This window comes from Streptomyces sp. NTD107 (assembly GCF_059510435.1).
This window is the reverse complement of the sequence record NZ_JCAJZV010000002.1, coordinates 505186-560364: the sequence shown is the minus strand read 5'-3', so window position 1 is coordinate 560364 and position 55179 is coordinate 505186. Positions and strand designations below refer to the sequence as shown.

Here is a 55179-nt window from a genome sequence, read left to right as displayed (position 1 = left end):
ATGGGCGGGATCAGCTTCTTCGTCGCCTGTCTGATGCCGCTCTTCGGCGGACTCTCCGACACCTGGGGACGCAAGAAGATCATCACCATCGGCTTCCTCGGCTACGCGATCCTCGTCGTCCCGGCCATGCTGGTCATGGGGCTCGGGAGCTTCCCGCTCGCCATCCTCGCCATGGTGGTGCTCGCGCTGCCGATGCCGATCGTGCAGTCCGTCACCTATCCGACGTACGCCGAGCAGTTCCCCACCCGGGTGCGGTACACGGGGCTCTCGTTCAGCTTCAACATCGGCACCATCATCGGCGGCGGGCTCACCCCGTACCTCGCCACCTGGCTCATCTCCACCACCGGCAATCTGCTCGCCCCCGGCTTCCTGCTGATGGCGGCGGCGGTGCTGGCGCTGGTCACGCTGCGCACGGTCCCGGAGTCCAGCGGGAGGGAGCTGACGTGAGGGCCGCCCCCTCCTCCCCGGCCGAGCTGCGGCGGCTCGCCGCGGCCGGCCGCTGGCGGGAGCCCACCGCCGGCGTCCTGGACGGCCACCAGCAGGCCAACCTCGTGATCGTGCCGCACGAACTGGCCTACGACGTGCTGCTGTACTGCGTACGCAACCCCAAGCCCTGCCCGGTCATCGCGGTGACCGAGCCGGGCGACCCGGTGGTGCGCGTCGGTACGACCGTGGCCGACCTGCGCACGGACCTGCCCCGCTACCGGGTGTGGCGGGACGGTGAACTCGTCGCCGAACCCCACGACATCACCCCGTACTGGCGCGAGGACGCGGTGGGCTTCCTGCTGGGGTGCAGCCACACCTTCGAGGGGCCGCTGCGCCGGGCCGGGGTCCCGGTGCGCCGGGCCGAGCGGTCCCCGGCGCCGCCGGTCTATGTCACCGATGTGCCGACCCGGCCGGCCGGGCGGCTGTCCGGGCCACTCGCCGTCAGCATGCGGGCGATCCCCGCCGCCCTGGTGGCGCGCGCCGTGGAGATCACCGCCCGCTACCCGACCGGCCACGGCGCGCCCGTACACATCGGCGATCCCGCCGCCCTGGGCATCAGCGACCTGGCCCGGCCGGACTTCGGCCCGACCCCGGTGATCGAACCGGGCGACGTGCCGGTGTTCTGGGCCTGCGGGGTGACCCCGCAGCTGGCCCTGCCGGGCGCGGCGGCCCCGTACGCGATCACGCACCATCCGGGGCACATGCTGGTGCTGGACCACACGGTGGACGTGGCGGACCAGCTGTAGCGGAGCCGGTGGCGGTCGTACCCCGGCCGCCACCCGGCCCCCGCCGGGCCGCCGCCGGGCCGCCGCCGGGCCCCCGCCGGGCCGCCACGTCTTCACGCTTCCTCCGAATGGCCCCCGAACTCCGTTGGGGCAAGCACCGTTAGTCTGCTGGGAGTTGACTGACACATGACGGAGTGAGGAGCCGGAGTGGCAGAGCTCAACGGCGAGAGCGACGGTCCGATCGATCTGCGCACGGACCAGCCGCATTCCGCCCGGATGTACGACTATCTGCTGGGCGGCAAGGACCACTACACGGTGGACGGCGAGGCCGCCGAGAAGGCGCTGACCGCCTTTCCGCTGCTGCGCACCGCCGCCCGGGAGAACCGCAAGTTCCTCGGCCGGGCCGTGCGGTACCTGGTCCGCGAGACCGGGATACGGCAGTTCATCGACCTGGGTTCCGGCCTGCCGACCGCGGAGAACGTTCATCAGGTCGCCCAGCGGCACGACCCGACCTCGCACGTGGTCTATGTCGACAACGATCCGATCGTCCTGGTCTACGGCAGCGCCATGCTCGCCCAGGATCAGCGGACCGCCGTCATCCAGGGCGACATCCGCGACCCGCGCGCGGTCCTCGACCACCCGCGTACCCGCGAACTGATCAACTTCGACGAGCCGGTCGGCGTGCTGGCGGTGGCCGTACTCCACTTCGTCGGCGACGAGGAGAAGCCGGAGTCGATCGTCCGGACGCTGCGCGACGCGGTGCCCCCCGGCAGTCACTTCATCTACTCGCACGCCACCGCCGAGATCGCCCCCGAGGCGGCCATGGGCGTACAGCGCGCCTACCGGGCGCAGGGCGTGCCGCTGACGCTGCGCGACAAGGCGCGGTTCAGCGAGTTCTTCGAGGGCCTTGAGGTCATCGAGCCCGGGGTGCAGGTGGTCTCCGACTGGCGCTCGGACGTGCCCGAGGCGGAGCGGCCCGACCACGCCGATGTGTCCTGGTACGGAGGCGTCGGCCGGCTCGGCTAGCCGGTCGGCGTCGGCGTCGGCGCCGGCCGGTGGCTCAGGCGGTCGCCGGGGCGGGAGCGGGGGAGGGGCGCAGCAGGCGGACGGCCGCTGCTCCCGCCACCACCAGGGCCAGCAGGGACAGCCCGGTGCTGAACCAGCTGGCGCCCAGGATCTGGCCGCCGAGGTAGCCGATGCCGACGCTGTAGCCGGTCCACACCACGGCGGCCAGCGCCGACCACGGCAGGAAGTCCTTGGCGCGGCGCCGGGTGGCGCCCGCGCCGAGCGAGACGACCGCCCGGCCGGCCGGGGCGAACCGGGCCAGGATGACCAGCGAACCGCCGCCCCTGGCCAGCGCCGTGCCGAGCCGCTGCTGGGCGGTGGACAGCCGGCGGGAGCGGGCGATGGCGGAGTCGAAGCGCCGGCCGCCGTGCATGGCCAGCCGGTAGGCGAACAGATCGCCCAGGAACGAGGCGGTCGCCGCGCACAGCATCAGCAGTGCCAGCTGCGGCAGATGGGAGCCCGGGTTGGGGGCGGGCAGCCCCGCCATGTCGATGGCCGTGCCGCCCGCGATGGTGGCCGCGGTGACGACGACGGCGCCGCTGGGCAGCACCGGCAGGAACACATCGAGCAGGATGAACAGCACGACGACGAGGTAGATCCACGGGGCGTAGAGCAGAACCCCCAAGGTCTCCAACACGTGTTCCCCGCTCCCCGAGCAGCCGCTGGGCCGTCAGCCGGCCCTTGATGTTCTTGATAGTGACGCATTCTTGTGCACGGTCGTTCCCCATGTCGTGCGTACACGTACCGCCGTACAGCGTACGCCCGCGTCCTCCGGCAGGTGCACGCGGGTGCGTGCGGCGGGCTCCCCGCTCCTACGGGGGGCATCGTGTGGAAACGCCCCAGGTGAGGGGCTATGTGCGGCGACGTGGAGGAGAGCGGAGATGGGTGTGCGGAAGAGGTCGGGGATGCGGGCGGCGGCGCGTGTGCTGGCCCCGGCGCTGGCGGTGCTGCTGGCCGCGGCGGGGTCCGGTACGGGGGCGGCGCAGGCGCGTGGCGGCGCCGAGGACAGCGAGCACTGGGAGTACCGGCTGCGGGTGTGGGGGTTCGTCGCCCCGCCCGGCAGGCAGCCGGTTCCCGACGCGGTGACGTACGACGAGTGGTTGGTGCCGGCCGGGGCCCGGATCGAGGTGGTGCAGCGGATGACGGTCGGGGCGATGACGGTGGAGCTTGATGTGCGCGGGGTGTTGCCCGGGCACGCCTTCGGGGCCCATGTGCACCAGCAGCCCTGCGGGGAGGAGCCCACCGATGCCGGGCCGCATTACCAGCACATCCCCGGTGACGAGCCGGAGCTGGTGGATCCCCGCAATGAGGTGTGGCTGGATTTCACCGCCGATTCGGCGGGGCGCGGCACCGCCATCTCCCGCCACGAGTGGCTGTTCCGGGACGGGGAGGCGAACTCGGTGGTGCTGCACGAGTACACCACCTCGCACCACGGGGACGCGGGCCGCCGGGTGGCGTGCCTCACGGTCGGGTTCAACGACTGACGGCGTCCCGTACAGTGGTGGCGTCTGAAGGGGAGTAGCTCTTCGCCGGACCGTCGACATACTGGCCCCTCGCGGGGCCCGGCGCCCGGAGCGGATGTGTGATGTTCCGCCAGCGAGACCTTCGGCCAGCAGTGTCCATGACGCTGCCGTGCCGAAGCGTGCGCTCTTCCCGCGGATTCCTCGGTACGGCGGCCGTCGGCCCGTCCCGATTCACAGCAACGAGGAATCCCCGTGTTCTCTCTGTCCACCGCCGCCGTTGTCTTCGGTGTGATCTTCCTGGCCGAACTGCCCGACAAGACGGCGCTGGCCGGTCTGTTGCTGGGCACCCGCTTCCGTGCCTCGTACGTCTTCGCCGGGGTCGCCGCCGCCTTCGCCCTTCATGTGGTGCTGGCGGTGGCGGCCGGCTCCGTCCTCACCCTGCTGCCCCACCGCCCGCTCCAGGCGGTGGTCGGGCTGCTGTTCCTGGGCGGTGGCATCTATCTGCTGCGCAGCGAGGCGGAGGAGGGCGAGGAGGTCAAGGAGCCGGCGAACGCGTCCTTCTGGAAGGTCGCCGGCAGCGGCTTCACGCTCATCCTGGTCGCCGAGTTCGGCGATCTCACCCAGATCATGACCGCCAACCTGGCGGCTCGGTACCACGATTGGCTGTCGGTCGGGGTCGGCGCGTTCGCGGCGCTGTGCGCGGTGGCCGGGATCGGCATCCTGGGCGGCCGGGCGCTGCTCAAGCGGGTGCCGATGCGGCTGATCACCCGGGTCGCGGCGTGCGTGATGCTGGCGCTGGCGGCGTGGAGCTTCTACGAGGCCATCGTCGGCTGAGTCTGCGCCACGCGGAGGGTGAGGGTCAGGCCCGCACCGCCGGGCAGCGGGTCGACCGTCACCTGCTCCAGGGTGGGTACGGCCACGGTCGGCCCGAGGGCGGCGGCCCGGGGGCCGATCCCCACCACCCGCATCCCGGCGGCCAGGCCGGCCGTGATGCCGGCCGCCGAGTCCTCGAACACGACGCAGTCGGCCGGGTCCACGCCCAGTTCGGCGGCGCCCTTGAGGAAGCCCTCGGGGTCCGGCTTGCTGGCGCTGACCGACTCGGCGGTGATCCGGGTCGCGGGGATGCGCAGCCCGGCCGCCGTCATCCGGGCGGTGGCGAGCGCGACATCGGCCGAGGTGACCAGGGCGTGCGGTACGCGGCCGGTCTCCAGGGCGGTCAGGAAGCGGTGCGCGCCGGGGATCGGCACGACGCCCTCGACATCGCTGGTCTCGGCGGCCAGCATCCGGGCGTTGTCGGCGTGGTTCAGCTCCATCGGGCGCTCGGGCAGCAGCGCCGCCATGGTGGAGTACGCCTGCCTCCCGTGGACCACTTCGAGGACCCGTTCGAACGGCACGCCGTGTTCGTCGGCCCACGCGCGCCATACCCGTTCCACCACCGCGTCCGAGTCGACCAGGGTGCCGTCCATGTCCAACAGCAGGGCGCGGGTGGTCAGTACGGCGGTCGGCATCGCGGTGGCGCTCCAAACGGCAGACGCGGGAAGAAAGTCAACCAGAGTGGCCCCGCCCGCAAGGTCGGGGAGCGGGCGGAACCACTTTGTTTTGCCACGATACAAAACGAGGGCCGGTCACCGCCAGCCCGCCCCCGCACCGCTACCGATGTTCACCCCCCGGCCAGTCGCCGTTCGCCGCGCCCAGCTCCGCCGACAGCTCCCGTACCAGCACCTCCAGATCGTGCGGCCGGCCCGGCGCCCACCAGTCGCCGAGCAGCGAGGCCAGCTCCTCCTCCTGGGCGCTGACCAGCAGCGCCGTGGTGGCCCGGCCCCGCTCCGTCGCGTGCAGCTCAAGCCCCTCCCGTACCACGTCGCCGCGCTCCTCCAGGGTGCGGGCGGCCCGGCTGATGACATCGAGCGGGACGCCGTGCCGGTCGGCGAGCAGCGCCGGCTCGGCCGTGCCCTCGCGGTGGATGCGCAGCAGCAGCCAGCAGGCCGCCGGTTCGAGCCCGACCCCGGCGCGGCGGGCGACGTTCTCGTACACCTCGCGCTTGCCCGCGTAACTCGCCAGCTTCGACAGCGCGCGGGTGCACTCGTCGCGCGAGGAGCGCACCACCGGGGTGGGCGGCACCGTCTGGCCCGCGTCCGGGGCCTGCACGCTGCGCCGCAGCGGCTCCTCGCGCAGCAGCCAGGCGAGCACGAAGCCGATCGCCAGCACCGGCACCGCGTACAGGAAGACGCTGGTGATGGCGGAGGAGTACGAGTGCAGGACGTTGGCGCGCAGCGGACCGGGGAGCAGGGCGATGCCGCGCGGGTCGTGCAGCAGGGAGTCGTGGCTGACGCCGGGCGGCAGCGGGACGGAGCGCAGGTCGGCGCTGAGCTTGTCGCTGAGCAGCCGGGTGAAGATGGTGCCGAAGACGGCCACGCCGAAGGCGGCGCCGATGGAGCGGAAGAAGGTCACCCCGGCGGTGCCGACGCCGAGGTTCTCGTACCCGACGGCGTTCTGGACGGCCAGCACCATCACCTGGAGGACGCCGCCGATGCCCATGCCGAAGATGACGAAGTACAGGCTCATCTCCCAGGTGCCGCTGCTGGGGCTGAGGTTGTGCAGGAGGAACAGGCCGAGCGCGGTGACCGCCGTACCGATGATCGGATAGATCTTCCAGTGTCCGGTGTGGCTGATCAGCTGCCCGGACAGCGTCGAGGTGAAGAGCAGCCCGAGCACCATCGGCAGCAGATGCACCCCGGACAGGGTCGGCGAGATGCCGTGCACCACCTGGAGGAAGGTCGGCAGATAGGTGATCGCGGCGAACATCGCGAAGCCCACGATGAACGCGATCGCGCAGCACAGCGAGAACGTGCGGATGGTGAACAGGGACAGCGGCAGCACGGGTTCGGCGGCCCGGCCCTCGACCCGGATGAACAGCACCAGGCAGCCGACGCCGAGCACCGCCACCGCGGCGATCTGCCACGAGGCCCAGGCCCAGGTGGAGCCGCCGAGTGAGGCGATCAGCACCAGGCAGGTGGCGACGGCGGCGATCAGCGCGGTGCCCGCGTAGTCGATGGTGTGGCGCAGCCTGCGGGCCGGGATGTGCAGCACCGTGGCGATCACCAGCAGGGCCAGCACGCCGAAGGGCACATTGATGTAGAAGACCCAGCGCCACGAGAGCCGGTCCACGAAGAAGCCGCCGAGCAGCGGGCCCAGCACGCTGGTGGCGCCGAAGACCGCGCCGAACAGGCCCTGATAACGGCCCCGGTCCCGGGGCGGTACGAGGTCGCCGACGATCGCCATCGACAGCGCGATCAGACCACCGCCGCCCAGCCCCTGGAAGAACCGGAAGGCGATCAGCTCGCCCATGTTCTGGGCCACGCCGCACAGCGCCGACCCGATCAGGAAGATGACGATGGCGCACTGGAACAGCCGCTTGCGGCCCCACTGGTCGCCGAGCTTGCCCCACAGCGGGGTGCCGGCGGTGGAGGCCAGCAGATAGGCGGTGACCACCCAGGAGAGGTGATTGAGCCCGCCCAGATCACTGACGATGGTGGGCAGGGCGGTGGCGACGATCGTCTGGTCGAGGGCGGCCAGAAACAGCCCGAGCATCAGGGCGCCCATGGACAGCCACAGGCCGGCGCGGGAGCGCTCGCCCGGCTCCTCGGGCGGGGGCGGGGGGCCGGCCTCGGCCGGTGTCGCGGGCTGCGCCGTCATACGGGGCGTCGCCTCCTGGCGGGTTGGGTCCGCTTTGGGGCACGGACATATGAATGGATGTAACAGACAGCTACGGTGTTCGATTCGTTCTGCACCATCTTGTCCGCTATTCCGGGTGCTGGCTTGTTGAACGAGCACCGGACATCACTCGTACGGGTGGTGCATAATCGCTGCCAATCGACCGGGAAGGGTGGCGCGATGTCCCAGGACGCCGACTGCCTGATATGCGGACGTCCGGCGGATCCCCATGGAGAGCCGACCTGCGAGTGCCTCACCCACTCGCTGTCACGCCCCGTATCGCCCTCCGCAACCGGTCCGGATCCGGCCGATGTGGCGCTGTTTTCGGCCGACACACCGCCGCCCCGGCCGCCGCGACAGCTGGTACGCGTGCCGCTCCAGGCGACCCCCGACACCCGCGAGGTGGCCACGGGCGCCCACCGCAAGCCCAAGCAGCGCGGGCGGGTGGTGGTGGCGGCCGGCGGGGCCATGGCCGCTGCCGTGGTGGGCTGCTCGGCCCTGGCCGCCTCCCTGATGGGCACCCAGAGCCGCACCAACGAGGCGCTGGAGAAGGACGGAGAAGGCCCGACGATCTCCCTCCCGGACGGCGACCCCCTGCCGGACGGCGGCATCACGCCCGACGACCCGGACCGGCGGCAGTACGGCCCGCTGCCCGGCCCGTCACCGTCCGCCGAACCGATCGCCGACCTCACCGACCAGCCCGAACCCGACCCCGAGCCGGAACCAGATCCCGAACCCGACCCCGAACCCCAGCCCCCGTCGGCCGCCGCCCCCAGCGACCCACCGCCGCCCCCCGAGCAGCCCCCGCCACCCGGCGACGACACGGCGGAGGCCCCGCCCCCGCCGTACGAGCCACTGCCCTCCCCCGACCCACCGGGCGGCATCCTGCGCGAGGGCGACACCGGAGCCCAGGTGGTGGAGCTCCAGCGGCGCCTGATCCAGCTGGGCTGGCTCTACGACGGCACGGCCCACGGCACCTTCGACGAGAAGACCCGCGAATCGGTGGCCCGCTTCCAGGTCGCCTACGGAGTCCAGGGCGACGAATGGGGCGTCTACGGCGTGAACACCCGCCGCAGCCTGGAGTTCTACACCTCCGTCTAGGTCGTCCCATTCGGGCCTTCGCGGGGCCGCGCCGCCGGCTGCCGGGGGCACCTCCCGGCCGAAGGCCGGGGGACCCCGGCGCCTTGCGATGCACCGCATCCGACGACGCGGCCTGATCCACCAAGATCCAAAAGAGCCGACCTGGCACCACTGGGAGGGCAGACGGTCATGGAGCGGAAGTCACCGCAGGAGAAGAAGCGGCTGAGCTATCTCAAGGACCGGCGCAACGGCTACGGCCAAAGCGACAAGGGCTCCCGCAAGCGCATCCGCGAGAACAAGCGGGCCGTCAACAGCGCCAATCGGCGGCACGAGCACACCGCCTTGGCGGCCTGGGCGGGCGCCCGCCCAGGGACCGACACCGACGCGCTGGAGCGGATCCTGTCGCGGCGGCCGAAGGCGTGGCGGAAGATCCCCGATGTGCCGCTGGGACAGCTCGTGACCTGGAGGGCCGAGCGCCGGGCCCGGCCCTGAACCGGCGCCGGGGCGGTGCTATGAGCCGTCGCGGTTCGTGCGGCGGCGGCGGTTGTGCCACAGGGCCGAGACGGCCAGGGCCGCCACCGCCGACAGGGTGGCGATGGTGGGGAGCAGCGAGGCTCCGTCGTCCGTCCCGGTGCCGGCCGCCGGGTCGGTGGCCGCCGTCTCCGTGGGTTCGCCGCAGCCGGTGGCGGGGTAACCGGCGATCCCGCACAGCAGGCCGTCCGACGCGTAGCGCAGCGGGGCGGCCACCTCCGCCAGGGCGGTGGCCGCCGTCGTACCGGCAGCCTGGGTCGCGCACGCCGTCCGGGCCGCCGGGGCGCCGTCCGCCGTGCCGAAGTCGATCACCACCGCCACCCCGCCCGGCTCGCCCGGGCAGATCTCCGCGAAGTCCGTCGCCCCGCGCGGTTCGCCCGGCGGCGCCGTGGCGCTCTCGCTCGTCGTGAAGTGGAAGCCGACCACCTCGCCCCCGGCGACCCGCGCCGTGCCCGGCCCCTGCGTCGCGTACGCCCAGCCGCCGGAGCCCGCGTCCCACTGCCAGAACGACCAGTACGCGTAACTCGCCGCCCACGCCTTCGCGGGCAGGCACACCAGAAGCAGCAGCGCGGCGGACAGCCCCAGGACGCGGCGCACCCTACTCGGCCGCCTTCTTCGGCGCCGCCTTGCGCCGCACGCTCACAAACACCCCGATGCCCACGCCGATGGCCAGCCCGATCACCAGCACCCACACCAGCGAGCCCGAGCCGCCGTCCTCGGTGGCCGACGCCGGGTCGGTGGCCGGTCCCGCGCCCTCCGGGGCCGGGCCGAGCAGCGACAGTTCGCCGATCAGATCCGTGCCGCCGAAGCTCTCCGGCGGCGCGCCGACCGCGTGCGCGGCCAGCACCAGGGTGCCCACCGCCGCCGGGTTCGACGCGTAGTCCGCCCAGTCGCCGTGGTGTTCGCGCAGCCAGCTCAGTACGTCCTGCGCCGCCCGGGTCTGCCCGGCCGCCGCCAGGGCGATCACCGTGCGGGCGGTCGAGCCGAAGTCCGGCTGCTCCTCGGCGCCGGGGAAGGCCGTCACCAGGTGCTGGTCGCCGGCGTCGAGCCGGGCGGTGAGGTACGCGGCGCCCGCCGCCGCCCAGGTGGCCGGGGTCGGTTCGGCGGCCGGCCGGTCGCCGTCGCACTCCAGCGCGACCGGCGCGGTGTCCGGGTCACCGGCCCCGCCGGACTCACCGCCCCCGCCCGTGCCGTCCTCGGCCGCCGCCGCGTCCGGGGTCACCAGCAGGCCCGCGCCCTGGAGCGCCAGCACCACGTCCACCGTCGCCGCGTCGTTCACCACCAGCTCACCGGAGCCCGGGTCCGGCTGCCAGGCGAAGCCGCCGCGCCCGCCGTTCACCGGCGCCGTGCAGCCCAGTTGCAGCGCGCCCAGCGCGTCGTAGCCGCCGGCGCCCCCCCGGGTCACCTCCGCCGGGTCCGAACCCGCCGCCACCAGCGCGCCGATCACCACCGCCGTGGAGCTGGCGTCGCTCGCCTGGCCCGGGTTGTAGCTCCAGCCGCCGTCCGCGTTCTGCACCCCGCGCAGCCAGCTCACCGCGTCGCCGACCGCCTCGTCCTGCCCGCCCAGCGCCGCCAGCGCCTGGACGGCCAGCGCCGTCGCGTTGGAGTCGGCCAGCGTCACATCCGCGCACGGCTCGCGCTCCGGGTCGGCCCGGTAGGCCAGGAACGAGCCGTCGGCGCACTGCTGCCCCACCAGCCAGTCCACCGCCTCCGGGGCCGGCGTGTAGCCCGCCGCGTCCTGCGCGAGCAGCGCGATGGACTGCCGCCACACTCCGTCGTACTGCGGGTCCGCCGAGCCGAACAGCGCGTCCGGCAGGGCGTCGTCCGCAGCGGGCGCGGCCACCGCACCGAGGGGGGCGGCCAGGACGATCACGGCGGCGCCGGCCAGGGCCAGGGCGCCACGGCGCGGGAGATGCATGTGCGCTATGCCTTTCTGCGGACGGTCGGCCCACTCTATCCGCCCGGTTTCCGCCACTTTCCCGCCCGTCTCGCCACCACACCCCGCGCCACGTGGTGTTCATCACCTTCCCCGGCAACCGACCGCCCCGGCGGGGCAGGCTATCTTTCTTCGGAACCTGCTGACTTACCCATGAGTAGCCGCTTGACCGAGGGGGCCGGGCGTGACCGCAGAGGCTGGCATCGACCGCCCACTGAGAATCGCGCTGCTCACCTACAAGGGCAATCCGTTCTGCGGCGGCCAAGGTGTGTACGTACGGCACCTCTCCCGCGAACTCGCCGCCCTGGGCCACCGGGTCGAGGTCATGGGCGCCCAGCCCTACCCCGTACTCGACTCCCTCGGCGCCGGCGTCACCTTCACCCCGCTGCCCAGCCTGGACCTCTACCGGCAGCCCGACCCGTTCCGCACCCCGGGACGCGACGAGTACCGCGACTGGATCGACCGCCTCGAAGTCGCCACCATGCGCACCGGCGGCTTCCCCGAACCGCTCACCTTCTCGCTGCGCGCCCGCCGCGCCCTCGCCGCCCGGCGCGGCGACTTCGACGTGGTGCACGACAACCAGACCCTCGGCTACGGCCTGCTGGGCCTGCCGGGACGGCTCGGGCTGCCGCTGGTCACCACCATCCACCACCCCATCACCGTGGACCGCCGCCTGGAGCTGGCCGCCGCCCCCACCCGGGGGCGCCGCATGTCGCTGCGCCGCTGGTACGGGTTCACCCGGATGCAGAAGCGGGTCGCCCGCCGGCTGCCGTCCATCGTCACCGTCTCCGGCTCCTCCCGGCAGCAGATCATCGACGACCTCGGGGTGCGCCCCGAGCGGGTGCGGGTGGTCCCCATCGGCGCCGACACCCGCGTCTTCCACCCCGACCCGGCGATCCCCGAGATCCCCGGCCGGATCGTCACCACCTCCAGCGCCGACGTGCCGCTCAAGGGCCTGGTCCATCTCATCGAGGCGCTCGCCAAGCTCCGTACCGAACACCCCGGCGCCCACCTGGTGGTGGTCGGCTCCCGCCCGCAGCCCGGCGGCCCGGTCGCGGAGGCCATGGAACGGTTCGGCTTCGAAGGCGGCAGCGGCGGCGGGGCGGTGGAGTTCGTCAAGGGCATCAGCGACGCCGAGCTGGGCGATCTGCTGCGCGGCGCGCAGATCGCCGCCGTCCCCTCCCTGTACGAGGGGTTCTCGCTGCCCGCCGCCGAGGCCATGGCCACCGGCACCCCGCTGGTGGCCACCACCGGCGGCGCCATCCCGGAGGTGGCGGGCCCGGACGGCGAGACCTGTCTGGCCGTGCCGCCCGGCGACGCCGGAGCGCTGGCCGCCGCCCTCGGCCGGCTGCTGGCCGACCGCGAACTGCGGGCCCGGATCGGCGCCGCCGGGCGGGAACGGGTGCTGGCCCGGTTCACCTGGCGGCAGGCCGCCATCGGCACCGTCGAGCGCTACCGCGCCGCCGCCCTCCCCGCCTGATCCCGGTCCACCTCCTGATCCGGATCCGGGACCGACCAGTACAGAGCAACAACACAAGGAGCCGCCCGGTGCTGACCGTGGACTTCACCCGCTTTCCGCTCGCCCCGGGCGATCGGGTCCTGGATCTGGGCTGTGGCGCGGGACGGCACGCCTTCGAGTGTTACCGGCGCGGCGCCCACGTCGTCGCACTGGACCGCGACGGCGGGGAAGTCCGTACGGTCGCGGGCTGGCTCGCCGCCATGCGGGAGGCCGGCGAGGCACCCCCCGGGGCGAGCGCCGTCGCCATCGAGGGCGACGCCTTCGCGCTGCCCTTCCCCGACGACACCTTCGACGCCGTCATCATCTCCGAGGTGATGGAGCACATCCCCGACGACAAGGGCGCGCTCGCGGAGCTGGTCCGGGTCCTCAAACCCGGCGGGCGGATCGCGGTCACCGTGCCCCGGTACGGCCCCGAGCGGGTGTGCTGGGCGCTCAGCGACGCGTACCACCAGGTCGAGGGCGGCCACATCCGCATCTACCGGCCGCGTCAACTCCTCAGCCGCATCAGGGAAGCCGGCCTGCGCCCGTACGGCAGCCACTGGGCGCACGCCCTGCACTCGCCGTACTGGTGGCTCAAGTGCGCCTTCGGCGTGGACAACGACAAGGCGCTGCCGGTGCGCGCGTACCACAGACTGCTGGTCTGGGACATCATGAAGAAGCCGCTGGTGACCAAGATCGCCGAGGACGTGCTCAATCCGCTGATCGGCAAGAGCTTCGTGGTGTACGCGACCAAGCCCCGGCAGCGGCAGCAGGTGCGGCGGCAGGTGCGCGCGTGAGGGGGAATGACACCGGCCACGGCACCGAACGGCTGGTCCTGCCCGGGGTGTTCACCGCCGAGCAGGCCGCCGCCACCGCCGCCGCGATCGCCGGCATCCAGCGCACGGACGGCGCCATACCCTGGTTCCGGGGGCACCACCTGGACCCCTGGGACCACATCGAGGCCGCCATGGCCCTGGACGCGGCCGGCGAACACCGGCGCGCCGCCGCCGCGTACCACTGGCTGGCCCGCCACCAACTGCCCGACGGCTCCTGGTACGCCGCGTACGCCGACGGCGACGCCGCCCGGCCCACCGACCGGGGCAAGGAGACCAACTTCTGCGCCTATGTGGCGGTCGGCGTCCTGCACCACTATCTCGCCACCGGGGACGAGGAGTTCCGGGACCGGATGTGGCCGGTGGTGTACGCGGCCGTCGAGTTCGTCCTCGAACTTCAGCGGGAGGGCGGCGAGATCGGCTGGCGCCGCGACCCGGACGGCAGCGCGTCCGAAGGGGCGCTGCTCACCGGCTGCTCCTCCATCCACCAGGCGCTGCGCTGCGCGCTGGCGCTCGCCGAACTGCGGGAGGACCCGCAGCCGGACTGGGAGCTGGCCACCGGACGGCTGGGCCACGCGCTGCGGCGGCACCCCGGGGACTTTCTCGACAAGTCGAGCTACTCGATGGACTGGTACTACCCGGTGCTCGCGGGCGCGCTGCGCGGGCCGCAGGCCCTGGCCCGGATCGACGCCCGCTGGGCGGAGTTCGTGGTCGAAGGGCTCGGGGTACGGTGCGTGGCCACCAACCCGTGGGTGACCGGCGGTGAGAGCGCCGAACTGGCGCTGGCCCTGTGGGCGGCGGGGGACCGGGAGCGGGCCGCCCGCGTACTGCGCTGGATCGGCCATCTGCGGGCGCCGGACGGGCTGTACTGGACCGGGTATGTGTACGCCGACAAGACCATCTGGCCCCGGGAACGTACCGCCTGGACGGCCGGATCCGTCCTGCTCGCGGTGGCCGCGCTCACCGGGGACCCGGCGACGGGCGCGGTGTTCGGGGGCGCCGGGCTGCCCCGGGGCCTGGAGACCACGGAGTGCTGCGGACGCGGCGCCCCCTGACACGACGGAGGGCGGCGGGCCGTCTCCGGCCCGCCGCCCTCGTGTGTCCCGTGCTGCCAGACCTACCGGCCCGACTCAGCCGCGCTGGATCCCGGAGGTGTCCTGGAGCACGCCGCGCCGGCCGTCCTGGGTCTGCGCGACCAGCGCCTGACCGCGCTGCTCGACGGCCAGGTACCAGGTGCCCGGCGCCAGTTCGGCCACCGGGGTGGGGGAACCGTTCTCGTCGTACAGCGGGCGGGTGGCGGGCACCGCGAACCAGAACGGCTGGAAGTTCGGATCGGCGGCGGCCGGCGCACCCGGCTGCTGCACGGCACTCACGCCGGGCTGCGACGCCCCGTACTGCTGCTGCACACCCGGGCCGGGGTACCCGTAACCGGGCTGCGGCTGACCGGGCTGCGCACCGTACGGCTGCGGCTGTCCCATGCCGGGCACGGCCTTGGGGCCACCGGCCGGCACCAGCGGCAGCTGGAGCGCGGGGACCAGGGGGGTGGCGATGGCGGTCGCGGCCAGGAGCAGGGTGGCGATGAACGCGAGCACGAAGCCCACGCCCTTGTCGAGGCCACCGGGGCCACCCGTCATGGTCCAGAACGCGGCCCAGAACGAGGTCACCGACAGCGCGATGCCCCACTGGCCCAGCTTGAGACCGGCGAACTCGCGGTCCTGCTGCGGCAGGAAGCGCGAGCCGACGATCAGCGCGCCGCCGATGATGCCGGCCAGGTAGATCGAGGGCAGCGCCGGGAAGAAGTCGGACTCCCAGGCGTTGACGCCCTCGGAGCCGCCGTACTCGGAGCCCCCGTACTCGTACAGGTTGAGAAACGAGGCGATGAAGAGCAGGACCGCTGCTCCGATCACTCCAGCGTCGCCCCGGTTGAGTGAGCGGTTGTTCACATCAGATCCTTCGTCGTCTTGTCGGTGTCTCGTGGTCATGGTCTGGTCAGACACTAGGCGGGCCCATCGTACGGATGAACCCCGCCGCCGGTCCGTGGGGTGGGCTGATCTGTTTCCCAGACGGCACGCTTGTGATGTTGTCGTGACTTTCCCCACAGCGTCCGAACATCGTCCGCCGAGAACGTTCGTCCCGCCGCTCAGACGCGGTCGGGAACGGTCCGCCGCAGGACCCGCAGCGAACGGCACCCGGCGCCCTGTGCGAACGCGCCCGAGTCCACCGCCCGCCGCCAGATCCGGAACGGCGCCTGCCCGCCGTCCGCCGGGTCGGGGAAGACATCGTGGATGACCAGCAGCCCGCCCACCACCAGCAGCGGCACCCAGCTTTCGTAGTCCTCCGCCGCCTGCGCGTCGGAGTGCCCGCCGTCGATGAACACCAGGCCGAACCGCCCGCCCCGCAGCACCGAAGCGGCCCGCGCCGAACCGCCCACCACCGCGACGACATCGTCCTCCACCCCGGCCTCGGCCAGCGTGCGCCGGAACAGCGGCAGCGTGTCCATCCGCCCCGGAGCGGCCGGGTCGGCGGTCGCCGGATCGTGGTACTCCTCGCCCGGCTGCTGCTCCTCGCTGCCCCGGTGGTGGTCCACGGTGACCGCGACCGTACCGGCCGCCCGTGCCGCGTCCGCCAGCAGCAGTGTGGAACGGCCGCAGTAGCTGCCGATCTCCAGCAGCGGCAGCCCGCTGTCGCGGGCGGCGTCCAGCGCGGCGCGGTGCAGCGCCCGGCCCTCGTCCAGCGGCATGAAGCCCCTGGCCCGTGCGAAGTGTTCAAAGATGCCGCTGGTGTCCGCGGCCCCGGCCTCGGCCATGTCGCCCCCTACGGTCCCCGTAGCCCGTCCCCGCGAGCCGTCCGTGGGCACCATGCTGCCCTATCCGGCCGACATCCATGCCCCGGGGGTCCGGGGTCGGGGGCAGCGGCAGCGGACTCAGTGGGTACGGGCCAGCGGGGACTGACCCAGCGGCACCGGCTTGGTGATGCCCATCGACGCCACCCCCGCGGACACCGGGAGCGGACCGGGCTCCACCGGCACCGGTGCGGGCTCGGGCTCGGGCTCCGGCCCCGGCGCCGGCACCGCCGCCTCCGGCGCCGGCCGCAACGGCTGCGGCTCGGGCACCGCCACCGCCACCCGCGCCAGCCCGCATGGCGACTCCTGCGTCACATACGGCAGCAGCAGCTCACCGGCCGCCGTCCACCGCCCGACACCGGGCAGCCAGCCCTCCGGTGCCGCTATCGGCTGCACCTCCCGCTGCTGCGCCCGCCACACCGCCACCCACCGGGCGCCGACCTCCGGCGCCGACAGCTCCAGCGCCACCGCGCACGCCTCCGGCGTCAGCATCTGCCCCGGCTGCACCGCAAACGGTCTTATCGTCACCCCGTCCGGATGCAGCGCCTCGGGGAAGCGCACCGGCAGCCGGCTGCCCAGCACCCCCCACCCGATGCGGTCCTCACCCGGCGCGTCCGAGACCACGATCAGCAGCCCGCTGTCGGCATCGGCCATCAGCAGCCGGTCGTTGCTGTGCTCGGTGATCCGCAGCAGTTCGGCCGGCGGCCCGCCGGTCTCCACATCCACGGTCACCGTGCGGGTGTGGCCGGTCGCCGGATCGGTACGGTCCAGGGCCAGCAGCCGCCCGCCCGCGTCCAGCCAGGCACCGCCGGAGCACCGCCCCGGCAGCCGGGTCACCAGCTCCGGGCCGAACGCCCCGCCGCACACCAGCCACAGCGCGCTCTCGCCGGCCGCCTCGTCCGGCACCAGCGCGTACACCCGGGCGCCGTCCGGGGCGGGCGGCAGCAGCCGCAGCGGGGCACCCCCCGACTCCACGGCGCCCAGCGGCAGTTCCCCGGTCTCGGGCCCCGACGGATACAGCAGCGTCAGATGGTGCCGGCCATCCGCCTGCCGGGCGATCAGCACCCGGCCGTCCGCGAGCGCCCGCACCGGGCTGTCCGGTTCCTCCGGCTGTCCGGCGGGCAGCGGAACGGCGTACGGCTCGGGGCCGTTCAGCGTCCAGCGCTCCGCGTACCAGGCGTCATCGGCCCCACCCGGGGCCCGTACGAGCCGGGCGGCGTACGAACCGTCCGCCGCGATCGCCAACATGAAATCGCTCACCTCCAGGCCAGGACGGTAGATTTCGCACGCCGACCGAACAACCCGTCGTGCTCCGCTTCACGCATAAGGGTGACGCAGCAGCGAATCCAAGATCAACCTGGGGCTGATGTGCATCCGGGTGCGCACGGGCCGGGCGGGGGCCGGACCGCACCGGAAACCGAGCGGGCGCCCGGCCCGGTAGCCTGAGCGCGTGCCGCCCGTACTCTCCGATGTCATCTCCGCGCTCGACGCCCTGTGGCCCCCCGCGCTGGCCGAGGACTGGGACGCCACCGGCCTGGTCTGCGGCGATCCCGGGGCCCCCGTCTCCCGCGTGCTGTTCGCCGTCGACCCGGTGCGCGAGGTCGCGGACGAGGCGATCGAACGCGGCGCCCAACTGCTCATCACCCACCACCCCCTGTATCTGCGCGGTACCACCACCGTAGCCGCCGACAGCTTCAAGGGCCGGGTGATCCACCGGCTGATCAAGCACGACGTGGCGCTCCACGTGGCGCACACCAACGCCGACCGCGCCGACCCCGGGGTCTCCGACGCCCTCGCCGGCGCCCTCGATCTGCGCGTCACCGGGCCGCTGATCCCCGACCCCACCGACCCGGCCGGGCGGCGCGGCCTGGGCCGGATCTGCGCGCTCGACCGGCCGCTGACCCCCGCCGAGTTCGCCCGCTACGCCGCCGAGCGGCTGCCCGCCACCGCGCAGGGCATCCGCGTCGCCGCCGACCCGGCGGCCGGCCCCGACCGCCCGATCCGTACCGTCGCGGTGTGCGGCGGCAGCGGCGACAGCCTGTTCGCGGCGGTACGGGCGGCCGGCGTCGACGCGTACCTCACCGCCGATCTGCGGCACCACCCCGCCTCCGAAGCGCGTGAACACACCGGGCTGACCCTGGTCGACGCAGCCCACTGGGCCACCGAGTGGCCCTGGTGCGAGCAGGCCGCCGCCCAGCTGGACGCGGTATCCGAACGCCACGGCTGGGGGCTGCGCACGCACGTCTCCCGCCGGGTCACCGACCCGTGGACCACCCACGCCTCATCCACCGTCCACCCCAACACCACCCCGGGAGCCCCCAACTGAAAGCCTCGCCCGTCGATCAGATCCGGCTGCTCGACGTCCAGGCCCTGGACGTCCGGCTCACCCAGCTCGCCCACCAGCGCAAGAATCTCCCCGAGCACGCCGAGATCCGCGCCCTGGAGGGCGACCTGACCCAGCAGCGCTCGCTGCTGGTGGCCGCCCGCACCGAGAGCAGCGACACCGCCCGCGAGCAGGCCAAGGCCGAGGCCGACGTGGACCAGGTACGCAAGCGGGCCGCCCGCGACCAGGAGCGGCTCGACTCCGGCCTGGTCTCCAACCCCAAGGACCTGGCGGGGTTGCAGAGCGAGATCGCCTCCCTCGCCCGCCGGCAGGACGACCTGGAGAACGTCGTCCTGGAGGTCATGGAGCGGCAGGAGGCCGCCGAGGCCCGCGCCACCGAACTCGCCGCCGCCGTCACCACCCTGGAGACCAGGGAGACCGAACTGGTCGAGCGCCGCGACGAGGCGCTGAACGGGATCGGCACCGAGGAGGAGACCGTCCGGGGGGACCGCGGGCGGGTGGCCGCCGATGTCCCGGCGGACCTGCTGAAGCTGTACGACAAGCTGCGGGAGAAGCAGGGCGGACTGGGCGCGGCCCGGCTGTACCAGCGGCGCTGCGAGGGCTGCCGCCTTGAGCTGGACATCACCGAGCTGAACGAGGTGCGGGCCGCCGCCGCCGACGAGGTCGTGCGGTGCGAGAACTGCACCCGGATCCTGGTCCGTACCCCCGAGTCCGGCCTGTGGTAGCCGCTGGAGGGGCCGCCCGCCGGTTCGTCGTCGAGGCCGACGGCGGCTCCCGGGGCAACCCGGGCCCGGCCGGCTACGGGGCGCTGGTGCTGGACGCCGCCAGCGGCGAAGTCCTCGCCGAGACCGCCGAGTCGATCGGGAAGGCCACCAACAACGTGGCCGAGTACCGGGGTCTGATCGCCGGGCTGCGCGCGGCGCACACCCTGGACCCGGACGCCACCGTCCTGGTGCGGATGGACTCCAAGCTGGTCGTGGAGCAGATGTCCGGGCGCTGGAAGATCAAGCACCCCGACATGCGGCCACTGGCCATGGAGGCGCGGGACATCTTCCCGGCATCCGCCGTGCGCTACGAGTGGATGCCGCGCGAGCGCAACAAGCACGCCGACCGGCTGGCGAACGAGGCCATGGACGCGGCGGCCAGGGGCCGCGCCTGGCAGCCCTCCGAGTCGAAGGCGCTCACCGCCGAACCCGCCCCGCGCGACCGGCCGGAACCCACCGCCACCCCGGTCGTCGGCTGGGGCAAGGAGCCGGGCGCCGGCACCACCTTCGTGCTGCTGCGGCACGGGGAGACGGCGCTGACCCGCGAGAAGCGGTTCAGCGGCAGCGGCAGCACCGGCGACGCCGACCCCGAGCTGGCCCCGGCCGGGCTGCGGCAGGCCGAGGCGGCGGCGGTCGCTCTGGCGCAGGCCCCGCAGGGCCGGCACATCGAGGCGATCGTCAGCTCCCCGCTGCGCCGCTGCCGGCAGACGGCGCAGGCCGTCGCCGACCGGCTCGGGCTCGGCGTACGGGTCGAGGCGGGGCTGCGCGAGACGGACTTCGCGGCCTGGGAGGGCCTGACCTTCGCCGAGGTCAACGAGCGGCACCCGGAGGACCTGGCGCGCTGGATGTCCTCGGCACAGGCCGAACCCACCGGTGGCGGGGAGAGCTTCGCGGCGGTGGCGCGGCGTACGGCACTGGCCCGCGACAAGATCATCGCCCGGTACGCGGGCCGCACGGTGCTGCTGGTCTCGCACGTCACACCGATCAAGTCGCTGCTGCGGCTGGCGCTGGGCGCGCCGACCGAGGCGATGTTCCGGATGGAACTCTCCCCGGCGGCGCTGTCGGCGGTGACGTACTACGGCGACGGCCACACCTCGGTGCGGCTGTTCAACGACACCTCGCATCTGCGCACCGCCGCCGCCACGGCGGGCGCGGTCGGCCCGTACGCGGCGGCGCCGGCCTGGCGCTGAGGCGTCAGACCGCGTCGACCACGATGTCGAGCTGCCGGTCGTCGCCGCCCGGCCGCTCCACGGTGTAGCCGAGGTCGCGCAGCGCGCCCGTCAACTCGGGCAGGGTGCGCGGCAGTTCACCGGCGGTGAGGAGCCCGCGCACCAGCCGGCCCTTGGTGGCCTTGTTGAAGTGACTGACGACGGTACGGGTCGGGCCGTGCAGCACCCGTACCGTCACGGTGCGCGCGGCCAGTTCGCCGGCCGGCTTCCACATCGCGCGGTAGGCGGCCGAGCGCAGATCGAGCAGCGGGCCGCCGGCCGCCCCGGCGGCGGCCGGCAGGGCCTGGGCCAGGGGCGTACGCCAGTACCCGGCCAGCCCGCCGAGCCCGGGCAGCTTGACCCCGGCGCCGCACCGGTAGGACGGGATGCGGTCATCGACGCGCAGCGCGCCCCACAGCCCGGAGAACACCAGCAGCGCGTCGGCGGCCCGCCGCCGGGCCGCCGGATCGAGCGAACCGAGCGCGAGCGCGTCGTACAGCACCCCGGTGTACACCTCCCCGGCGGGCACGGCGGGCGCGGTACGCAGCGCGGCGTTCTTGCCGACCTCCCCGGCCAGCCGCTCCCCGAGCCCGAGAACGGCCCTGGCCTTCTCCTGATCGGCGGCACACAGGTCGATCAGCTCGTTCAGCACCGTCTCGCGGGCCGCCCGCAGCCCGGGCAGCGCCAGCGCCTCCAGCCGCACCGGCTCGCCCCGCGCGGGCCCGGCAGCCTTCCCCTCGGACGGCGGCAGCAGTACGAGCACGGGGCCCCTCCTCAAACTGGACGCAAAGCAGCAGGGTACGCCGGGTAAGCTGGGAGACGCGGCAGACGAGTCGTGCGGGCGGTCGCGTTGGTATCCGGTTCCGGCTGGATGCCGCCGAGGAACGTCCGGGCTCCACAGGGCAGGGTGGTAGGTAACGCCTACCTGGGGCGACCCACGGGACAGTGCCACAGAAAACAGACCGCCGGAGCCGTGCGAACGGCATCCGGTAAGGGTGAAACGGTGGTGTAAGAGACCACCAGCGACCGGGGTGACCCGGCCGGCTCGGTAAACCCCACCCGGAGCAAGGTCAAGAAGGGGCCATCCACGGATGGCCTCGCGCGGACGTTCGAGGGCTGCCCGCCCGAGTCCGCGGGTAGACCGCTTGAGGTTGCCGGCGACGGCAACCCTAGATGGATGACCGCCACCCGCCCCCTCGGGGACGGGAACAGAACCCGGCGTACAGCCGACTCGTCTGCCGTCCCCGCCCCGCCCGGCCACAACGCCCCGCCAGGGGGCCCTTTCCCGCGCCCGGCCGGGTCCGCACCGGCGCTGCCCCCGGCCTCAGCCGGGCGGAGCGGCGGCGGTGTCGAGGGGGTCGGCCGCGTAGGTGACGCGGATGACGCCGTCGGGGTGATGATCCGTGCGGGCGGCTATCCGGAAGACGGTGGCCAGGGTGTCGGGGGTGAGGACGTCAAGCACTGGGCCGGCGGTGTGCACCCGGCCCCGGTGCAGCACGATCAGCCGGTCGCAGAAGCGGGCCGCCAGATCGAGGTCGTGGAGGACGGCCACCGTCGTGATCCCCGTGCCCCGGACGAGCGCGAGCAGTTCGAAACGGGCCCGGATGTCGAGGTGGTTGGTGATCTCGTCCAGCACCAGCAGCCGCGGTTCCTGCGCCAGCGCCCGGGCCAGCAGCACCCGCTGGCGTTCGCCGCCGGACAGGGAAGCGAGCTCCCGGCCGGCGAAGCCGGCCACCCCCGTACGGGCCATCGCCGCCGCCACCGTCCGCCGGTCGTGTTCGCCGGCCCGGTCCCGGACGCCGTGGTGCGGGGTGCGCCCCAGCGCGACGATCTCGGCCACCGTCAGAGCGCCGGCCCCGCCGCCGTCCCGGTCCTGGAGCACGGCGGCGGTACGGCGCGCGGACTGCCGGGCGGTGAGCCGCCACACGTCGTCCTCGCCGACCCGTACGGTGCCCCTCTCCGGGCGGGCCGAGCGGTAGATGGCCCGCAGGAGAGTGGACTTGCCGCTGCCGTTGGGCCCGACCAGACCCAGGACGGTGCCCGGCGGCACCTCCAGGTCCACGCCGTCCACGATCGCGGTGCCGCCGAGGGTGACCCGGAGGTGGTCGATGACGAGTTTCATGGCAGGTCCAGTTGCTGGTTGCGGCGCAGGAGCCACAGGAAGAACGGGGCACCGAGGAGTGCGGTGAGGATGCCGAGGGGCAGTTCGCCGGGCCGGTTGAGGGTGCGGGAGAGCAGGTCGACCAGGACCAGGTAGAGCGCCCCGGTGACGGCGGACAGCGGGATGAGGCGGCGGTGGTCCGGGCCGGTGGCCAGCCGGACGAGATGCGGGATCATCAGGCCGACGAAGCCGACGCCGCCCGCGACCGCGATGACCGTACCGGTGAGCAGGGCGGAACACACCAGCAGGAAGCCGCGCAGCCGGTGGACGTCCACCCCGAGCGAGGTCGCCGACTCGTCGCCGGTCAGGAGCGCGTTCAGCCGCCCGCCGCACAGGGTCAGCACCACGGTGCCGGCGCCGACCACCGCCGCGACGACCGGCAGTTGCCCCCACTGCGCGCCGGCGACGCTGCCCAGCATCCAGAACATGACGCCGCGCAGTTCGGTCGGGGTGGCCCGCAGTTGCAGATAACTCGTGGCCGCCAGCAGGAGATAGCCGACGGCGACGCCCGACAGCACCAGCCGGGTGGGGGTCATCCGTCCGGCCTTCCGGCCCAGCGCGAAGACCAGCGCCCCGGCCGCCAGCGCCCCGGCGAACGCCGCCGTGGAGACCCCGATGCCGCCCAGCGCCGCCCCGGAGGCGGCGGTGATGGCGATCACCGCCCCCAGCGACGCGCCGTGCGTGAAGCCGAGAACCGTCGGGTCCGCCAGCGGGTTGGCCACCACCGCCTGGAGCGTGGCCCCGGCGATCGCGAGCCCCGCCCCCGCCACGGCCGCCAGCAGGACGCGCGGGGTGCGGAACTCCCAGACGATCTGCTCCGTCACCGGGTCGGACACCGGTGAGGACCCGGTCAGCCGGGCCCAGACCACCCGCCACACCTCCCCGGCCGGAACCGTCACCGCGCCGACGCTGATCGCCAGGATCATGGCGCCCGCGAGCAGCCCCAGCAGGAGGACGAGGAGCGATGCCGGCGGCAGACGGCGGCTCAGAAGGCGTCGGGGTGCAGCAGCCGGGCGATCCGCTCCACCGCCTCCGCGTTGCTGGGGCCGAGGTAGATCGAGTCCGACAGCACTGTGTGGGCGGCGTTCCGGGCGGCGGGCCACTGGGGAAACTCCTCAAGCAGTTCTTCGGCGTACGCGGCCGGGTCGGGGTCGTTGAAGCTGACGACGACGAGGGCGTCGATGTCGGTGGCGGCGACCGTCTCCTTGCTGAGGTCGGCGAAGGCACCCTCGGTGACGTCGGCGAACGCGTTGCTGCCGCCGGCCTTGGCCAGGATGTCGTTGTAGATGCCGTTCGCCGCGATCGAGCTGAAGTCGTTCGTGCCCATCGACATGTTGGAGAACACCACCATGACCTTGGGGCCCTCCCGCCCGCCCAGCGCTTCCCCGACTGCGGCGATACGTTCCCGGGAGTCGGCGATCAGCTCCTCGGCGCGCTCGCTGACCCCGAAGATCGTGCCGAGTTCGCGCAGCATGGTGTAGCTGTCCTCGATCGTCGAGTCCGCGATGTCGTCCTCGCAGCCCGGCGGTGAGATGTACGTGCGCGCGTCCACCCGCGCCAGCTCCTCGCGGGTGGCGAAGCCGTTGGTGGCGTCGAAGCCGTACGAGGTGGTGGACATCACGAAGTCCGGCCGCTGCGCGAGCATCGCCTCCCGGGGGATGTCCCAGGCGTCGTTGATCTCGATGTCACCGGTCGGCAGCGCCGCGATCGCCTCGGCCCGGCCCGGCACCTCGGACATCCCGTACGACTGCTGGTTGACCACGACGCGATCACCGAGGCCGAGGGCGAGCAGCGCGGACACCTCCGCCACCGAGGCCCCGTTCATGACCACCACCCGCTCCGGCGGCCGGTCGAAGGTCTGCTCCACACCGCAGTTCTCGACGGTCACGGGATAGCCCTCGGCGACATCGGGCGGCGCGCCCGACGCGTCGGAGCCGGCCGCGCCGGACCCGCCGCACGCCGTCGCCAGCAGGCACAGCGCCGCCGTCCAGGCGAGGGCGGAGGGGTTTCGCTTCATTCAGGACTCCCGATCGGAACAGGGGCATCGCCGGTGGCGGGACGCGCACCGTCATCAGGGTCGGACGGGAGCGGCGCCGGGTTCCCGGCCGTACGGCAGGCCCGACGCCGGGGGCCGGTTCCGCCGGTGCGACGATGAGCGCACTATGCGACCAGGCGGGGCGGTACGGGCCATCCGGGCGAGTGTCTTCGCCGGGGTGTGCGTCGTGCTCGCCCTGACCGGTCACGTGTACATGTCCGGTACGGCCGTTCCCTGGCCGGCCGTGCCGGCCGCGCTGCTGCTGGTGGCCGGCGCGGCCTGGGCCTGCGCGGGACGGCAACGCGGGCCGCTCGCCATCACCGTGGCGGCCACCGGCGTGCAGACCGTACTGCACACCCTGCTCTCCACCGGGCAGTTGATCTCCTCGGGCGCCGTCACCGGGCCCACCCCGGTTCAGGACCTGGCCCGCGCTCTGATCTGCGGCGACACCACGCGTCCCGCGCTGTCGCCCGAGGCGGCGGCCGACATCGTGGCGGCGGCCGGGCTCGGCCCGGCGGCGTACGACCACGCCGCGATGGGGCACGGCACGGCGGGCGGCGGCACCGAGGCGCTGCACGCCGGTCACGCCCTGGCGGGGCTGAACTCCTGGGGGATGCTCGCCGTCCACGTGCTGGCGGCGGTGCTCTCCGGGCTGTGGCTCGCCCGCGGGGAGCGGGCGGCGTTCACGCTGCTCGCCCTGCTCGGCGCCTGGCTCGCGGCGCCGCTGCGCCTGGTCCGGCTGCTGCTCACCTACGTGCCGGACACCGTCGAGCGCCCCCGCCCGCCGCTGGTGCGGGCGCCCGGGCCGCGCACGCGGCTGCTGCTGCACTCGGTGATCTCCAGGGGTCCGCCGATCGCCCCGGCTGTCGGCTGACCGACAGCGGGCATCACCCGCCGCCGGCCCCACGCGGGCCGGGCGGCGGCGGACCGGGCCGTACGGCGGCCCGGCGGTACCCCACGGTCCCCACCGGGACCTTCCCTCACTTGTGACGAGGTCATCTCGTGATCACTGCTGCCTTGCAACCCCCTGCCGCAGCCCCCGAACCGGGCACCGGCACCGGCACCGGCACCTACACCGACACCGACCGCACCGGTATCGCCGTCCGGGCGGCGCGTTCGGGCGAGCCGGCGGACATGGCGCGTTTCGTCGCCGCGTTCGAGCCGGACGTCCTGCGGTTCATCGCCTTTCTCGCCCCCGACACCGACAGCGTCGAGGACCTGGCGCAGGAGACCTTGCTGCGCGCCCTGACCGCCCTGCACCGGTTCGAGGGCCGCTCCTCCGCCCGTACCTGGCTGCTGTCCATCGCCCGCCGGACCGTGGTCGACAGCGTGCGCCGCGCGACGGCGCGCCCCCGGCCGGCCGACACCGAGGACTGGCAGGCGGCGGCCGAACACCGCCAGCCGTACGGTCTGCCCGGCTTCGACGAGGGCGTGGCACTGCGCGACCTGCTGGGCCGGCTGGCGCCCGACCGGCGGGAGGTGTTCGAGCTGACCCAGCTGTGGGGCCTGTCCTACCAGCAGGTCGCGGCGGTGTGCGGCTGCCCGCTGGGTACGGTCCGCTCCCGGGTCTCACGGGCCCGGGCCGACCTGGCCCGGATGCTGCTGGACGCCGAGGAGGCCGGTGCCACGGCGGACCGCGACCGGCCGGCCGCCGCCTGACGCCTGACGCCTGACCGGTGGGGCGGGGGGTAGGTCACCTCCCGCCCCACCGTGGCCACCCGTCAGCTGCCGGGTCGGGTGACCGTGGCGAGCGCCGTCACCTCGCCCGCCCGGCGGAACGTCAGGGTGAAGGCGATCTGTTCGCCCTCCCGCAGCGGCCGGTCGGGGGTGAACATGATGTTGGGCGTGAACGGGCTCATCTCCAGGGTCTGCCCGGCCGGTACCCCGATCTCCCCGATCATGATCATCCGGCCGGAGCCCCGGGACAGCTCACGGTCGGAGAACATCCCCGCGCCCCGGTCACTGCGTACCGCGAGCAGCCGGTCGTCCGACCCTCCGGTGTTCCCGATGTCGAAGAAGACCCCGGTGACCCGCTGAGCGTCCAGAACGGGCAGGAAGACCCGTCCCTCACCCACGGCCACCTCGGCCGGGGAACCGGCACCGCCGACCGCCGCCCAGCAGGCCAGCCCACCCACCGTGAGCACCCCGGTGAGAGCCGGCACCAGCGCGGAACGGAGCACACCCCGCCACCCCATCACGCGCACCTGACCGGGCGGGGGCGCCGGCCGTGCCGCACCGGGGCGGGCGACCAGCCGCGCAGCCGCAGACTGTTGAGGACCACCACCAGCGAACTCACCGACATGGCCGCCGCGGCCAGCATGGGATTGAGCCATCCGGTGGCGGCCAGCGGCAGGGTCACCGCGTTGTAGGCGAAGGCCCACACCAGATTGGCGCGGATGGTGGACAGCGTGCGGCGGGCCAGCGCGGCGGCGTCCGCCAGCGCGCCCAGATCGCCGCGCACCAGGGTGACATCGGCCGCGCCGATGGCCGCGTCCGTACCACTGCCCATGGCGATCCCCAGATCGGCGGACGCCAGGGCCACCGTGTCATTGACGCCGTCCCCGACCACCGCGACCCGGCGGCCGGCGGCCCGCAGTCCGCGCACCAGGCGGGCCTTTTCCTCGGGGGTGCAGCGCGTGTGCACCTCGTCGATCCGCAGCTCGGCGGCCACCGCCCGGGCCGGCCCCGCGCTGTCGCCGGTGGCCAGCACGGGCCGCATCCCCATGCGCCGCAGCCGGTCCACCGCCCGGTACGCCCCGCCCCGTACGGCGTCGCCGACGCTCAGCACCGCCGTGGGCGTACCGTCGATGACCACGGTGACCGGGGTGAGCGCCTCGCTCTCGGCGCGCCGGACCGCCCGCTCCAGTTCCCCGGGAAGCGGGCCGGGAACCGTCCCCACCTCGACGTGCCGCCCCGCCACCCGCGCGCGGACCCCCTGCCCCGGTACGGCGGCGAAGCCACCGGCTGCCGGGATGTCGCCGGCCACCCGTGCCGCGTACGCGCCGACCGCCCGCGCGAGGGGATGCTCCGAGCCCGCCTCGGCGGCTGCCGCCAGCCGCAGCACCTCCCGCTCCGGCAGGGGCACTCCGTCGGCCAGGACACACGAGACCACCGACATCCGGCCGGTGGTCAGGGTGCCCGTCTTGTCCAGGAGTACGGTGTCCACCCGGCGCAGCGCCTCCAGCGCGCGCGGCCCCGACACCAGCACGCCCAGCTGGGCGCCGCGTCCGGTCGCCGCCAGCAGCGCGGTGGGCGTGGCCAGCCCCAGCGCGCACGGGCACGCCACCACCAGCACCGCGACGCAACTGGTCAGCGCCGCCTGCGGATCGGCCCCGGCGCCCAGCCAGAACCCGAGTACGGTGACGGCGATCGCCAGGACCGCGGGCACGAACCCGGCCGCCACCCGGTCGGCGACCCGCTGGGCGCGCGCCTTGCCCGCCTGGGCGTCGGCGACCAGCCGGGCGATCCGCGCGAGCTGTCCCTCCGCCCCGACCGCCGTGGCCCGGACCCGGAGCATCCCGCCGCTGTTGACGGCACCACCGAGCACCGCCGCCCCCGGGCCGACCTCCACCGGCTCGCTCTCCCCGGTCAGCAGCGAGGAGTCCACCGCGGACCGGCCGTGCACCACCACCCCGTCGGCGGCGATGCGTTCGCCCGGCCGGACCGTGAAGAGATCGCCGGCGGTCAGCCCGGACAGCGGGATCACCCGCTCCGTACCGTCCGCGCCGACCACCCGCACCTCACGGGGTGTCAGCTCGGCGAGGGCCCGCAGTGCGGCCCCCGTACCCTCCTTGGCCCGCCGTTCCAGGGCCCGCCCGGTCAGCACGAACAGCGGGACGGCCACGGCCGCTTCCAGATAGATGTGGGCCACCTCACCGGAGGCGGTGGGCAGCACACTGAACGGCATCCGCATGCCGGGTGCCCCCGCGCCACCGAGGAAGAGCGCGTACAGCGACCAGCCGAAGGAGGCGGACACCCCCAGCGAGACCAGCGAGTCCATGGACGCGGTGGAGTACCGCAGACCACGCAGCGCCCCTCGGTGGAAGGGCGCCGCCCCCCACACCACGACCGGCGCCGAGAGCACCAGGCACAGCCACTGCCAGTTGGTGAACTGCCAGGCCGGCACCATGGACAGGGCGATGACCGGGACCGACAGCACGGCGGTGACCAGCAGTCGGTGCGTCTGGGCCCCGGTGTCGTCCCCGGTCGCGGGTCCGGCCGGCTCGGCCGCGGCGAGCGCCGCCCCGTACCCCGCGGCCTCGACCTGCCGCAGGAGTTCCCCGGGCGTCACCGATGGGGGATGGGTGACCCGGGCGCGCCCGGTGGCCAGGTTGACGCTCGCCCGGACGCCGGGGAGCTTGGCGAGCCGGCGCTCGACCCGGCCCACGCAGGCCGCGCAGGTCATGCCGGTGATGTCGACATCCGTGGTCAGCCCCGGTTCCGTGGGCACGGTCATCGCTCGCCCCCGTGGCCGTGGCCGTGGCCGGTGCCGTCACCGACGGATGCCGGCGTGCCGCCACCGCCGGGGTGCAGACCCGGGGCGACGGGCCCGAGCTGGCCGCCGACCGCGTAGGCGAAGGAGAAGAGCGCCGCGAGCAGGGCGGCGAAGGCGAGGAACGGGGCGTGCCGTACCAGCGCGGGGTCGGAAGTGCGGTGCGTCATGGACGATCTCGAATCGGCGTACGGATCGCCGGCACGCGGGGCCGGGTACGGCGCGGCCTGCCGGCTCGGCCGTGGGTCGGTCCGGGCCCGCCGATAGTTCCCGGACCGGCGTCCTTCCCCCGTACGAGGTAACCGGGCACCGGGTGGGGCGGCGGCGGCCCGGGGCGCGCGGCTACGCCTGGTACGCACCCGGGCGGGCTGTCGGCACTGTGCGTGCTCGCCGGATCACCTGCGAGCGCGCACAGTGCCGACAGCCCACCGGGCGTGGGGGGATCGTGGCGTGGAGAGTGTGCTGCGGGCGCCCTTCTCCGCACCTGGGATGGCCGGGCCCTGCCCGCACCACGGCCCGCGCCCGGAGACGTCAGGCCAGGATGCGCAGCGGATTCTCCAGCAGCCCGGTGAGGGTGGCGAGGAACCGGGCGGCCAGCGCGCCGTCGATGATCCGGTGGTCAGCGGTGATCGTGTAGCGCATCCGGCGGCGGGACACGAAGGACTCCCCGCTCCGCTGGGGCTCCTCGCGCGCGGCGCCGACCGCGAGGATCGCGCCCTGTGGCGGGTTGATGATCGCGGTGAAGTGCTCGACCCCGTACATCCCGAGGTTGCTGATCGTGAACGTTCCGTCGGCCATGTCCGCCGTGCCGAGGGTCCGCTGCGTGGCCTTGTCGGCGAGTTCCCGGGTCCGGGCCGAGATGGCGGTGACCGACATGCGGTCGGCGTCCCGGATCACCGGGACGAGCAGCCCGGCGGGGGACGCGACGGCGACGCCGATGTGGACGCGGCCGTGCTCCAGGGTCTGGCCCCGGCCCTCGGGGGAGTACGAGGCGTTCACCCCGGGGTGCTCGCGCAGGGCGAGCGCGACGGCTCGCACCATCAGGTCGTTGACGGTCACCTTCACCCCGTCGAGGGAGGCGTTGATCCGGCCCCGGAGTACGAGAAGGTCCTCGACATCGGCGGAGCCGGTGACGGTGAACGCGGGGATCGTGGTGGCGCTCTCGGTGAGCCGGGTCGCGATGGCCTGCCGCACCGGGTCGAACGGCACCGCGACGGGTTCCCGGCCGTCGGTGGGTGCGGAGACGCGCGCGGGGGCCGCCGCCGGTTCGGGCGCGGGCGTGGGTTCGGGTGTGGGTGTGGGTGTGGGTGCGGGGGCCAGCGCGTCGAGGTCGGCGCGGACGATCCGGCCGCCGGGGCCGGTCCCGTTCACGGTGGCGAGGTCGATGTCGCGCTCCCGGGCAAGCCTGCGCACCAGCGGTGTCGCGGCCAGCCGTCCGGACGGCGCCGGCTCACCGCCCACCGCGCCGCCCACCGGGTCCGGGGTGGCCTGGACCGCGGTGTCGGCCGTCGGCTGCGGCGTCGCCGACTCGCCACTGGTGCCGGTGCCGGTGCCGTTGTCGAGGCGGGCGATGGGGGCGCCGATCGGGACGTTCTCGCCCTCGGCGACGAGGATTTCGGCGAGGGTGCCGGCCTCGTACGCCTCGTGCTCCATGACGGCTTTGTCGGTCTCGATGTCGACCAGGACATCACCCGGCGTGACGGCGTCGCCCGGCCGCTTGTGCCAGGCGGAGATGACGCCTTCCTCCATGGTGTCGGACAGGCGCGGCATGAGGATATCGATCACGGGTCTTCCTCTTCTCAGCGGCGCCGGGCGACGGCGTCGAGGGTCTGGCGGATCGCGGTGATCGCGTCGTCCGCCGACGGCAGGGCCGCCGTCTCCAGCGGCTTGGCGTAGGGCAGCGGCACTTCGGCCATCGCCACCCGGCGGACCGGGGCGTCGAGCCAGTCGAACGCTCCGTCGGAGATGGTCGCGGCGATCTCGGCGCCGATGCCGTAGGTGAGCCAGTCGTCCTCCAGCACGACCGCGCAATTCGTCTTCCGCACCGAGGCGACCACGGTGTCCCGGTCGAGCGGGCGCAGACTGCGCAGATCGACGACCTCGACGTCGATTCCGTCCGACGCGGCCAGCCGCTCGGCGGCCTGGAGCGCGACGGCGGCCATCCTGGAGTAGGCGACCACGGTGATGTCGGCGCCTTCGCGGGTGACCTTGGCCTTTCCGATCTCGGCGGGCTCGTCGTGGTCGGGCACCTCGCCCTTGGTGTTGTAGAGGGCGAGGTTCTCCAGGACGAGGACCGGGTCGTCGTCGCGGATCGCGGCCAGCATGAGCGCCTTGGCGTCGGCCGGGCTGGAGGGGGCGACGACCTTCATGCCGGGGACGAAGGCGTAGTACAGCTCGATGTTCTGCGAGTGGGTGGCGCCGAGCTGCTGCCCGCCGCCGCCCGGGGTGCGGATCACCAGCGGCACGGTCGCCTGGCCGCCGAACATCCCGTAGATCTTGGCCGCGTGGTTGACGATCTGGTCGAGGGCGAGCAGCGAGAAGTTGATCGTCATGATCTCCGCGACCGGCCGCAGGCCGAGCATGGCGGCCCCGATGGCGGCGCCGACGAAGCCCTCTTCGGCGATCGGGGTGTCCCGTACCCGTTTCTCGCCGAACTCCGCGAGCAGGCCCGCGGTGATCTTGTACGAGCCCTCGAAGATCCCGATCTCCTCGCCGATGAGAAAGACGTTCTCGTCGCGGAGCATTTCCGAGCGCAGCGCGTCATGGAGCGCCTGCCGGTAGCTGATCACCGTCATGGCCGGGCCTCCGGGCTCGATGCGGACCCGGACGGGCGTGGTGCCGCCGGGAAGAGGGCGTCGCCGGGCAGCCGGCGCGCGTCGTTCGGTACGGGGGTGGCGTAGGTGTAGTCGAACAGGGTGGCGACCTCCGGGTGCGGGCTGGCGTCGGCGAACGCCGCGGCAGCCGCCGCCGCCGAGGTGGCCTCGGCGTCGATGCCGGCGATGAGGGCGTCCGTCAGCAGGCCCTGTTCGCTGAGCAGCACCGCGTAGGCGGCGATGGGATCGGCGGCCTTCAGCGCCTCGGCCTCTTCCCTGCTGCGGTACTTGGCGGGATCGACCACCGAGTGGCCCTTGAGCCGCCCGGACAGGGTCTCCAGCAGGTAGGGCTTGCCCTGCCGGGCGCTGGCCAGTGCCGTACGGGTGGCCCGGTGGACGGCGACCGGGTCGTTGCCGTCGACCCGCGCCGATGCCATGCGGTAGGCGGAGGCGCGCTTGTACAGCTCGGGCTCGGCGGAGGACTGTTCGACGGTGGTGCCCATGCCGAGGCCGTTGTTGATCACCACATAGACGATCGGCAGGCCCCACAGCGCGGCGATGTTGAGCGATTCGTGGAACGCGCCGATGTTGGTGGTGCCGTCGCCCATCAGACAGATGACGGCTTCGCTGCCGCCCCGGTAGTCGATGGCCAGGGCCGCCCCGGTGGCGAGCGGTACCTGCCCGCCGACGATGCCGTAGCCGCCCATGAACCGGGTGGCGATGTCGAACATGTGCATGGAGCCGCCCCAGCCGCGCGAGACGCCGTCCGTCCGGCCGTACAGCTCGGCCATCACCCGCTCGGGGGCGATGCCGCGCGCGATCGCGTAGCCGTGCTCCCGGTAGTTGGTGAAGACGTAGTCCTCGTCCTCCAGGGCGGCCGTCAGACCGACGACGGTGGCCTCCTCGCCCAGGTTCAGATGGCAGTAGCCGCCGATCTTCGCCTCCGTGTAGGCCCGGGCGGCGCGCTCCTCGAACCGGCGGATCAGCATCATCTGCCGGTAGAAGGACAGCAGTTGCTCAGCGCTGGGCGCCGGGCGCCCGCTCCGGTTCCTGGTCGGGGACTTCGAGGCCCGCGCGGACCTCGGCGTCGTGTTGTTCGGGGGCATACAGGGGATCTCCTTCCCGCCCGGGCGCGCCGGGGCGGGCCGCAGTGCGGCCGGGGCGCGTCGTCGCGGGGCCGTCGCCGGGGCCCGGTGATGCCGGGGCCGGCTTCGGCCATAAATGAAACGTCTTTCGTTTCATTATAGACTGGGCCCTGGTCAGCGCCGAGGAGAGGGATCCGCGATGGGTACGAGCGAGCCTCCGGTGGACCCTCCCCGCAAACGCGGTCGCCCGACCGAGGCGGAGCGCGCCCGGCGGCGGGACGAGATCCTGGACGCCGCCGTACGGCTGTTCGCCGCCGGGGGCTTCGGGCAGGTGTCGCTCGACGAGGTCGCCGCGACGGCCCATGTGGCCAAGCGCACCATCTACAGCTACTTCGGCGACCGGACAGAGATCTTCATCGCCGCCGTGGAACGCCTCCGGGGCCGCGCCCTCGCGCTGACCGGGGACGGCGGCAGCACACTGGCCGAACTGGCCGGCGAGATCGTCCACACCCTGCACTCCGACGAGGCGGTCGCCCTGCACCGGCTCATGGTCACCGAGGCGTACGCCTTCCCCGCCCTCGCCGAGCGCTTCTATCGCGACGGCCCCGAGTCCTACATCGACGCCCTCGCCGAGCGGCTGCCCGGCCACGATCCTGACCTGGCCGGCGCACTGTTCACCCTGCTCCTCGGCGAGCCCCACCGCCAGCGCCTGCTCGGCCTGCGCGCCGCCCCCACCCCCGCACAGGCGAGAACCCATGCGGCGACCGCACTCTCACGACTGGGCCTCCCCGGGGCGCGGTGAGGGCGCCGACGTCATGAGGACGAGTCGGTCCCGACCTCGTCGTCGAAGCGGACGGTATGCCGTACCCGGACGCTGCCGGGAGCGAGGAGGCGGTGCACACCCCGCGCCGAACCGGCGACCGCCCGGCCGGCTGATCACCGCGCTCTGCGGCCGTCAGACGGCGAAGGTCACCCCGGTCAGTTCCTCGGAGACGGTCCACAGGCGCCGCTGGACGGCCTGGTCGTGGGAGTCGGGGCTTGAGGTGACCAGCCTGGGGTAGCCGCGGATCTCGGCGCGGTTGCCGGGGCCGTAGTACTGCCCGCCGACGACGGCCGGGTCGGTGGCGGCGCGCAGGGTGGGCAGGGCGCCCATCGCGGCCTTCTGGGTGAGGGCGGGCGCGAGCCAGCCGATGGGCACGCGAAACGCGGCGGGTACGTTGCGGGTGAGTTCGGTGTCGGACAGGCCGGGGTGGGCGGCCACGGCGATCGTGGTGCCGTGCGGTGCGAGCCGGCGCTGGAGTTCGTACGTGAACATGAGGTTGGCGAGCTTGGCCTGGCCGTAGGCGGCGGCGCGGCTGTACGAGCGCTCCCACTGGAGGTCGTCGAAGTGGATGGCGGCCCGGATGCGGTGGCCGGTGCTGCTGACCGTGACGACGCGGGAGCCGGCGGCCGGCAGCAGCCGGTCGAGCAGCAGGCCGGTCAGGGCGAAGTGGCCGAGGTGGTTGGTGCCGAATTGCAGCTCGAAGCCGTCGGCGGTGGTCTGCCTCGGGGTGTACATCACGCCCGCGTTGTTGATCAGCAGGTCGATGCGCGGGTGCGCGGCGCGCAGGTCGGCCGCCGCGGAGCGGATCGAGTCCAGTGAGGCCAGGTCGAGGGCCTGGACGGTGACGTCGCCGGTGATGCGGGCGGCGGCCCGCTTGCCCTTCTCGATGTCGCGGACGGCCAGCACCACCGTCGCCCCGCGCTCGGCGAGCATCCGGGCGGTCTCGAAGCCCAGCCCGGTGTTGGCGCCGGTCACGATCGCCACCCGGCCGTGCTGATCGGGGATGTGCTGCTCGGTCCAGTTGCCGCTCATGGCCCACTCCTGAAATCCGTCGGTCTGTTGGCAGCGAACTTAAAAGACCGCCGGTCTGCTGTCAAGAGACCGCCGGTCTTTACGCTAGGCTGAGGGCGTGACATTCCAGCGGGCGCGCAGCGAGGAGCAACGGGAGATCCGCCGCCGGGCGATCCTGGACACCGCGGCGGCGATGCTCGACGAGATGCCCGTGGCCGAGGTGAGCCTCAACGAACTCAGCCGGCGGGTGGGCCTGGCCAAGTCGAACGTCCTGCGGTACTTCGAGTCACGCGAGGCGGTACTGCTCGAACTGCTGGACGTATCCCTGGAGAGCTGGCTCGCCGAGCTGGCGGACGAGCTGGCCGAGGGCGCCGAACCACAGGCGGCACCGGAGGTCAGGGCCCGCCGGCTGGCCGGCATCCTCAGCCGCTCACTGGCGGACCGTCCCGTGCTGTGCGACCTCTTCGGCGCCCAGGGCGGCGTCCTTGAGCACAACGTCTCGGTCGAGGTGATCAAGCGGCACAAGCGCTCCTCCCTGGGGCGGCTCGCCACCATGACCGGACTCGTACGCCGCCACCTGCCCGAACTCGGCGACGAAGCACAGCAGTTCTGCCTGATGAGCCTGCTCACGGCGGGTGCCCTGTCGGCGTACGTCCCGCCGCCGCCCAGCCTCGTCGCCGCCTACGCGGAGGAGCCGGCCCTCGACGTGCTCCACCTGGACCTGCGCGACACCCTGCGGGCCTCCTTCACCTCGGCGCTCCTGGGCATCCTGCCGCGCGGCTGACCCTTTCCGTTCACCGACCGGGCCCCACCGCCGGATCGGGGTCCGGACGGCATCGGGGCCGGTACGGAGGCGTTCGGCGAGAACTCCACGGTGGGCGGGGGCTCATGGCGTCGGCCACGCCACGTCGTCGATCGCCAGCCAGGGGGCGGTGGCCACCGCCGTGGGGGTCGTTCCGGTGAACGCCCTGATCTCGCGGTGCAGGTGGGACTGGTCGGCGTAGCCGCTCGTGGCCGCCACCCGGGCGGCGGCGTCGCCGGCCGCGAGCAGGCGGGCCGCGTGGTCGAACCGCACCAACCGGGCGGCGCGCTTGGGGGTGAGGCCGACCTGGGACCGGAAGCGGGACCACAGGCGCTTACGGCTCCAGCCCACCTCCTTCGCCACCTCCTCGACCCGCACCTGTCCCCGCTCGGCGCGCAGCCGCCACCAGGCGGCGGCGACTTCCGGGTCGGGCGGTGGGCGGGACTCCAGCCGCCGGCCGATGACCTCCGCCGCGACGGCGAACCGTTCGTCCCACGAGGTGGCGGCACGCAGCCGGCCCTCGGCCCGCCCGGCGTCGCGGCCCCAGACATCGGCCAGGGAAACCACCGTCCCGGCAAGCTCGATGGACGCGCCGACCACCCCCGCGGCCACCACCGGCGACAACCGGATCTGGAGGCACCGGCCGCCCCGGGCCCGCCCGCCGCTGATCCGAAGGCCGCCCGGGAGCAACCCGACCACCGCGCTGCCGCGCTCGCGCCGGCCGTGGGCGTCGCGGACGAAACCGTCCCCCTCACCGAGATCCACGAGCAGGGTGACCGAGGGGTGCGGAACCATGGCGATGTCCACGGGCTCCGGGACACGGTGATCGAATCCCGCCATGCTGACGCCGGTCAGCCGCTGTGACCGCCGGGGGATCGCGACCCGCACCGAGTTCCACACGGTCTTGAGGGTACCGACCGGTGGTCAGCGGCTCGCGGCGGCGAAGGCCAGCAGCAACGCGCCGGTCGCTTCCGGCGCTTCGAACATGGGGAAGTGCCCGACGCCGGGCAACCGCTCGACGCGCGCCCCCGGCACCGTGTCGTACTCGTGCGCGGATGACGGGTTCCAGCGGGGGTCGGCAGCACCGAAGATCACCAGAACCGGGACGTCGAGGCCGGCGAGGCGCGCGGGCACGCTCCGCTCGGCGAGGTACGCGGTGTTCCGGCGCAGCACCGTCCGGAACGTGCGATAGCCGATGCCCCGCATTTCGGCGACCAGTTCGTCCGGGACGTCCACCGGGCGGTCGCACGCGGCGGTGATCCCCCTGCGGAGCATCGCGTCCGAACGGACCGACCACAGCAGCCGGCCCAGTGGCGGGCCGAGCAGCGCCCGCAGGATGAGGGGCTGCGGAAGAAGCGCGCCCACAGACGGGCCACTGCTGATCAGCGCGAGCGAACCGACCAGGTCGGGGCGCAGTTCGGCGAGCGCGGTGGCGATGTAGCCACCGCTGGAGTGCCCGGCCACGGTGACCGCGCGCAGGCCGAGGTCGTCGAGCACGGCGGCCAGCCGCCGCGCCTGCCCGGACACGTCGTACGAGGCCGCGGGCGGGGACTGGCCGTGCCCCGGGAGGTCGACCCGGATGACGTGATGCCGCTCGGCGAGCGCGGGCACCACCGGCCCCCAGGACCCGCCCGATGCCCCCGACCCATGAACGAGCACCACCGGCGCCGCCTGCCGAGGCCCGTACCGGACCACGTACATCCCCTGCGTGTGCACGGCTTCTTCATTTCCCATACCCGGCACGATGCCCGCGCCGCCGGCCGCCGGTCTTGTACGAATGTCCCCGCCGGGCCCCGGTGTCAGGGGCGGGGGGCCTGGGGGAAGCCGGTCCAGCGGAGGTGGGGTGGCAGGTGGGTCATGTCGTTGTAGAGGAGGACGGTGGGGGTGGTGTTGTCGCGGTACTGGATGGCGGTCAGGGCCGTGTTGCCGCTGTCCAGGCCGAGCCAGCGGGCGGGGGGTGCGTCCAGGGCGTGGCGCAGGAGCCAGGCGATCGGGTAGGCGTGGGTGACCAGGAGTTCGTGGGTCTCGGTGGGGGCGGGGCGGGCGAAGCGGGTGGTGAGGGTGTGGGCGACGTGTTCGCCGGCCGCGGCCTCCGCGGCGTCGTAGCCGTCGAAGAACGGGGCCCAGGCCGGGGGTGGGTCGGCCGGTACGTGGGGGACGTTGTCGATCAGCTCGGGCGCTTCGCGTACGGCGGCGGTGGGGAGGTGGGCGCCGATGAGCTGTGCGGAGCGTACGGCCCGGGGGAGGGGGGAGTGCCACACGGTGTCGATGGGGAGGTGGGACAGTCGTCGGCCGAGGAGGCCGGACTGCTGCGCTCCGATGTCGGTGAGTTCGCCGAACGCGTCGGCCGCGCCGTGCCGGACCAGGTAGAGGTGGCGGATGGGCATCACGGGGTCCGTTCTGTCAGTGCCGCGTGGGCTGCCGCGAGGCGGCTCGGTTCGTCGCGGGGGGAGTGGTCGCCCGCGAGGGTGTCGGCCCAGCCGAGCAGCCGGTGGAGGTGGGCGTCGGCGGCGGTGGTGGTGAGGTGGGGGGTGCCGAGGGCGACTTCGCCGCTGGTGCCGTCGATGGTGATGAGGGTGCCGGCGGTGAGGGTGGGGCCGGTGGCGCCGACCACGGCGGGTTTGTTCATGGCGCGGGCCACGACGGCGGCGTGGCTGGCGGGGCCGCCCCGGGCGGTGACGATGCCGGTGGCGGCGGCCAGGCCGGGCAGGTCGTTCGGGGAGGTCTCCGGGCGCACCAGGATGACGGGGGTGTCGCGGGCCCTGCGGACCGCCTCGTCCGCCGTGGTGGCGACCCGGCCGGTCGCGACGCCGGGGCAGGCGCCGATGCCCCGGGCGAGGATCTCGGCCGGGCCGGCGGGGTCGATGCGCGGGGTGCGGACCTGCCGGAGGTGCTCCGGTGAGACGCGGAGCAGCGCTTCCGCGCGGGTGATGGCGCGGGCGTCGGCGAGTTCGGTGGCGAGGCGGACGGCGGCGGCGCCGGTGAAGCGGCCGGGCCGGAGCTGGAGGATCCACAGTTCGCCGGCCTCGAAGGTGAATTCGACGTAGCAGGCGTCACGGTAGTGGGTCTCGGTCCGGTGCAGGGCGTCGAGCAGGTCCGCCCACACCTCCGGTTCGCGCTCGGCGAGTTCGCGCAGTGGCCGGGTGGTCGTGGCGCCGGAGACGACGTCGTCGCCCTGGTGGCCGAAGAGGACATCCCCGTACGGGGTGTTGGCACCGGTGGTGGGGTCGCGGCTGAACGCGACGCCGCTGCCGCTGTGCTGGTCGCGGTCGCCGTACACCATGACCTGGACGATCGCGGCGGTGCCGAGGTCGTGCGGGATGTCGTGCAGCGTGCGGTAGGTCTGGGCGCGTGGGGTGTTCCAGGACGAGAACACGGCCTCGATCGCCGGCGTCAGCCGGTGGTGCGTCGGTGTGAGGTTGAGGAGGGTGTTCATCATGCCGGGCATGGACACCTCGGCCCCGGAGCGTACCGAGACCGCGAGCGGGGTACGGCTGCCGGCGCCTTCGAGGCGGGCGAGGGCGGTGGTGAGTTCGGCGGCCAGCCCTTTGGGCAGCCGGCCGTCCCGGAGGAAGGCGCGGCAGGCGGCGGTGGTGATGACGAACGCGGGTGGTACCGGCAGGCCGAGGCGGTGGGCGAGGACAAGGCCGTGGGCCTTGCCGCCCAGGGTCCGGGCCGGGTCGGGGGTTTCGGCCGAGATCGGGCGGATCCATCTCATCGCGGGATTCCCAGGGTGGCGAGCAGGTCTTCGTGCAGTTCCGCCCAGACGGTGTGGTACGAGGTGGTGGAGTCGGTGACGTGCTCGGGCGCTCCGGCCCGCGCCCGGTCGAGGGCGGTGCGCAGGCGGACCGGGTAGCGGCTGAACCGGGGGAGGGCGGCGGTGAGTTCGGCGCAGACGGGGGCGGTTCGCCGGTCGAGGTCGGCGAACCGGTCCAGGACCTTGGCGTCGTAGGCCGGGTCGCGGTGGTCGTTGACGGCCATGACGCCGTCGGCGGGGCGAAGTTGCCATGCCGTGCAGAGGTCGAGCAGTTCCGGGTTGAGCGTCAGGAAGCGCTGGAACGCCGCCGTCACGGCCGGGCGGGCGCGGGCCGCTTCGAGTTCGGCGGTGATCCGTGCGGCGTCGGCGGCGCGGCCGGCGTCGGTGAGCTGCCAGCCGGACATCCGGCCGGGGAACCGGAGGACGAGGCCGTCGACGGCGAGGTCGATCAGCTGGGATTCGACCGCGGTTTCGTCGAGTCCGGTGATCGAGCGGAGGCGGTCGAGGCCGGTGGCGCCGGCGCAGCGCAGCGCGTGCAGTACCAGCAGGGCGGGGTCCTGGGGGTTCGCCGTGCCGGTGTCCGGCGGGTTGTCGAGCATGGACACCTCTGATGTTCGCTGTTTTCGGATGACGCCATCATCTGGATGCTCGCCGTATCATGACACGGCGCGAGCGGAAGGGAACACACCATGGCGAGACTGACCCGGGCGCAGCAGCAGGAACGGACCCGCGCGGCGGTACTGGTCGCGGCCCGGCGGGAGTTCGCCGAGTACGGCTACGCGGAGGCCAAGGTCGACCGGATCGCCGAGCAGGCCGAACTGACCAGAGGCGCCGTCTACTCCAACTTCACCAGCAAGCGCGCGCTCTACCTCGCCGTGCTCGCCGACGCCGCCGAACGGGCCAGGGACACCGCCCGGCCCCCGGCCGTATCGCCCGACTCCGCCGGGCGGGCGCTCGGCGCCTTCGCCCGGGTCTGGCTGGAGCGGCTGCCGCTGACCGGCGACACCCCGGCGAGCGGACATCTCCAACTGCGCTCGCTGTCCGGCGTGCTGGACAGCGAACCGGCCCGGGCCGCGCTCGCCGGGCTCGTACGCTTCGAAGCCCTGCTGCTCGCCCTCGCGTTGGAGCCGGGAACGGCCCCGCGCGCCAGGACCGTACGGCTTGCCGAGCTGGCGCTGACCCTGCTGCACGGCGCGGCCTCCCTCGCGGAGCACGCCCCCGGCCTCGGCGATCCCTTCGATCTGGCCCACGCCGCCGAGCACTTGGCCACCCTGGCCCCCCTCGACGACACGGCGCCCTCGCACCTGGCCTTCGTCCCCCCGGCCCGGCCGGCGCACGACCCGTGGGTTCCGCCCGGCGGCCCGCCGCGCGACGAGATCACCGGCCGCCCGGCCGCACTCGACGCCGACGGCGTGCTCGTCGTCCTGGGCGTGAGCCGGCTCGCGGCGGCCGAGGAGGCGGTGCGCGCGGCGCGCCGGCGCGACGCGGTGACCATCGTCGTGGTGAGCGGCGATCCCGCCGAGACGGGCCGGCTGGCCCGGCTGCGGATCGCCGATCTCGTGGGCTGTCTGCGCCGGGTGTTCGCGCCCGGGGAACTGCCCTCGCCGCGCGTCGTGTTCGACGAGGCCGGGGCGGTCCCGGCCGCCCTGGGCCCGGCGGCGACGGTGGCGACGGCGGCCGACGACCTCACCGAGCTGGCGGTGCGGGTACGGGACGGGCTGATCGTGGCCCGCGCGCAGGGCCATGGGGCCGGCCACGCGGTGGCCGTCCACCACGACCGGGAACGCGGCCCCCGCCCCTGATCCGTACCCGCTTCCGTCCCCGATTCCGACACGGCGTCAACGCTTTGTCGACAGGCGGGCTTTACACATACTCCATCCCGAGGAACGGCGCGGTCGCACCGGTGAGGTCCGGGTGGTCACGGGGAGACATCCGGGCCTCACCGGACGGTGCGGTCCGCGTTCCACGGCCCTCGGGAGCGTACGTGACCACCGACATTCCGGAACGAGGACGTTCATGCCCCTTACCGGCACCGCACCCGAACTCTCGCCCGCCGAGGCGGAGGCAGCGCAGCACGCACAGGCGTTGTACCAGATGACCACGGCGCACTGGATCACCCAGGTGGTCCGGGCCGCCGCCGTGCTGCGGGTGACCGATCACATCGCCGACGGGGCCCGTACCGCCGAGGAGATCGCCGAGCGGGAGTCGAGTCACCCCGGTGCCACCCACCGGCTGTTGCGCGCCTGTGCCTCGATCGGGCTGCTGGCTCACGAGGGCGGCGGGCGGTTCGCCCTCACCCCGGTCGGCGCGCTGCTGCGCGAGGGCGTACCCGGGTCGCTGCGGGACGCCGCGCTGCTGTCGGGGGCGCCGGCGCACTGGCAGGTGTGGCAGCCGTTCCCCGAGGCGGTGCGCGAGGGCCGCCCGCAGTGGGAACGCGCCCTGGGCTCCGACCTGTTCACCTACCTCGCCCAACACCCCGAGGACGCCGCGCTGTTCTCCCGCGCCATGACCAACGCCACCGAGCAGGTGGTGCAGGACACGGTGGCGCTGCTCGACCTCGACGGGGCCACCCGGATCGCCGACATCGGCGGCGCGGACGGGGCGCTGCTGCTCGGTCTGATGGCGGAGCACGCGCACATCGAGGGCCTGGTGTTCGACCTGCCGCATGTGGTGCCGGGCGCCCGGCAGGCCGCGGAGGCCGCGGGCGTGGCGGACCGGTTCGAGGCGGTCGCGGGGGACTTCTTCGAGGGCATCCCGGAGGCCGACTACTACCTGCTGAAGTGGGTGCTGCACGACTGGTCGGACGAGCAGGCGGTACGAATCCTGCGCAACTGCTGGCAGGCGGCGCGTCCCGGTGGCCGCATCCTGGTGATCGAGGCGCTGCTGGGGGAGACGGGTTCGCCGGACCCGGTCGCGCTGCTGGACATGAACATGCTGTCGGTGTCGGCGGGTCAGGAGCGTTCCCTCCAGGAGTACGACGCGCTGTTCGCCGAGGCGGGCTGGAAGCGCACCGGACTGCGTCCCACGCGTTCGATGTTCGCGCTGATCGAGCTGGAGCGCCTGGACTGACCACCCGGGGCTCCAAGGGCCGGGCCGCACCACGGGGGCGGCCCGGCCTGTACCACCGCCCCGCTTCGTACAGTTGCACGGTAAACCGTCGCCCCAACCCTCATCACGTCATACATTCGTCCAATCGGCTGGAACCTGCGCCAAGGACGAGATCTATGACTACGGGGCTGCGCTTCTCCCTCCTCGGACCGGTACGCGCCTGGCACAACGGCGCCGAGATCCCCCTGGGATCCCCGCAGCAACGCTCCACCCTGAGCGTCCTGCTGCTGCACGCCGGCGGCACCGTGCCCGCCGGCCAGTTCGCCAGCGCGCTGTGGGACAGCGCCCCGCCCAAAGGCGCGCGGGGTACGGTGCGCACCTACATCCACCGGCTGCGCCGCGCCCTGGAACCACAAGGCGCGCGGATCGTCTCCGGCAGCCACGGGTACGCCCTCATGGTCGACCCGGCGGCCATCGACTCGCACCGCTTCCGGCACCTGGTCGGCTCCGCCCGCGCCGCCCACGGCGCGGGCGACGACCGCGGCGCCGTCGAACTCAGCCGCCGGGCCCTCGCGCTGTGGCACGGCCAGCCGCTGCGCGAGATCCACGGCGAGGCGGCGGAACGCGAACGCGTCGGCCTGCGGCAGACCCGCACCAGCGCGCTCGATCTGTACGGGTCCGCCGCCCTGACCCTGGGCCGCGACGACGAGATCATCCAGCTCATGTCCACCGCCGTCATCGAGGACCCGCTCCACGAGCGGTTCCACGAACTGCTGATGCTGGCGCTCTACCGGGCCGGCCGGCAGGCCGAGGCGATCTCCGCGTACGGGCATGTGCGCAAGCTGATCCGCCACGAGCTGGGCGTCGACCCGGCCGCCTCCCTCACCACCCTGTACGAGCGCATCCTGCGCGGCGACACCGCCCTTGGCACCCCGCGCGGCGGGCTGGAAGGGAGCTGCGGGCCGTACGGGGGGGCGTACGACCCCGGCGGTCGCCCCGTACCGCCGCGGCCACCGGCCATCCCCGAGCAACTGCCCGCCCCCTCACCCTTATTCGTCGGCCGCGCCCCGGACCTGACGGCGGCGCTGCGCGACATCGGGCGCGGCGCCCGGGTGATCGTGGTCAGCGGCATGGCCGGGGTGGGCAAGACCGAGTTCGCCACCCTCCTCGCGCACCGGCTGCGCGAGAACCACCCCGACGGACAGCTGTACCTGAATCTGCACGGCTTCGACGCGGACCGGCCGATGGTCCCCACCGCCCAGGCCGTGGACCGCCTCATCGAGGCCATGGACGTGCCCCGGCAGCGCGTCCCGCACGACGCCGAGGCCCGTACCGCCTTTCTGCGCCGGCTGCTCGCGGGCCGCCGGATGCTGCTGCTCCTGGACAACGCGCGCGACGCCGCCCACGTCCTGCCGCTGATCCCCGAGTCGGCCGAGGGCACCCTGGTGCTGGTCACCAGCCGCTCCCCGCTGGCCGGGCTGATCACGGCGCGCGGCGCCCGGGTCAGCGAACTGCGGCCGTTCGCGCCGGACGAGGCACTGGAACTCATGCGCGGCAAGCTCGGCCCCGAACGGCTGCGCGGCGCGGAGCAGGAGCGGGCCGCGCGGGACATCGTGGACTGCTGCGGCGGGCTGCCGCTGGCGCTCGCCGTGGTCTGCGCCAAGGCGATCGCCAACCCGGCGTTCTCCCTCGACGCCATCGCCGGCGAACTGTGCGACACCCGGGCCCGGATCTCCTTTCTCACCGGCGGCGACAGCTCACCCGGGGTGCGCTCCGTGCTCTCCTCCTCCTACCGGGCGCTGAGCCCGGCGGCGGCCGGCCTGTTCCGGCTGCTGCCGCTGCACCCGGGCCGCTCGGCCGGCGCCCGCTTCATCGCCGACCTGCTCGCCCAGCCGCTGCCGCGAACCCAGGAACTGCTCGACGAACTCACCGCCATGCGGCTGCTGGAGGAACGCGCCCCCGGGCGGTACGGCTGGCACGACCTGGTGCGCGCGTACGCGGTGGAGGTGCTGGCCGACAGCACGACCCCGGGCGAGCGCGACGCGGGCCTGCGACGGGTCCTGAGCCACTATCTGCACACCGCCCACGAGGCCGCCCGGATTCTCTCCCGGCACCACGACATGCCCCCGATCCGGCCGGTGGGGCGGCGCCGCCGCACGCTGAGCACGTACGCCGAGGCGCGCGGCTGGTTCGAGACCGAACGCGGGGCGATCCTGCATCTGATCGACACCGCCTACCGGGGCGGCCACGACCGTACGGTGTGGCAGCTGGCCTGGATGGTGCGCCACTACCTCGACGTCAACGGCCACTGGGAGGAACTGCGCGCCACCAGCACCCTGGCGCTGCGCGCGGCGGGGCGCGAGGGCAGCCGGCTGGGGATGGCCCTGGGACACCGGGGGCTCAGCCGCGCCGAGTACAACGCCGGGCAGTGGGGCGAGGCGGAGCGCCATCTGCACCGGGCCCTGGAGCTGATCGAGGCGGAGGGCGACCGGCTGGCGGCCGGCTACACCCACCGGCAGCTGGCGGGCGTGCACGCCTCGACCGGGGCGTACGAGAAGATGCTGGAGCAGGCGCGTACCTCGCTGCGGATCTTCGGCGAGCTGGGCTGGACGGTCGGCGAGGGCGCGGCGCTGAGCGTCATCGCCAAGGCGCTGGGGCGGATGCGGCGGTACGAGGAGGCGCTGGTCTCGGCGGAGCGGGCGCTGAGCATCCTGGAGGAGGCCGGCGAGCTGAGCGACATGGCGCGGACCATGGATCTGCTGGGGTACGCGCACCACCACTTGGGGCAGCACCGGGCGGCGCTCGGCTACCGGCGGCGGGCCGCCGAACTGCACGCCTCGCTGGGGGCGGTGGACCGGCGCAACTCGCACGCGATGAGCGCGCTGATCGAATCGCTGCTGTATCTGGCGGCGGACGAGGGGCTCGCGGGCGAGGTCGGGACGGCGCGGCTGACGGCGGTGCGGGCGGGGCAGCGGCTGGTGGACTATCTGGAGCTGCACCGGGCGGGGTGCGGTGCGGCGGACGTGCCGCCCGGGCTGCCGGCGCTGCTCGACGAGCTGCGGGGGCTCGTCGGGGAGCTGTCGCAGGCACCGGTGCTGACGGAGCCACTTCTGCGGGGGCTGTTCGCGCTGGCGGGCCGGGCCCACGGACTCGGGGTGATCACCCGGCTCGTCGACGGGGACCACTGCCCGCCGTAGCCGGCCGGGGCGCGCCCGCGCGCCCCGGCGGACGGCGCGGGGAGGCGCAGGGCTTACCCGGAAGTGCGTTCTTACGATCGCTGGGGTGGTTGCGTACGGTGGGGTACCGCACCTTCAGTAACCATCACCGTTCCAGCGGAGTGATCATGCCGAACGACCCCGTCGTGCCGCCCCCGCCCCCGCCCCCGCCGCCGTCCACCGGCGACGGACAGCCGCAGCAGCCCACCACCCCCGCGCTGATCGTCATCGGCGCGGCCGGCGGCGCGGACGCGGCGCCCGTGTGCGACGCGGACGGGGTGTGCGCGCTGTGAGGATCGATATCTGGTCGGACGTGGTCTGTCCCTGGTGCTACATCGGCAAGCGGCGGCTGGAGAGCGCGCTGGCCCGCTTCGAGCACGCGGACGAGGTCGAGCTGCGCTGGCACAGCTTCCAGCTCGACCCCGCGCACCCCGCCGGGCTGCGCGAGCCCACCGCCACGATGCTGGCCCGGAAGCTGGGCGCCGGCCCCGAGCAGGTACGGGAGATGCAGCAGCGGGTCACCGATCTCGCCGCCGCCGAGGGCCTGACGTACGCCATGGAGCGCGCCGTCTCCGTCAACACCCTGGACGCGCACCGGCTGCTCCAGTTCGCGAACCGGCACGGTCTCGGCGACGCCGCGCACGAGCGGCTGCTGGCCGCCCACCTGTGTGAGGGCGAGACGGTCGACGACCTGGACACCCTCGTACGGCTCGGGGTGGAGATCGGCCTGGAGGAGGCCGGCGTCCGGCGGGCGCTGGAGAGCGGCGGGTACGCGGACGAGGTGGCCGCCGATGTGCGCGAGGCGCGCCGGATCGGGGTGAGCGGGGTGCCGTTCTTCGTGCTGGACGGCGCGTACGGGGTCTCCGGCGCCCAGCCCGCCGACACCTTCCTGCAAGCGCTCCGTACGGCCCGGTCGGCAGCCGTCTGACCTGCGCGGACGCGCTTCCGGCGCCCGAGCTGCGAGGTTGGGCCATTGGAGGGAGCATGGGGAGAGGAAGAAGAGGAGGAGCGGTGCCCCGGTGCTCCGGACTCCTGTCCCAGCGCTCGCTTGGAGGTCCTGTTATGTCGTCATCGCACGAGTCCTGGAAAGCCAAGATCGACATCGAGGAGGACGGCCGGTCCTGCCGGGCCGAGGCCCGTTTGCAGGGGAAGACCTCGCGCGGGCTGGTGGGGGAGGGAACGGCGCAGGCCAAGCCGGGGGACGAGTACGACCCGGTGATCGGCCATGAGCTGGCCGCCTCGCGGGCACTGTCCGACCTGTCGTATCAGCTGCTCTACCAGGGCGCCCGGGATATCGAGTCGCACACCCATCAGGAAGTGAAGGAGCTGCGCGACCGCTGACCTTCCCGCGGCGCGGCGCGCGGTGTCGCGATGCGCCTCCCGGGCGCATCGCGCGCCGGGCGCGGCGCCGTTTGTGGCGCGCCCGCGTGCGCAGGATGTGCGGCATGAGAGACCTGAGTGACGCGCGGTGGCCGGTCGCGGCCGAGGAGTCATCGAATCGCCATATCCTTGACGCATCCATGCCAGATGCCGGATGAGTGCGCTCGCTGCACTCATCCCCATGACGCAGATTTCCGAAGACTTCTCCGAGCAACTGCGTGCCGCCGCCCGCTCCCTGGGGCGGCGGAGATTCGTCACCGTGACCGGCGCCGCCGCCGCGCTCGCGCTCTCCGTCGGCCTGCCGGGCGCGGGCACCGCGCACGCCGCGGCCCCGGCGGACGCCGCCGACCTGGCCGGCGACCCCTTCACCCTCGGCGTTGCCTCCGGCGACCCGCAGCCCGACTCGGTCGTGCTGTGGACCCGGCTCGCCGTCGATCCCTACGCCGCCGACTCCGCACTGCCGCCCGAACCCATCGCCGTACGCTGGGAGATCGCCCGCGACCGCGAGTTCCGGCGGGCGGTGCGCGGGGGAACGGTCCTGGCCCACCCCGAGTTCCACCACTCCGTGCATGTGGAGCCAGGGCGGCTGGCCCCCGGCACCGACTACTACTACCGGTTCCGGGTGGGGGAGTGGACCTCCACCACCGGCCGCACCCGTACCGCCCCCGCCCGCCACTCCCGGGTCGGCGGCGGGCTGCGCTTCGCGCTCGTCTCCTGCCAGCGGTACGACCAGGGCTACTACACCGCGTACCGGCACCTCGCCGCCGAGGAGAACATCGACGCCGTCGTCCACCTCGGCGACTACCTCTACGAGTACGCGATCAACGCGGCCGGCGGCGCCCGCGCGTACACCGGTGACCAGCGGCTGCCCGCGCACTACAACCGCGAGACCGTCACCCTCGACGACTACCGGCTGCGCTACTCCCTCTACCACGCCGACCCCGACCTCCAGGCCGCCCACGCGGCACACCCGTGGATCGTGACGTGGGACGACCACGAGGTGGACAACAACTACGCCTCCGCCATCTCCCAGGACCACGACCCCGAGGCGGAGTTCCTGGTGCGCCGGGCGGCGGCGTACCGCGCGTACTACGAGAATCTGCCGCTGCGCCGCCCGCAGCTCCCGGACGGTCCTGATCTGCGGCTCTACCGGCGGCTGCACTTCGGCCGGCTCGCGCAGCTGGATGTGCTGGACACCCGCCAGTACCGCGCCGACCAGGCGAACGGCGACGGCTGGAAGCTGCCCACCGCCGACTCCGAGGCACCGGACCGGCAGCTGCTTGGCCCGGCGCAGGAGCGGTGGCTGGCGGACGGCTGGCGCACCTCGCGGGCGCTGTGGAACGTGGTGCCGCAGCAGATCGTCGTCTCCCGGCGGCGCAATCAGCTGGCCGAGCCGTGGCCGCTGGCGATGGACGCCTGGGACGGCTACCCGTGGGCGCGGGAGCGGCTGCTGCGCACGGTGCGGGAGACCGGGGTACGCAATCTCGTGGTGTTCACCGGGGATGTACACGTGCATCACGCGTTCGACATCAAGGAGGACTTCGATGACCAGGCGTCCCGGACGCTCGGTGTGGAACTGGTCACCACCTCGATCTCCAGCGGCGGGAACGGCGCGCAGCGGCCGGCCAACTGGGAGGCGATGATGACGGTCAATCCGCATCTGCGCTTCTACGACGGGCGGCGCGGTTATGTGCTGGTCAGCCTGGACGAGCGGCAGGTGCGGGCCGATTACCGGGTGGTGTCGGGGGTCACCGTGCCGGGTGGTGCGGTGAGCACGGCGGCGTCGTTCGTGTCGCCGGCGGGGGAGCCCGGACTCTCCCCAGCGTGATCTTCCGAACGAAAACCATATAGAACGGTGGCCGGATCATGGGACGATTGGGCGGTCTCAGCGAGTACCGGAGAGGTGCATGAATCAGCCCGGCAGCCAGCCGAACACGGCCGCCCCCATCCCCGTCCCCACCGCAACCCCGGCGCAGTCCCCCGAAGTCCGGCCCGCTCCCGCCGCAGCACCCGAACTCACCAAACGGCAGCGGGCCGGACTGCTGCTCACCCTCATCCTCGGCAGCCTCTCCGCGCTGCCGGCCCTCTCCATCGACATGTACCTCCCGGCGCTCCCCGAGGTCACCCAGGACCTCAACACCGGCGCCGCCACCGTCCAGCTCACCCTCACCGCCTGCCTCCTCGGCCTGGGCCTGGGCCAGCTGATCGTCGGCCCCATGAGCGACCAGCTCGGCCGCCGCCGCCCGCTGCTGGCCGGCATGGTCTGCTACGTCGCCGCCTCCCTCGCCTGCGCCGTCGCCCCCACCGTGGAAGTGCTCACCGCCTGCCGCGCCGTCCAGGGCCTGGCCGGCGCCGCCGGCATCGTCATCGCCCGCGCCGTCGTCCGCGACATGTTCGACGGCCTGGCCATGGCGCGCTTCTTCTCCACCCTGATGCTCATCTCCGGCGCCGCCCCCATCCTGGCCCCCGTCTTCGGCGGCCAGCTGCTGCGGCTGACCGACTGGCGCGGCGTCTTCCTCGTCCTCGCCGGCTCCGGCCTCCTCCTCACCCTGATCGTCGCCCGCTGGCTCCCCGAGACGCTGCCCGCCGGGCGACGCGACGGCGGCGGCGTGGGCGCGGCGCTGCGGGCGATGGGCGGACTGTTCACCGACCGGGTCTTCACCGGCTACCTGCTGGTCGGCGCGCTCACCTTCGCGGCGCTCTTCGCGTACGTGGCCGCCTCGCCGTTCGTCGTCCAGGAGATCTACGGGGCCTCGCCGCAGACCTTCAGCCTGCTGTTCATGCTGAACTCCATCGCGCTGGTCGGCGTCAGCCAGATCAACGGCAAGATCCTCGTCGGACGGGTGTCGTTCAACCGCATCATCGGCATCGGTCTCACCCTGCTGATCGTGGTCTCCGTGGCCCTGCTGCTGATGACGAGCGGAGTGTTCGGCGAGGCTGGGCTGATCCCGGTCTCGATCGGGCTGTTCTGCCTGATGGGCCTGATGGCCCTGGTGCTGCCCAACGCCAACTCCGAGGGCCTGATGCGGGCCCCGCACGCGGCCGGCTCCGCCTCGGCGCTGCTGGGCGCCTCCCAGTTCTTCATCGGCGCCGTCGCCTCCCCCCTGGTCGGCGTCGCCGGCGAGGACACCGCCGTCCCGATGGCCATCGTCCAGCTCACCTCGGTGCTGCTGGCGGCCCTGTGCTTCGTCCTCCTGTGCCTTCCCAAGCGCCGCCGCCGTGCCGTTCCCCGATGAGACGGCCCGGGCGGTGTCCGTCGTCGGCCACCGCCCGCAGTGGGCGGCCGAGTACGCGGCACTCGCGGCCCGGCTCCGTACCGCCATGACCGGCGCGCCCGTGGTGGCGGTGGACCACATCGGCTCCACCTCGGTGCCCGGCCTCGCCGCGAAGGACTGCGTCGACATCCAGATCCGGCTGGCCCGGCCGGACGCCACCCGGGACGTACCGCTCCTGGAGGCGATCGGCTTCCGGCTGCGCCCCGAACCGTGGAACCACACCGAGTATGTGGCCGGCCGGCCCTGCGCCAAACTGGTCTTCGCCCCACCGGCCGGCGAACGCCCCTGCAACATCCACCTCCGCACGGCGGGCGGCCAGAACACCCGCTACGCGCTGCTCTTCCGCGACTATCTGCGCGCGGACGAGCCGGCCCGCGCGGCATGGGGCGCCTTCAAGCAGCACCTGGCGCGCAGCGTGCCCGACCTGCTGGACTACGGCCGGATCAAGGCCCCGGCCACGGAGATCCTCATGACGGCCGCCGAACACTGGGCGACCGGCAACGGCTGGACCGTTCCTCCCGGCAATTAGGATGACCGGGTGACCACGCCCATCGCCACCGCCACCGCTTCCGGGCAACTGCGGGCCGCGCTGGACCGGCTGCTCGACGGACTGCCGCCCAAGCGGACCGCCGCCGCCGTGGAGCGGCTGATCGCCAGCTACCGGGGGCGTACCCAGACGCACGCCCCCGTGCTGCGGGACCGGGCCGACGCCATCGCGTACGCCGCGTACCGGATGCCCGCCACCTTCGAGGCGGTGTCGGCGGCGCTCGGCGAACTGGCCGGCCGGCTGCCGGCCGGCTGGACGCCTGGCAGCCATGTGGACGTGGGCGGCGGCACCGGCGCCGCCCTGTGGGCGGCGGCCGAGCGCTGGCCGGCCGAGCGCCGCACCGAGGTCATCGACTGGGCCGGCCCCGCACTGGAGCTGGGCCGCGAGCTGGCCGCCGGTGCCGCCGAGCCCGCCGTACGGTCCGCCCGCTGGCGGCAGGAGCGGATCGGCACCGGCCTCGAACTGCCCGAGGCCGAGCTGATCACCATCTCGTACGTCCTGGGCGAGCTGACCGAGGCCGACCGCGACACCGTTACGGACGCCGCCGCGCGGGCGGGCCGCACCGTGGTGCTGATCGAGCCCGGCACGCCCGAGGGCTATCTGCGGATCAGGACCGCCCGCGACCGGCTGACCGCCGCCGGGCTGCGCGTCGTCGCCCCCTGCCCGCACAGCGACCGCTGCCCGATCGAGCCCGGCACCGACTGGTGCCACTTCGCCGCCCGGGTGACCCGCTCCGCCCTGCACCGGCAGGTGAAGGGCGGGGTGCTGCCGTACGAGGACGAGAAGTTCGCCTACGTCGCCGCCACGGCGCTGCCGCCCGCCGGGCCGGCCGCGGCCCGGGTCGTCCGCAAGCCGCAACTGCGCAAGGGCCAGGTGCTCCTCGACCTGTGCACGGCGGAGGGCGAGCTGCGCCGCGAGACGGTCACCAAGCGCCACGGCGCGACGTACCGCGCCGCCCGCGACACCACCTGGGGCGCCCCCTGGCCCCCGAATCTCCCGCATCTCCCGGACCGCCCGGACCGCCCGGATCTCCCGGACCTCACAGGGCGTTGACGAGCACGACATAGACGGCCGTGCCGATGCCCACGCTGAGAAGGGTGCGGCGGCCGAAGGCCAGATGCACCCCGGCGGTGACGGCGACCGCCAGCAGCGCGTAGTGCGCGGCGTGCGGTGCCGCGACGACCGTGGAGTGCAGGGAGGTCACGGCGAGAATCGCCAGGATTCCGACCGGCATCCACACCGCGAGCCGCTGGACCACCGCCGAGCCGCGCAGGGTGCGCAGCACCGCGAACGGCACGGCGCGCAGGGCCATGGTGATGCCGAAGACGATCGCCAGGACCGCGAGCAGGTACGGGGTGCTAGGCATCGACGGGCTCCTGGCCGGTACGGATGTGGCGGATGTGGCGGGCGAGCAGCAGGCCGACGAAGAGCACGAGCGCGCTGAACAGCGCGGCGCCCGGGGTCAGGAGCAGCGCCGCCGCGACGCTCCCGCCCGCGAGCAGCACCGACGGCAGCTCCCGGCGGGAGCGGAACGCGTCGAGCGTCAGCACGGTGAACAGCGCGCACAGGGCGAACTCCAGGCCCTCGACGGGGGCGGGCAGCGCGGCGCCGATCACCACCCCGGCCAGCCCGCCGCCCACCCAGTAGAGCTGGCAGGCGAACTGCATCGCGAGCAGCCGGCGGGCCGAGCGTTCCGCGGGGGCCAGCGATGCGCTCACCGCGTACGCCTCGTCGATCATCGCGTAGACGGCGTACGCCTTGGCGAGCCGATTCCCGACCAGGTGCAGCGGGAAGGAGAAGGCATAGAAGACATGCCGGAAGTTCACTGCCAGAGTGGTCAGCGCGACGGCGGCCAGCGGGGTGACCGCGCCGACCATGCCGACGAGCAGAAGTTCCAGGGAGCCCGCGAACGCCGCCAGGGACAGGGCGGGGGTCAGCCACCAGGGCAGGCCGGCCTGGAGGACCAGCATGCCCAGGGCGATGCCCAGCGGAAAGATCCCCAGGCCGGCGGAGAAGGAGTCGCGCACGCCGGCCGCCAGCTGTCGCCGGTGCCGGTGCCGTATGTCGCGGGTGTGGTGGTGTCGCACCCGTTCATGGTCCCGCGAAACCCGTGACATGTGGTTGCGAATATTGCCCACCTGGGCTGCTGGAGGGCAATATATCCGCATGGATGCCACGGATCGAGCAATCATCGCCGAGCTGGAGCGCGACGGCCGGCTGACCAACGTCGATCTGGCGCGCCGGGTCGGTCTCACCCCCGGCCCGTGTCTGCGGCGGGTGCAGCGCCTGGAGGCGGCCGGGGTGATCAGCGGCTACCGGGCCGTCGTCGATCTCGTCGCGCTGGGCCGGTCCTTCGAGGTGCTGATCGACCTGACCCTCGATGCGCAGGACGCCGAGACCGTCGAACGCTTCGAGGGGACCCTGGCCGGGGCCGAGGAAGTGATCGAGCTGCGCAGGCTGTTCGGCAGCCCCGACTACTTCGTGCGGGTGGCGGTCGCCGACCTCGCCGCGTACGAGTCCTTCCTCAGCCGGCGGGTCATGACGATCCCCCGGGTCAAGAACGTCACCTCGCACTTCACCATGAAGACCGTCAAGCCCGCGCCGGGGTCCCGCTAGCCGTCGTTGCTGTTGCTGTTGCTGTTGTTGTGCTGCTCGCGCTCGCGCAGCTTCTCCAGCAGTTCCCGCTTCCGCGCCGCCGCCGCGTCCTGTCCGCCCCCGCCCGCACCGGCGGCGCCCCTGCCGGCGCGCAGTTGCTTGCGGGACAGGTGGGTACGGGGCCCGCCGACGCCCATCATGGCGCCGCTGCGTCCCTTGCTCATGCCGTTCCTCCTCCGGTTCGGACGGTGTCGCTCCTTCAGACTGAACGAGACGTATCGTCTTGTCAAACGTCTTTTCTCATTACACTGCCCCCATGGGAACGACGTCACCGCACTCCACCCCCCGCGCCACCCGCGCACCCTCCGCCCCCGCCACCCCCAAGGCCCCCGACCCGGCCCGCCAGAACCCCCGCTCCCGGCAGGCGATCTTCGACGCCAGCCTCGACCTCGTCGGCAAGGTCGGCTACGCGAAACTCACCATCGAGGCCATCGCCGCCCAGGCCGGCGTCGGCAAACAGACCATCTACCGCTGGTGGCCCTCCAAGGCCGCCGTCCTCCTGGACGCCTTCACCGCCGGCGTCGACAACCCCGGCGACGAAGCCCCGCTCCCCGACACCGGCGACCTCGCCGCCGACCTCAAGGGCGTCCTGCGCGCCACCGTCGACGAGTTCAACGACCCCGCCTTCGAAGCCCCGTACCGCGCCCTCGCCATCGCCGCCGCCGGCGACCCCGAGCTGGCCCACTCCTTCGTCACCCGGCTCTCCGAACGCGGCGTCCGCGTCTACATGGACCGGCTGCGCGCCGCCCAGCTCGCCGGTCAACTCGACCCCGCCGCCGACCTGCGGATCGCCGCCGAGCTGATGCTCGCCCCGTTCGGCCAGCGCTGGCTCACCCGCAGCGCCCCGCTCACGTACGCGTTCACCGACGCCGTCGTGGACCACGCGCTGCGCGGACTCCTCCCGCGCGAGTGACCCTCGCCGCACCCCGCCCCCATCCGCGCACGCGGCGATGTCCGATCCGGTAATGTCACGGAGCAGGCAGGACGAGGAGCGGGACGGAAGTGAGGCGACCTCAGCCGATGGAAAAAGAGCGCAGACTTCCCCGCTGGATGCGCCGTGGCGCCCGCGCCGCCGCCGACTCGGCCGCCGCCGCCCAGGCCCGTGAGGAACTGCTGCTCGCCACCGCCCGGGCCGGCTTCCCGCTGGCGCCCGCCGCCCACCCCCAGGGCTACGGCTGCTCCTGCGAGCGCATCGGCTGTCCGACCCCCGGTCGTCACCCGGTATCTCTCGCCTGGCAGACCCAGGCGACCACCGACACCGAACGCCTCCTGGCCTGGCTACGCGCCGACCAGGAGGCGAATTTCATTACGGCGACCGGTGTCACCCACGACGTGCTGGACGTTCCGGCCGAGGCCGGCCACGCCGCACTGGAACGGCTCGCCGCCGAAGGCACCGACACCGGCCCGGTCGCGATCGCCGACCCCGACCGGATGCTGTTCTTCACCGCCACCCGGGGCACCCCCGACGACGAGGACGAGTGGTGGCCCTGCGTCCTGGACTGCCTCCCCGAAACCATGGACGAACACCCCGGGCTGCGCTGGCACTGCCGTGGCAGCTACGTCCTGGTGCCGCCGTCCCGGGTGACCGGCG

At 73.6% G+C, this 55179-nt stretch carries 57 protein-coding genes and 1 other RNA gene (2 of these 58 cut by a window edge); 31 read left to right on the top strand and 27 right to left on the bottom strand.

The features are described 5' to 3' along the window. From AC5WRL_RS06345 to AC5WRL_RS06335, 3 genes are all read left to right on the top strand, one after another. Window positions 1-447 carry the final stretch of an MFS transporter gene (locus AC5WRL_RS06345; protein ID WP_496087301.1) on the top strand. The gene continues 879 nt to the left of window position 1, outside the view, so 447 of the gene's 1326 nt are visible here — the last part of the coding sequence; its start codon lies beyond the left edge, outside the window; its stop codon occupies window positions 445-447. Continuing rightward, complete coding sequence (locus AC5WRL_RS06340) at window positions 444-1232, top strand: putative hydro-lyase (RefSeq protein WP_496087300.1); 789 nt, start codon at window positions 444-446, stop codon at window positions 1230-1232. The genes AC5WRL_RS06345 and AC5WRL_RS06340 overlap by 4 nt, the downstream gene beginning before the upstream one ends. Before the next feature lie 186 nt (window positions 1233-1418). Then, the gene (locus tag AC5WRL_RS06335) at window positions 1419-2237 is read left to right on the top strand and encodes an SAM-dependent methyltransferase (protein ID WP_496087299.1); all 819 of its coding nucleotides are present in this window, start codon (window positions 1419-1421) and stop codon (window positions 2235-2237) included. A gap of 34 nt (window positions 2238-2271) precedes the next feature. Here the strand turns inward: AC5WRL_RS06335 and AC5WRL_RS06330 are convergent, their stop codons facing one another. Next, window positions 2272-2913, bottom strand: a complete 642-nt coding sequence (locus AC5WRL_RS06330) for a DedA family protein (protein WP_496087298.1) — start codon at window positions 2911-2913, stop codon at window positions 2272-2274. 244 nt (window positions 2914-3157) lie between these two features. Between AC5WRL_RS06330 and AC5WRL_RS06325 the strand changes: the two genes are divergently transcribed. Further along, entirely contained in the window at window positions 3158-3760 is a 603-nt protein-coding gene (locus tag AC5WRL_RS06325; protein ID WP_496087297.1) for a superoxide dismutase family protein, read from the top strand. 231 nt (window positions 3761-3991) lie between these two features. After that, the gene (locus tag AC5WRL_RS06320) at window positions 3992-4573 is read left to right on the top strand and encodes a TMEM165/GDT1 family protein (RefSeq protein WP_496087296.1); all 582 of its coding nucleotides are present in this window, start codon (window positions 3992-3994) and stop codon (window positions 4571-4573) included. Here AC5WRL_RS06320 and AC5WRL_RS06315 read toward each other — a convergent pair. Together AC5WRL_RS06315 and AC5WRL_RS06310 are read right to left on the bottom strand one after the other, a co-directional pair. Next, entirely contained in the window at window positions 4552-5247 is a 696-nt protein-coding gene (locus tag AC5WRL_RS06315) for an HAD-IA family hydrolase (RefSeq protein ID WP_496087295.1), read from the bottom strand. The two genes, AC5WRL_RS06320 and AC5WRL_RS06315, sit on opposite strands and share 22 nt — an antisense overlap. 142 nt (window positions 5248-5389) lie before the next feature. Further along, window positions 5390-7435, bottom strand: a complete 2046-nt coding sequence (locus AC5WRL_RS06310; RefSeq protein WP_496087294.1) for an MDR family MFS transporter — start codon at window positions 7433-7435, stop codon at window positions 5390-5392. A gap of 330 nt (window positions 7436-7765) precedes the next feature. Here AC5WRL_RS06310 and AC5WRL_RS06305 point away from each other — a divergent pair, with 330 nt between their 5' ends. Next, the gene (locus AC5WRL_RS06305) at window positions 7766-8554 is read left to right on the top strand and encodes a peptidoglycan-binding domain-containing protein (protein WP_496087293.1); all 789 of its coding nucleotides are present in this window, start codon (window positions 7766-7768) and stop codon (window positions 8552-8554) included. A gap of 168 nt (window positions 8555-8722) precedes the next feature. Beyond that, window positions 8723-9025, top strand: coding sequence for a hypothetical protein (locus AC5WRL_RS06300; protein ID WP_496087292.1), 303 nt, complete (start codon window positions 8723-8725; stop codon window positions 9023-9025). 18 nt (window positions 9026-9043) lie between these two features. Here AC5WRL_RS06300 and AC5WRL_RS06295 read toward each other — a convergent pair whose 3' ends face one another. Continuing rightward, on the bottom strand, window positions 9044-9661 hold the full coding sequence (locus AC5WRL_RS06295) for an SCO2322 family protein (RefSeq protein ID WP_496087291.1): 618 nt from the start codon (window positions 9659-9661) through the stop codon (window positions 9044-9046). A gap of 1 nt (window position 9662) precedes the next feature. Beyond that, entirely contained in the window at window positions 9663-10982 is a 1320-nt protein-coding gene (locus AC5WRL_RS06290; RefSeq protein WP_496087290.1) for an SCO2321 family membrane protein, read from the bottom strand. 202 nt (window positions 10983-11184) lie between these two features. On the opposite strand from AC5WRL_RS06290, the gene AC5WRL_RS06285 reads away from it, so the two are divergent. The 3 genes from AC5WRL_RS06285 (at window position 11185) to AC5WRL_RS06275 (ending at window position 14386) form a co-directional block, all read left to right on the top strand. Continuing rightward, window positions 11185-12480, top strand: a complete 1296-nt coding sequence (locus tag AC5WRL_RS06285) for a glycosyltransferase family 4 protein (protein WP_496087289.1) — start codon at window positions 11185-11187, stop codon at window positions 12478-12480. A 68-nt stretch (window positions 12481-12548) separates the two neighbouring features. Next, window positions 12549-13295 (top strand): class I SAM-dependent methyltransferase, encoded by a 747-nt coding sequence (locus tag AC5WRL_RS06280; RefSeq protein WP_496087288.1) that lies wholly within the window; start codon window positions 12549-12551, stop codon window positions 13293-13295. Window positions 13296-13342: 47 nt separating this feature from the next. Then, window positions 13343-14386 (top strand): prenyltransferase, encoded by a 1044-nt coding sequence (locus AC5WRL_RS06275; RefSeq protein WP_496087536.1) that lies wholly within the window; start codon window positions 13343-13345, stop codon window positions 14384-14386. 75 nt (window positions 14387-14461) lie between these two features. On the opposite strand, the gene AC5WRL_RS06270 is transcribed toward AC5WRL_RS06275, so the two are convergent. The 3 genes from AC5WRL_RS06270 to AC5WRL_RS06260 form a co-directional block, all read right to left on the bottom strand. Continuing rightward, entirely contained in the window at window positions 14462-15274 is an 813-nt protein-coding gene (locus tag AC5WRL_RS06270) for a DUF5336 domain-containing protein (RefSeq protein ID WP_496087287.1), read from the bottom strand. 197 nt (window positions 15275-15471) lie between these two features. Beyond that, the gene (locus tag AC5WRL_RS06265) at window positions 15472-16137 is read right to left on the bottom strand and encodes a class I SAM-dependent methyltransferase (RefSeq protein WP_496087286.1); all 666 of its coding nucleotides are present in this window, start codon (window positions 16135-16137) and stop codon (window positions 15472-15474) included. Window positions 16138-16254: 117 nt separating this feature from the next. Beyond that, window positions 16255-17421, bottom strand: a complete 1167-nt coding sequence (locus tag AC5WRL_RS06260) for a hypothetical protein (RefSeq protein WP_496087285.1) — start codon at window positions 17419-17421, stop codon at window positions 16255-16257. A gap of 202 nt (window positions 17422-17623) precedes the next feature. Here AC5WRL_RS06260 and AC5WRL_RS06255 point away from each other — a divergent pair, with 202 nt between their 5' ends. Genes AC5WRL_RS06255 through AC5WRL_RS06245 form a run of 3 tightly spaced genes read left to right on the top strand, consistent with a single transcriptional unit; the run spans window position 17624 to window position 20471 of the window. Beyond that, window positions 17624-18499 (top strand): Nif3-like dinuclear metal center hexameric protein, encoded by an 876-nt coding sequence (locus AC5WRL_RS06255; protein WP_496087284.1) that lies wholly within the window; start codon window positions 17624-17626, stop codon window positions 18497-18499. Beyond that, window positions 18496-19242, top strand: a complete 747-nt coding sequence (locus AC5WRL_RS06250) for a zinc ribbon domain-containing protein (protein WP_496087535.1) — start codon at window positions 18496-18498, stop codon at window positions 19240-19242. Before AC5WRL_RS06255 ends, AC5WRL_RS06250 begins: the two co-directional genes overlap by 4 nt. Then, window positions 19236-20471 (top strand): bifunctional RNase H/acid phosphatase, encoded by a 1236-nt coding sequence (locus AC5WRL_RS06245; RefSeq protein WP_496087283.1) that lies wholly within the window; start codon window positions 19236-19238, stop codon window positions 20469-20471. The genes AC5WRL_RS06250 and AC5WRL_RS06245 overlap by 7 nt, the downstream gene beginning before the upstream one ends. Window positions 20472-20475: 4 nt before the next feature. Here AC5WRL_RS06245 and yaaA read toward each other — a convergent pair whose 3' ends face one another. Beyond that, window positions 20476-21252 carry a peroxide stress protein YaaA gene (gene yaaA, locus AC5WRL_RS06240; protein ID WP_496087282.1) on the bottom strand — a complete coding sequence of 259 codons (777 nt, stop codon included), beginning with the start codon at window positions 21250-21252 and terminating at the stop codon, window positions 20476-20478. Between the two features lie 66 nt (window positions 21253-21318). On the opposite strand from yaaA, the gene rnpB reads away from it, so the two are divergent. After that, window positions 21319-21727: RNase P RNA component class A (rnpB, locus tag AC5WRL_RS06235), an RNA gene on the top strand. 86 nt (window positions 21728-21813) lie between these two features. On the opposite strand, the gene AC5WRL_RS06230 is transcribed toward rnpB, so the two are convergent. The 3 genes from AC5WRL_RS06230 to AC5WRL_RS06220 are packed head-to-tail and all read right to left on the bottom strand — an operon-like array spanning window position 21814 to window position 24667. Further along, complete coding sequence (locus AC5WRL_RS06230; RefSeq protein WP_496087281.1) at window positions 21814-22611, bottom strand: ABC transporter ATP-binding protein; 798 nt, start codon at window positions 22609-22611, stop codon at window positions 21814-21816. After that, window positions 22608-23576: a FecCD family ABC transporter permease gene (locus AC5WRL_RS06225; protein WP_496087280.1), complete on the bottom strand. Its 969-nt coding sequence runs from the start codon at window positions 23574-23576 to the stop codon at window positions 22608-22610. The genes AC5WRL_RS06230 and AC5WRL_RS06225 overlap by 4 nt, the downstream gene beginning before the upstream one ends. A 59-nt stretch (window positions 23577-23635) precedes the next feature. Then, window positions 23636-24667: an ABC transporter substrate-binding protein gene (locus AC5WRL_RS06220; RefSeq protein ID WP_496087279.1), complete on the bottom strand. Its 1032-nt coding sequence runs from the start codon at window positions 24665-24667 to the stop codon at window positions 23636-23638. A gap of 145 nt (window positions 24668-24812) precedes the next feature. On the opposite strand from AC5WRL_RS06220, the gene AC5WRL_RS06215 reads away from it, so the two are divergent. Both AC5WRL_RS06215 and AC5WRL_RS06210 read left to right on the top strand, forming a co-directional pair. Then, window positions 24813-25559, top strand: coding sequence for a hypothetical protein (locus AC5WRL_RS06215; protein ID WP_496087278.1), 747 nt, complete (start codon window positions 24813-24815; stop codon window positions 25557-25559). Window positions 25560-25687: 128 nt separating this feature from the next. Beyond that, the gene (locus tag AC5WRL_RS06210; RefSeq protein WP_496087277.1) at window positions 25688-26344 is read left to right on the top strand and encodes a sigma-70 family RNA polymerase sigma factor; all 657 of its coding nucleotides are present in this window, start codon (window positions 25688-25690) and stop codon (window positions 26342-26344) included. Between the two features lie 62 nt (window positions 26345-26406). Here the strand turns inward: AC5WRL_RS06210 and AC5WRL_RS06205 are convergent, their stop codons facing one another. The 6 genes from AC5WRL_RS06205 to pdhA all read right to left on the bottom strand — a co-directional run bounded on the left by AC5WRL_RS06205 (window position 26407) and on the right by pdhA (window position 33096). Then, window positions 26407-26865, bottom strand: a complete 459-nt coding sequence (locus AC5WRL_RS06205) for a copper chaperone PCu(A)C (RefSeq protein ID WP_496087276.1) — start codon at window positions 26863-26865, stop codon at window positions 26407-26409. Window positions 26866-26879: 14 nt separating this feature from the next. Continuing rightward, window positions 26880-29141 carry a heavy metal translocating P-type ATPase gene (locus AC5WRL_RS06200; protein WP_496087275.1) on the bottom strand — a complete coding sequence of 754 codons (2262 nt, stop codon included), beginning with the start codon at window positions 29139-29141 and terminating at the stop codon, window positions 26880-26882. Then, window positions 29138-29347, bottom strand: a complete 210-nt coding sequence (locus tag AC5WRL_RS06195) for a hypothetical protein (RefSeq protein WP_496087274.1) — start codon at window positions 29345-29347, stop codon at window positions 29138-29140. Before AC5WRL_RS06195 ends, AC5WRL_RS06200 begins: the two co-directional genes overlap by 4 nt. A 361-nt stretch (window positions 29348-29708) precedes the next feature. Then, window positions 29709-30962, bottom strand: a complete 1254-nt coding sequence (locus tag AC5WRL_RS06190; RefSeq protein WP_496087273.1) for a dihydrolipoamide acetyltransferase family protein — start codon at window positions 30960-30962, stop codon at window positions 29709-29711. Between the two features lie 14 nt (window positions 30963-30976). After that, on the bottom strand, window positions 30977-31972 hold the full coding sequence (locus tag AC5WRL_RS06185) for an alpha-ketoacid dehydrogenase subunit beta (protein ID WP_496087272.1): 996 nt from the start codon (window positions 31970-31972) through the stop codon (window positions 30977-30979). Next, complete coding sequence (gene pdhA, locus AC5WRL_RS06180) at window positions 31969-33096, bottom strand: pyruvate dehydrogenase (acetyl-transferring) E1 component subunit alpha (RefSeq protein ID WP_496087271.1); 1128 nt, start codon at window positions 33094-33096, stop codon at window positions 31969-31971. The genes AC5WRL_RS06185 and pdhA overlap by 4 nt, the downstream gene beginning before the upstream one ends. Before the next feature lie 178 nt (window positions 33097-33274). Here pdhA and AC5WRL_RS06175 point away from each other — a divergent pair, with 178 nt between their 5' ends. Next, window positions 33275-33877: a TetR/AcrR family transcriptional regulator gene (locus tag AC5WRL_RS06175; protein ID WP_496087270.1), complete on the top strand. Its 603-nt coding sequence runs from the start codon at window positions 33275-33277 to the stop codon at window positions 33875-33877. A 153-nt stretch (window positions 33878-34030) separates the two neighbouring features. Here AC5WRL_RS06175 and AC5WRL_RS06170 read toward each other — a convergent pair whose 3' ends face one another. Further along, window positions 34031-34930 (bottom strand): SDR family NAD(P)-dependent oxidoreductase, encoded by a 900-nt coding sequence (locus tag AC5WRL_RS06170; protein ID WP_496087269.1) that lies wholly within the window; start codon window positions 34928-34930, stop codon window positions 34031-34033. A 97-nt stretch (window positions 34931-35027) separates the two neighbouring features. Here AC5WRL_RS06170 and AC5WRL_RS06165 point away from each other — a divergent pair, with 97 nt between their 5' ends. After that, on the top strand, window positions 35028-35693 hold the full coding sequence (locus AC5WRL_RS06165) for a TetR/AcrR family transcriptional regulator (RefSeq protein WP_496087268.1): 666 nt from the start codon (window positions 35028-35030) through the stop codon (window positions 35691-35693). Window positions 35694-35795: 102 nt separating this feature from the next. Here AC5WRL_RS06165 and AC5WRL_RS06160 read toward each other — a convergent pair whose 3' ends face one another. From AC5WRL_RS06160 to AC5WRL_RS06140, 5 genes are all read right to left on the bottom strand, one after another. After that, window positions 35796-36551, bottom strand: a complete 756-nt coding sequence (locus AC5WRL_RS06160) for a helix-turn-helix domain-containing protein (RefSeq protein ID WP_496087534.1) — start codon at window positions 36549-36551, stop codon at window positions 35796-35798. Between the two features lie 84 nt (window positions 36552-36635). After that, the gene (locus AC5WRL_RS06155; protein ID WP_496087267.1) at window positions 36636-37445 is read right to left on the bottom strand and encodes an alpha/beta fold hydrolase; all 810 of its coding nucleotides are present in this window, start codon (window positions 37443-37445) and stop codon (window positions 36636-36638) included. Between the two features lie 65 nt (window positions 37446-37510). Then, window positions 37511-38098, bottom strand: coding sequence for a histidine phosphatase family protein (locus AC5WRL_RS06150; RefSeq protein WP_496087266.1), 588 nt, complete (start codon window positions 38096-38098; stop codon window positions 37511-37513). Further along, a complete protein-coding gene (locus tag AC5WRL_RS06145; protein ID WP_496087265.1) occupies window positions 38098-39429 on the bottom strand; it encodes a PEP/pyruvate-binding domain-containing protein in 1332 nt (443 codons plus the stop codon). The genes AC5WRL_RS06150 and AC5WRL_RS06145 overlap by 1 nt, the downstream gene beginning before the upstream one ends. Beyond that, window positions 39426-40067, bottom strand: a complete 642-nt coding sequence (locus tag AC5WRL_RS06140) for a transcriptional regulator (protein ID WP_496087264.1) — start codon at window positions 40065-40067, stop codon at window positions 39426-39428. Before AC5WRL_RS06140 ends, AC5WRL_RS06145 begins: the two co-directional genes overlap by 4 nt. A gap of 90 nt (window positions 40068-40157) precedes the next feature. Between AC5WRL_RS06140 and AC5WRL_RS06135 the strand changes: the two genes are divergently transcribed. The 10 genes from AC5WRL_RS06135 (at window position 40158) to AC5WRL_RS06090 (ending at window position 51986) form a co-directional block, all read left to right on the top strand. Then, a complete protein-coding gene (locus AC5WRL_RS06135; RefSeq protein ID WP_496087263.1) occupies window positions 40158-41270 on the top strand; it encodes a TetR family transcriptional regulator in 1113 nt (370 codons plus the stop codon). 214 nt (window positions 41271-41484) lie between these two features. Then, window positions 41485-42537 (top strand): methyltransferase, encoded by a 1053-nt coding sequence (locus AC5WRL_RS06130; RefSeq protein ID WP_496087262.1) that lies wholly within the window; start codon window positions 41485-41487, stop codon window positions 42535-42537. A 155-nt stretch (window positions 42538-42692) separates the two neighbouring features. Next, complete coding sequence (locus tag AC5WRL_RS06125; protein WP_496087261.1) at window positions 42693-45713, top strand: AfsR/SARP family transcriptional regulator; 3021 nt, start codon at window positions 42693-42695, stop codon at window positions 45711-45713. 146 nt (window positions 45714-45859) lie between these two features. Next, window positions 45860-46024 (top strand): hypothetical protein, encoded by a 165-nt coding sequence (locus AC5WRL_RS06120; protein ID WP_496087260.1) that lies wholly within the window; start codon window positions 45860-45862, stop codon window positions 46022-46024. Next, window positions 46021-46659 (top strand): DsbA family oxidoreductase, encoded by a 639-nt coding sequence (locus AC5WRL_RS06115; protein WP_496087259.1) that lies wholly within the window; start codon window positions 46021-46023, stop codon window positions 46657-46659. Before AC5WRL_RS06120 ends, AC5WRL_RS06115 begins: the two co-directional genes overlap by 4 nt. 134 nt (window positions 46660-46793) lie before the next feature. Next, on the top strand, window positions 46794-47072 hold the full coding sequence (locus AC5WRL_RS06110; RefSeq protein WP_496087258.1) for a dsRBD fold-containing protein: 279 nt from the start codon (window positions 46794-46796) through the stop codon (window positions 47070-47072). A 220-nt stretch (window positions 47073-47292) separates the two neighbouring features. Further along, window positions 47293-48939, top strand: a complete 1647-nt coding sequence (locus AC5WRL_RS06105) for an alkaline phosphatase D family protein (RefSeq protein ID WP_496087257.1) — start codon at window positions 47293-47295, stop codon at window positions 48937-48939. A gap of 79 nt (window positions 48940-49018) precedes the next feature. Next, complete coding sequence (locus AC5WRL_RS06100; protein WP_496087256.1) at window positions 49019-50347, top strand: multidrug effflux MFS transporter; 1329 nt, start codon at window positions 49019-49021, stop codon at window positions 50345-50347. Continuing rightward, window positions 50331-50915 (top strand): GrpB family protein, encoded by a 585-nt coding sequence (locus tag AC5WRL_RS06095; protein ID WP_496087255.1) that lies wholly within the window; start codon window positions 50331-50333, stop codon window positions 50913-50915. Before AC5WRL_RS06100 ends, AC5WRL_RS06095 begins: the two co-directional genes overlap by 17 nt. A 9-nt stretch (window positions 50916-50924) precedes the next feature. Then, window positions 50925-51986, top strand: a complete 1062-nt coding sequence (locus AC5WRL_RS06090; protein ID WP_496087254.1) for a small ribosomal subunit Rsm22 family protein — start codon at window positions 50925-50927, stop codon at window positions 51984-51986. Here the strand turns inward: AC5WRL_RS06090 and AC5WRL_RS06085 are convergent. Both AC5WRL_RS06085 and AC5WRL_RS06080 read right to left on the bottom strand, forming a co-directional pair. Beyond that, the gene (locus AC5WRL_RS06085) at window positions 51973-52299 is read right to left on the bottom strand and encodes a branched-chain amino acid transporter permease (RefSeq protein ID WP_496087253.1); all 327 of its coding nucleotides are present in this window, start codon (window positions 52297-52299) and stop codon (window positions 51973-51975) included. The genes AC5WRL_RS06090 and AC5WRL_RS06085 overlap by 14 nt on opposite strands. Continuing rightward, on the bottom strand, window positions 52292-53020 hold the full coding sequence (locus AC5WRL_RS06080; protein WP_496087252.1) for an AzlC family ABC transporter permease: 729 nt from the start codon (window positions 53018-53020) through the stop codon (window positions 52292-52294). Before AC5WRL_RS06080 ends, AC5WRL_RS06085 begins: the two co-directional genes overlap by 8 nt. A gap of 79 nt (window positions 53021-53099) precedes the next feature. On the opposite strand from AC5WRL_RS06080, the gene AC5WRL_RS06075 reads away from it, so the two are divergent. Next, a complete protein-coding gene (locus AC5WRL_RS06075; protein ID WP_496087251.1) occupies window positions 53100-53549 on the top strand; it encodes an Lrp/AsnC family transcriptional regulator in 450 nt (149 codons plus the stop codon). Here the strand turns inward: AC5WRL_RS06075 and AC5WRL_RS06070 are convergent. Then, window positions 53546-53752: a DUF6243 family protein gene (locus tag AC5WRL_RS06070; protein ID WP_496087250.1), complete on the bottom strand. Its 207-nt coding sequence runs from the start codon at window positions 53750-53752 to the stop codon at window positions 53546-53548. The genes AC5WRL_RS06075 and AC5WRL_RS06070 overlap by 4 nt on opposite strands. A 92-nt stretch (window positions 53753-53844) precedes the next feature. Here AC5WRL_RS06070 and AC5WRL_RS06065 point away from each other — a divergent pair, with 92 nt between their 5' ends. Beyond that, complete coding sequence (locus AC5WRL_RS06065; protein ID WP_496087249.1) at window positions 53845-54501, top strand: TetR/AcrR family transcriptional regulator; 657 nt, start codon at window positions 53845-53847, stop codon at window positions 54499-54501. A gap of 107 nt (window positions 54502-54608) precedes the next feature. After that, on the top strand, window positions 54609-55179 hold the 5' portion of the coding sequence (locus tag AC5WRL_RS06060; protein WP_496087533.1) for a bifunctional DNA primase/polymerase. 158 nt of this gene lie beyond the right edge of the window; only the first 571 of its 729 coding nucleotides appear in the window; its start codon is at window positions 54609-54611; its stop codon lies off the right edge, out of view.

Bases quoted from the DNA above. Each gene is read 5' to 3' on its own strand.
- AC5WRL_RS06130 (WP_496087262.1), top strand. From the start codon at position 41,485: ATGCCCCTTACCGGCACCGCACCCGAACTCTCGCCCGCCGAGGCGGAG.
- AC5WRL_RS06110 (WP_496087258.1), top strand. From the start codon at position 46,794: ATGTCGTCATCGCACGAGTCCTGGAAAGCCAAGATCGACATCGAGGAG.
- AC5WRL_RS06085 (WP_496087253.1), bottom strand. From the start codon at position 52,299: ATGCCTAGCACCCCGTACCTGCTCGCGGTCCTGGCGATCGTCTTCGGC.
- AC5WRL_RS06185 (WP_496087272.1), bottom strand. From the start codon at position 31,972: ATGACGGTGATCAGCTACCGGCAGGCGCTCCATGACGCGCTGCGCTCG.
- AC5WRL_RS06170 (WP_496087269.1), bottom strand. From the start codon at position 34,930: ATGAGCGGCAACTGGACCGAGCAGCACATCCCCGATCAGCACGGCCGG.
- AC5WRL_RS06075 (WP_496087251.1), top strand. From the start codon at position 53,100: ATGGATGCCACGGATCGAGCAATCATCGCCGAGCTGGAGCGCGACGGC.
- pdhA (WP_496087271.1), bottom strand. From the start codon at position 33,096: ATGCCCCCGAACAACACGACGCCGAGGTCCGCGCGGGCCTCGAAGTCC.
- AC5WRL_RS06215 (WP_496087278.1), top strand. From the start codon at position 24,813: ATGCGACCAGGCGGGGCGGTACGGGCCATCCGGGCGAGTGTCTTCGCC.
- AC5WRL_RS06160 (WP_496087534.1), bottom strand. From the start codon at position 36,551: ATGGCGGGATTCGATCACCGTGTCCCGGAGCCCGTGGACATCGCCATG.
- AC5WRL_RS06225 (WP_496087280.1), bottom strand. From the start codon at position 23,576: ATGATCCTGGCGATCAGCGTCGGCGCGGTGACGGTTCCGGCCGGGGAG.
- AC5WRL_RS06145 (WP_496087265.1), bottom strand. From the start codon at position 39,429: ATGAGATGGATCCGCCCGATCTCGGCCGAAACCCCCGACCCGGCCCGG.
- AC5WRL_RS06105 (WP_496087257.1), top strand. From the start codon at position 47,293: ATGACGCAGATTTCCGAAGACTTCTCCGAGCAACTGCGTGCCGCCGCC.
- AC5WRL_RS06315 (WP_496087295.1), bottom strand. From the start codon at position 5,247: ATGCCGACCGCCGTACTGACCACCCGCGCCCTGCTGTTGGACATGGAC.
- AC5WRL_RS06325 (WP_496087297.1), top strand. From the start codon at position 3,158: ATGGGTGTGCGGAAGAGGTCGGGGATGCGGGCGGCGGCGCGTGTGCTG.
- AC5WRL_RS06260 (WP_496087285.1), bottom strand. From the start codon at position 17,421: ATGTTGGCGATCGCGGCGGACGGTTCGTACGCCGCCCGGCTCGTACGG.
- AC5WRL_RS06155 (WP_496087267.1), bottom strand. From the start codon at position 37,445: ATGGGAAATGAAGAAGCCGTGCACACGCAGGGGATGTACGTGGTCCGG.
- AC5WRL_RS06195 (WP_496087274.1), bottom strand. From the start codon at position 29,347: ATGACGCACCGCACTTCCGACCCCGCGCTGGTACGGCACGCCCCGTTC.
- AC5WRL_RS06200 (WP_496087275.1), bottom strand. From the start codon at position 29,141: ATGACCGTGCCCACGGAACCGGGGCTGACCACGGATGTCGACATCACC.
- AC5WRL_RS06065 (WP_496087249.1), top strand. From the start codon at position 53,845: ATGGGAACGACGTCACCGCACTCCACCCCCCGCGCCACCCGCGCACCC.
- AC5WRL_RS06310 (WP_496087294.1), bottom strand. From the start codon at position 7,435: ATGACGGCGCAGCCCGCGACACCGGCCGAGGCCGGCCCCCCGCCCCCG.
- AC5WRL_RS06175 (WP_496087270.1), top strand. From the start codon at position 33,275: ATGGGTACGAGCGAGCCTCCGGTGGACCCTCCCCGCAAACGCGGTCGC.
- AC5WRL_RS06300 (WP_496087292.1), top strand. From the start codon at position 8,723: ATGGAGCGGAAGTCACCGCAGGAGAAGAAGCGGCTGAGCTATCTCAAG.
- AC5WRL_RS06070 (WP_496087250.1), bottom strand. From the start codon at position 53,752: ATGAGCAAGGGACGCAGCGGCGCCATGATGGGCGTCGGCGGGCCCCGT.
- AC5WRL_RS06135 (WP_496087263.1), top strand. From the start codon at position 40,158: ATGGCGAGACTGACCCGGGCGCAGCAGCAGGAACGGACCCGCGCGGCG.
- AC5WRL_RS06150 (WP_496087266.1), bottom strand. From the start codon at position 38,098: ATGCCCATCCGCCACCTCTACCTGGTCCGGCACGGCGCGGCCGACGCG.
- AC5WRL_RS06290 (WP_496087290.1), bottom strand. From the start codon at position 10,982: ATGCATCTCCCGCGCCGTGGCGCCCTGGCCCTGGCCGGCGCCGCCGTG.
- AC5WRL_RS06220 (WP_496087279.1), bottom strand. From the start codon at position 24,667: ATGAAGCGAAACCCCTCCGCCCTCGCCTGGACGGCGGCGCTGTGCCTG.
- AC5WRL_RS06265 (WP_496087286.1), bottom strand. From the start codon at position 16,137: ATGGCCGAGGCCGGGGCCGCGGACACCAGCGGCATCTTTGAACACTTC.
- AC5WRL_RS06125 (WP_496087261.1), top strand. From the start codon at position 42,693: ATGACTACGGGGCTGCGCTTCTCCCTCCTCGGACCGGTACGCGCCTGG.
- AC5WRL_RS06230 (WP_496087281.1), bottom strand. From the start codon at position 22,611: ATGAAACTCGTCATCGACCACCTCCGGGTCACCCTCGGCGGCACCGCG.
- AC5WRL_RS06140 (WP_496087264.1), bottom strand. From the start codon at position 40,067: ATGCTCGACAACCCGCCGGACACCGGCACGGCGAACCCCCAGGACCCC.
- AC5WRL_RS06100 (WP_496087256.1), top strand. From the start codon at position 49,019: ATGAATCAGCCCGGCAGCCAGCCGAACACGGCCGCCCCCATCCCCGTC.
- AC5WRL_RS06120 (WP_496087260.1), top strand. From the start codon at position 45,860: ATGCCGAACGACCCCGTCGTGCCGCCCCCGCCCCCGCCCCCGCCGCCG.